59 protein-coding genes and 2 riboswitches (2 of these 61 only partly in view) are annotated in these 57,671 nt (G+C 50.0%); of the genes, 13 read left to right on the top strand and 46 right to left on the bottom strand.

Features of this window, described 5'->3' with window-relative positions:
- The 8 genes from ribH to C8J48_RS05885 form a co-directional block, all read right to left on the bottom strand.
- Positions 1-96 carry the 5' portion of a 6,7-dimethyl-8-ribityllumazine synthase gene (gene ribH, locus C8J48_RS05920; protein WP_107725407.1) on the bottom strand. Its footprint begins 384 nt before the window's first position, so 96 of the gene's 480 nt are visible here — the first part of the coding sequence; its start codon is at positions 94-96; its stop codon lies off the left edge, out of view.
- An 18-nt stretch (positions 97-114) separates the two neighbouring features.
- Positions 115-1,314 carry a bifunctional 3,4-dihydroxy-2-butanone-4-phosphate synthase/GTP cyclohydrolase II gene (locus tag C8J48_RS05915; protein WP_107725406.1) on the bottom strand — a complete coding sequence of 400 codons (1,200 nt, stop codon included), beginning with the start codon at positions 1,312-1,314 and terminating at the stop codon, positions 115-117.
- 10 nt (positions 1,315-1,324) lie between these two features.
- On the bottom strand, positions 1,325-1,963 hold the full coding sequence (gene ribE, locus C8J48_RS05910; RefSeq protein ID WP_107725405.1) for a riboflavin synthase: 639 nt from the start codon (positions 1,961-1,963) through the stop codon (positions 1,325-1,327).
- Between the two features lie 2 nt (positions 1,964-1,965).
- Entirely contained in the window at positions 1,966-3,087 is a 1,122-nt protein-coding gene (gene ribD / locus C8J48_RS05905) for a bifunctional diaminohydroxyphosphoribosylaminopyrimidine deaminase/5-amino-6-(5-phosphoribosylamino)uracil reductase RibD (protein ID WP_245891075.1), read from the bottom strand.
- Between the two features lie 162 nt (positions 3,088-3,249).
- Positions 3,250-3,388: riboswitch (FMN riboswitch) on the bottom strand.
- 116 nt (positions 3,389-3,504) lie between these two features.
- Entirely contained in the window at positions 3,505-5,655 is a 2,151-nt protein-coding gene (locus C8J48_RS05900; RefSeq protein WP_245891074.1) for a TRAP transporter permease, read from the bottom strand.
- A 26-nt stretch (positions 5,656-5,681) separates the two neighbouring features.
- Entirely contained in the window at positions 5,682-6,215 is a 534-nt protein-coding gene (locus tag C8J48_RS05895; RefSeq protein ID WP_170105207.1) for a DUF1850 domain-containing protein, read from the bottom strand.
- A 5-nt stretch (positions 6,216-6,220) separates the two neighbouring features.
- Positions 6,221-7,234, bottom strand: coding sequence for a TAXI family TRAP transporter solute-binding subunit (locus C8J48_RS05890; RefSeq protein WP_107725403.1), 1,014 nt, complete (start codon positions 7,232-7,234; stop codon positions 6,221-6,223).
- A gap of 308 nt (positions 7,235-7,542) precedes the next feature.
- Positions 7,543-8,496: a COX15/CtaA family protein gene (locus C8J48_RS05885; RefSeq protein WP_107725402.1), complete on the bottom strand. Its 954-nt coding sequence runs from the start codon at positions 8,494-8,496 to the stop codon at positions 7,543-7,545.
- A 248-nt stretch (positions 8,497-8,744) separates the two neighbouring features.
- Here C8J48_RS05885 and C8J48_RS05880 point away from each other — a divergent pair, with 248 nt between their 5' ends.
- From C8J48_RS05880 to C8J48_RS05870, 3 genes are all read left to right on the top strand, one after another.
- Positions 8,745-9,434, top strand: coding sequence for a response regulator transcription factor (locus C8J48_RS05880; RefSeq protein WP_211316593.1), 690 nt, complete (start codon positions 8,745-8,747; stop codon positions 9,432-9,434).
- Entirely contained in the window at positions 9,431-10,507 is a 1,077-nt protein-coding gene (locus tag C8J48_RS05875) for a sensor histidine kinase (RefSeq protein ID WP_107725401.1), read from the top strand. The genes C8J48_RS05880 and C8J48_RS05875 overlap by 4 nt, the downstream gene beginning before the upstream one ends.
- 86 nt (positions 10,508-10,593) lie before the next feature.
- On the top strand, positions 10,594-11,868 hold the full coding sequence (locus C8J48_RS05870; RefSeq protein ID WP_107725400.1) for a cell wall-binding repeat-containing protein: 1,275 nt from the start codon (positions 10,594-10,596) through the stop codon (positions 11,866-11,868).
- A 42-nt stretch (positions 11,869-11,910) separates the two neighbouring features.
- Here C8J48_RS05870 and C8J48_RS05865 read toward each other — a convergent pair whose 3' ends face one another.
- The 28 genes from C8J48_RS05865 to C8J48_RS05730 form a co-directional block, all read right to left on the bottom strand.
- A complete protein-coding gene (locus C8J48_RS05865; protein WP_211316592.1) occupies positions 11,911-12,321 on the bottom strand; it encodes a (2Fe-2S) ferredoxin domain-containing protein in 411 nt (136 codons plus the stop codon).
- A gap of 22 nt (positions 12,322-12,343) precedes the next feature.
- Complete coding sequence (locus C8J48_RS05860) at positions 12,344-13,162, bottom strand: hypothetical protein (RefSeq protein WP_245891073.1); 819 nt, start codon at positions 13,160-13,162, stop codon at positions 12,344-12,346.
- Positions 13,163-13,180: 18 nt separating this feature from the next.
- On the bottom strand, positions 13,181-15,595 hold the full coding sequence (locus C8J48_RS05855; RefSeq protein WP_107725399.1) for a heavy metal translocating P-type ATPase: 2,415 nt from the start codon (positions 15,593-15,595) through the stop codon (positions 13,181-13,183).
- Between the two features lie 117 nt (positions 15,596-15,712).
- Positions 15,713-16,051: a metal-sensitive transcriptional regulator gene (locus C8J48_RS05850; RefSeq protein WP_107725398.1), complete on the bottom strand. Its 339-nt coding sequence runs from the start codon at positions 16,049-16,051 to the stop codon at positions 15,713-15,715.
- A 289-nt stretch (positions 16,052-16,340) separates the two neighbouring features.
- A complete protein-coding gene (locus tag C8J48_RS05845; protein WP_170105205.1) occupies positions 16,341-16,967 on the bottom strand; it encodes a class I SAM-dependent methyltransferase in 627 nt (208 codons plus the stop codon).
- Positions 16,968-16,983: 16 nt separating this feature from the next.
- The gene (locus tag C8J48_RS05840; RefSeq protein ID WP_107725396.1) at positions 16,984-18,165 is read right to left on the bottom strand and encodes an SGNH/GDSL hydrolase family protein; all 1,182 of its coding nucleotides are present in this window, start codon (positions 18,163-18,165) and stop codon (positions 16,984-16,986) included.
- A gap of 58 nt (positions 18,166-18,223) precedes the next feature.
- The gene (locus C8J48_RS05835; protein WP_107725395.1) at positions 18,224-18,424 is read right to left on the bottom strand and encodes a cation transporter; all 201 of its coding nucleotides are present in this window, start codon (positions 18,422-18,424) and stop codon (positions 18,224-18,226) included.
- A 279-nt stretch (positions 18,425-18,703) separates the two neighbouring features.
- Positions 18,704-19,786, bottom strand: coding sequence for a murein hydrolase activator EnvC family protein (locus C8J48_RS05830; RefSeq protein WP_170105203.1), 1,083 nt, complete (start codon positions 19,784-19,786; stop codon positions 18,704-18,706).
- Between the two features lie 239 nt (positions 19,787-20,025).
- Positions 20,026-21,354, bottom strand: coding sequence for a diaminopimelate decarboxylase (lysA, locus tag C8J48_RS05825; protein WP_107727603.1), 1,329 nt, complete (start codon positions 21,352-21,354; stop codon positions 20,026-20,028).
- 71 nt (positions 21,355-21,425) lie between these two features.
- A riboswitch (Lysine riboswitch) is annotated at positions 21,426-21,602 on the bottom strand.
- A 101-nt stretch (positions 21,603-21,703) separates the two neighbouring features.
- Complete coding sequence (gene spoVAEA, locus C8J48_RS05820) at positions 21,704-22,267, bottom strand: stage V sporulation protein SpoVABEA (RefSeq protein WP_170105201.1); 564 nt, start codon at positions 22,265-22,267, stop codon at positions 21,704-21,706.
- A gap of 5 nt (positions 22,268-22,272) precedes the next feature.
- A complete protein-coding gene (gene spoVAE, locus C8J48_RS05815; RefSeq protein WP_107725392.1) occupies positions 22,273-22,626 on the bottom strand; it encodes a stage V sporulation protein AE in 354 nt (117 codons plus the stop codon).
- 20 nt (positions 22,627-22,646) lie between these two features.
- A complete protein-coding gene (locus C8J48_RS05810; RefSeq protein WP_107725391.1) occupies positions 22,647-23,066 on the bottom strand; it encodes a stage V sporulation protein AB in 420 nt (139 codons plus the stop codon).
- Entirely contained in the window at positions 23,050-23,658 is a 609-nt protein-coding gene (locus C8J48_RS19180) for a stage V sporulation protein AA (protein ID WP_281261214.1), read from the bottom strand. Before C8J48_RS19180 ends, C8J48_RS05810 begins: the two co-directional genes overlap by 17 nt.
- Positions 23,659-23,815: 157 nt before the next feature.
- Positions 23,816-24,577 (bottom strand): RNA polymerase sporulation sigma factor SigF, encoded by a 762-nt coding sequence (gene sigF, locus C8J48_RS05800; protein ID WP_107725389.1) that lies wholly within the window; start codon positions 24,575-24,577, stop codon positions 23,816-23,818.
- Between the two features lie 14 nt (positions 24,578-24,591).
- On the bottom strand, positions 24,592-25,044 hold the full coding sequence (gene spoIIAB, locus C8J48_RS05795) for an anti-sigma F factor (protein WP_107725388.1): 453 nt from the start codon (positions 25,042-25,044) through the stop codon (positions 24,592-24,594).
- On the bottom strand, positions 25,041-25,394 hold the full coding sequence (gene spoIIAA / locus C8J48_RS05790) for an anti-sigma F factor antagonist (RefSeq protein WP_107725387.1): 354 nt from the start codon (positions 25,392-25,394) through the stop codon (positions 25,041-25,043). The genes spoIIAB and spoIIAA overlap by 4 nt, the downstream gene beginning before the upstream one ends.
- A 250-nt stretch (positions 25,395-25,644) precedes the next feature.
- A complete protein-coding gene (locus tag C8J48_RS05785; protein ID WP_107725386.1) occupies positions 25,645-26,847 on the bottom strand; it encodes a D-alanyl-D-alanine carboxypeptidase family protein in 1,203 nt (400 codons plus the stop codon).
- Between the two features lie 95 nt (positions 26,848-26,942).
- Entirely contained in the window at positions 26,943-28,259 is a 1,317-nt protein-coding gene (locus C8J48_RS05780; RefSeq protein ID WP_107725385.1) for a pyrimidine-nucleoside phosphorylase, read from the bottom strand.
- Complete coding sequence (locus C8J48_RS05775; protein WP_107725384.1) at positions 28,259-29,083, bottom strand: purine-nucleoside phosphorylase; 825 nt, start codon at positions 29,081-29,083, stop codon at positions 28,259-28,261. The genes C8J48_RS05780 and C8J48_RS05775 overlap by 1 nt, the downstream gene beginning before the upstream one ends.
- 28 nt (positions 29,084-29,111) lie before the next feature.
- Positions 29,112-29,933 (bottom strand): purine-nucleoside phosphorylase, encoded by an 822-nt coding sequence (locus C8J48_RS05770; protein WP_107727602.1) that lies wholly within the window; start codon positions 29,931-29,933, stop codon positions 29,112-29,114.
- Positions 29,934-30,210: 277 nt separating this feature from the next.
- Positions 30,211-31,371 carry a phosphopentomutase gene (locus C8J48_RS05765; RefSeq protein ID WP_107727601.1) on the bottom strand — a complete coding sequence of 387 codons (1,161 nt, stop codon included), beginning with the start codon at positions 31,369-31,371 and terminating at the stop codon, positions 30,211-30,213.
- An 81-nt stretch (positions 31,372-31,452) separates the two neighbouring features.
- Entirely contained in the window at positions 31,453-31,695 is a 243-nt protein-coding gene (locus C8J48_RS05760) for a DUF4227 family protein (RefSeq protein ID WP_107725383.1), read from the bottom strand.
- Between the two features lie 63 nt (positions 31,696-31,758).
- Positions 31,759-32,892, bottom strand: a complete 1,134-nt coding sequence (gene ald / locus C8J48_RS05755; protein WP_107725382.1) for an alanine dehydrogenase — start codon at positions 32,890-32,892, stop codon at positions 31,759-31,761.
- A gap of 82 nt (positions 32,893-32,974) precedes the next feature.
- Complete coding sequence (fur, locus tag C8J48_RS05750; protein WP_107725381.1) at positions 32,975-33,454, bottom strand: ferric iron uptake transcriptional regulator; 480 nt, start codon at positions 33,452-33,454, stop codon at positions 32,975-32,977.
- A gap of 108 nt (positions 33,455-33,562) precedes the next feature.
- A complete protein-coding gene (gene spoIIM, locus C8J48_RS05745) occupies positions 33,563-34,222 on the bottom strand; it encodes a stage II sporulation protein M (RefSeq protein WP_245891072.1) in 660 nt (219 codons plus the stop codon).
- Positions 34,223-34,307: 85 nt separating this feature from the next.
- Complete coding sequence (mraY, locus tag C8J48_RS05740) at positions 34,308-35,312, bottom strand: phospho-N-acetylmuramoyl-pentapeptide-transferase (RefSeq protein ID WP_107725380.1); 1,005 nt, start codon at positions 35,310-35,312, stop codon at positions 34,308-34,310.
- Positions 35,313-35,488: 176 nt separating this feature from the next.
- The gene (locus C8J48_RS05735; RefSeq protein ID WP_107725379.1) at positions 35,489-36,658 is read right to left on the bottom strand and encodes an endonuclease Q family protein; all 1,170 of its coding nucleotides are present in this window, start codon (positions 36,656-36,658) and stop codon (positions 35,489-35,491) included.
- Positions 36,655-37,197, bottom strand: coding sequence for an NUDIX hydrolase (locus C8J48_RS05730; protein ID WP_107725378.1), 543 nt, complete (start codon positions 37,195-37,197; stop codon positions 36,655-36,657). The genes C8J48_RS05735 and C8J48_RS05730 overlap by 4 nt, the downstream gene beginning before the upstream one ends.
- A 175-nt stretch (positions 37,198-37,372) precedes the next feature.
- Between C8J48_RS05730 and mciZ the strand changes: the two genes are divergently transcribed.
- Complete coding sequence (mciZ, locus tag C8J48_RS05725; RefSeq protein ID WP_170105199.1) at positions 37,373-37,528, top strand: Z-ring formation inhibitor MciZ; 156 nt, start codon at positions 37,373-37,375, stop codon at positions 37,526-37,528.
- A 116-nt stretch (positions 37,529-37,644) separates the two neighbouring features.
- Here the strand turns inward: mciZ and C8J48_RS05720 are convergent, their stop codons facing one another.
- The 8 genes from C8J48_RS05720 to C8J48_RS05685 form a co-directional block, all read right to left on the bottom strand.
- Entirely contained in the window at positions 37,645-38,784 is a 1,140-nt protein-coding gene (locus C8J48_RS05720) for a DUF3866 family protein (RefSeq protein WP_170105197.1), read from the bottom strand.
- Between the two features lie 118 nt (positions 38,785-38,902).
- Complete coding sequence (locus C8J48_RS05715) at positions 38,903-40,804, bottom strand: S9 family peptidase (RefSeq protein ID WP_107725375.1); 1,902 nt, start codon at positions 40,802-40,804, stop codon at positions 38,903-38,905.
- A 183-nt stretch (positions 40,805-40,987) separates the two neighbouring features.
- Entirely contained in the window at positions 40,988-42,121 is a 1,134-nt protein-coding gene (locus tag C8J48_RS05710; RefSeq protein ID WP_107727599.1) for a M20/M25/M40 family metallo-hydrolase, read from the bottom strand.
- 357 nt (positions 42,122-42,478) lie between these two features.
- The gene (locus C8J48_RS05705; RefSeq protein WP_107725374.1) at positions 42,479-42,733 is read right to left on the bottom strand and encodes a hypothetical protein; all 255 of its coding nucleotides are present in this window, start codon (positions 42,731-42,733) and stop codon (positions 42,479-42,481) included.
- A gap of 16 nt (positions 42,734-42,749) precedes the next feature.
- Positions 42,750-44,279 carry an acyl-CoA carboxylase subunit beta gene (locus C8J48_RS05700; protein WP_107725373.1) on the bottom strand — a complete coding sequence of 510 codons (1,530 nt, stop codon included), beginning with the start codon at positions 44,277-44,279 and terminating at the stop codon, positions 42,750-42,752.
- Between the two features lie 139 nt (positions 44,280-44,418).
- Entirely contained in the window at positions 44,419-44,844 is a 426-nt protein-coding gene (mce, locus tag C8J48_RS05695; protein WP_107725372.1) for a methylmalonyl-CoA epimerase, read from the bottom strand.
- Complete coding sequence (locus tag C8J48_RS05690; protein WP_211316590.1) at positions 44,841-45,251, bottom strand: cobalamin B12-binding domain-containing protein; 411 nt, start codon at positions 45,249-45,251, stop codon at positions 44,841-44,843. The genes mce and C8J48_RS05690 overlap by 4 nt, the downstream gene beginning before the upstream one ends.
- Positions 45,252-45,263: 12 nt before the next feature.
- Complete coding sequence (locus C8J48_RS05685; RefSeq protein WP_107725371.1) at positions 45,264-46,919, bottom strand: acyl-CoA mutase large subunit family protein; 1,656 nt, start codon at positions 46,917-46,919, stop codon at positions 45,264-45,266.
- Positions 46,920-47,054: 135 nt separating this feature from the next.
- On the opposite strand from C8J48_RS05685, the gene prli42 reads away from it, so the two are divergent.
- From prli42 to proS, 3 genes are all read left to right on the top strand, one after another.
- Complete coding sequence (gene prli42, locus C8J48_RS19335; protein WP_170105195.1) at positions 47,055-47,150, top strand: stressosome-associated protein Prli42; 96 nt, start codon at positions 47,055-47,057, stop codon at positions 47,148-47,150.
- 121 nt (positions 47,151-47,271) lie between these two features.
- Positions 47,272-47,463, top strand: a complete 192-nt coding sequence (locus C8J48_RS18520; RefSeq protein WP_146160452.1) for a hypothetical protein — start codon at positions 47,272-47,274, stop codon at positions 47,461-47,463.
- A 144-nt stretch (positions 47,464-47,607) separates the two neighbouring features.
- A complete protein-coding gene (gene proS, locus C8J48_RS05680) occupies positions 47,608-49,053 on the top strand; it encodes a proline--tRNA ligase (RefSeq protein WP_107725370.1) in 1,446 nt (481 codons plus the stop codon).
- 356 nt (positions 49,054-49,409) lie between these two features.
- Here proS and C8J48_RS05675 read toward each other — a convergent pair whose 3' ends face one another.
- Entirely contained in the window at positions 49,410-50,324 is a 915-nt protein-coding gene (locus C8J48_RS05675) for an EamA family transporter (protein WP_107727597.1), read from the bottom strand.
- Positions 50,325-50,498: 174 nt separating this feature from the next.
- Between C8J48_RS05675 and C8J48_RS05670 the strand changes: the two genes are divergently transcribed.
- The 6 genes from C8J48_RS05670 to C8J48_RS05645 all read left to right on the top strand — a co-directional run bounded on the left by C8J48_RS05670 (position 50,499) and on the right by C8J48_RS05645 (position 56,870).
- Positions 50,499-51,191, top strand: coding sequence for a GntR family transcriptional regulator (locus C8J48_RS05670; RefSeq protein ID WP_107725369.1), 693 nt, complete (start codon positions 50,499-50,501; stop codon positions 51,189-51,191).
- On the top strand, positions 51,191-52,414 hold the full coding sequence (locus C8J48_RS05665) for a winged helix-turn-helix domain-containing protein (RefSeq protein ID WP_107725368.1): 1,224 nt from the start codon (positions 51,191-51,193) through the stop codon (positions 52,412-52,414). Before C8J48_RS05670 ends, C8J48_RS05665 begins: the two co-directional genes overlap by 1 nt.
- A 373-nt stretch (positions 52,415-52,787) precedes the next feature.
- Complete coding sequence (locus C8J48_RS05660; protein WP_107727596.1) at positions 52,788-53,687, top strand: carbohydrate ABC transporter permease; 900 nt, start codon at positions 52,788-52,790, stop codon at positions 53,685-53,687.
- Complete coding sequence (locus tag C8J48_RS05655) at positions 53,684-54,508, top strand: carbohydrate ABC transporter permease (RefSeq protein ID WP_107725367.1); 825 nt, start codon at positions 53,684-53,686, stop codon at positions 54,506-54,508. Before C8J48_RS05660 ends, C8J48_RS05655 begins: the two co-directional genes overlap by 4 nt.
- Before the next feature lie 193 nt (positions 54,509-54,701).
- Positions 54,702-56,039: an ABC transporter substrate-binding protein gene (locus C8J48_RS05650; protein ID WP_107725366.1), complete on the top strand. Its 1,338-nt coding sequence runs from the start codon at positions 54,702-54,704 to the stop codon at positions 56,037-56,039.
- Positions 56,040-56,216: 177 nt separating this feature from the next.
- Complete coding sequence (locus tag C8J48_RS05645) at positions 56,217-56,870, top strand: hypothetical protein (protein WP_107725365.1); 654 nt, start codon at positions 56,217-56,219, stop codon at positions 56,868-56,870.
- A 308-nt stretch (positions 56,871-57,178) separates the two neighbouring features.
- Here the strand turns inward: C8J48_RS05645 and pdxR are convergent, their stop codons facing one another.
- Positions 57,179-57,671 carry the final stretch of a MocR-like pyridoxine biosynthesis transcription factor PdxR gene (pdxR, locus tag C8J48_RS05640; protein WP_107725364.1) on the bottom strand. The gene runs 896 nt beyond the window's last position, so the window shows 493 of its 1,389 coding nt (coding positions 897-1,389); the start codon falls outside the window, past its right edge; the stop codon is at positions 57,179-57,181.

Raw genomic sequence — 57,671 nt, 5'->3', positions numbered from 1 at the left:
TTCCAGCAATTGTGACGTGATAAATCCGTTAAATCGACTCACCACAATTCCAAACCGTAACCCTTGTGCCGTTAACGCACCTTCATATCCCTTCATCGTCTCTCCACCTTATTTTTAAAAATGTAGCATATGTCCCAGCTTGCTTTTTTTGGTCTGTAAATACTTTTCATTGTCAGGGACGGCTGGCATCTGGATCGGCAACACATCTGTCACTTCCAATCCATATCCCTTTAAACCGGTGATCTTGCGCGGATTATTGGTTAACAGACGCATCTTACGAACACCGAGATCGCGTAAAATCTGGGCGCCAATGCCGTATTCCCGCAGATCCGGCTTAAACCCCAGTTGTAAGTTGGCCTCCACCGTATCCAACCCCTGTTCTTGCAACTGGTACGCTTTCAACTTGTTCAACAAACCAATGCCTCTTCCCTCCTGCCGCATATAAAGGAGGACGCCACGCCCTTCCTGCTCAATTTGAGAAAGAGCGGCATGCAGCTGGGGCCCGCAATCACAGCGGTGCGAGCCAAACACATCTCCGGTCAGACACTCGGAGTGAACCCGTACCATCACCGCCTCTTCCGGCTGAATCTCGCCTTTAACTAACGCGATATGTTCCTTGTGATCCACATCGTTTCGATAACCGTAAGCGGTAAACTCCCCAAACTCCGTCGGCAAGCGAGTGGAAACCACTTGTTCCACCAGCTTTTCCTTGCGGTTGCGATAGTGGATCAGATCTTGAATGGTGATGATCTTGAGATCAAACTCGACTGCAATCTGCATTAAATCGGGAACACGAGCCATATTTCCATCCTCTTTGATCACTTCACAGATAACAGCTGCCGGATATGTGCCACACAACCGGGCCAAATCGACGCCCGCCTCCGTATGGCCTGCCCGTTGCAAGACGCCCCCTTTACGGGCGATCAAGGGAAAAATGTGACCGGGACGGCGAAAATCTTGCGGTCGTGTTTGCGAATCGATCAACGCCTGAATCGTAGCAGCACGCTCATGGGCGGAGATGCCGGTGGTAGAGGATGTATGATCCACCGACACGGTAAACGCCGTCTCATGTTTATCGCTATTATGCCGAACCATCGGCGGCAGATCCAACTCTTGCGCCCGCTCCTCCGTAATCGGCGCACAGACCAGCCCACGCCCATGGGTAATCATAAAATTGATCACCTCAGGGGTCGTCTTCTCCGCTATCGCTACAAAATCCCCTTCATTTTCCCGATCTTCATCATCCACCACAATAATGACACGACCTTTTTTCAACTCATCCAGTGCTGCTTCAATCGAATGAAAAGCTTCCATTTTGACCCCCTCACTCCGTTAGCCCGGCTTGTTTTAACACCTCAGACATCGAATCTCCCTGCTGCTTCTGTAATAACTTGGCCACATATTTCCCGATCATATCACACTCGATATTTACTTCATCCCCCGGACGAGCATTTTGCAGTTGTGTATGTGTTAACGTGTGCGGAATAATCGATACCGTAAACGAACGCGGGGTGACCGTCACCAGTGTGAGGCTGATTCCGTTAACCACCACTGAACCTTTATCCACCATCCATTGGGTCAAGGTTTCAGGCACTTCCACCTCAAACAGAACTGCATTCTCCACCGGCGTGCGAGTGCGGATACGGCCGACACCATCCACATGCCCCTGGACAAAATGGCCGCCAAAGCGCTCGCCCGCAGCCAAGGCCCGCTCCAGATTAACCGGAGAACCGGGCCGTAGACGCCTCAAACTAGTCTTATCCATGGTCTCCGGCATCACATCCGCTTCAAATTCTTCCTTGCCCAGTCGGGTAACTGTGAGGCAAACACCGTTGACGGCGATGCTATCCCCGATCGTGGTATCGGTTAACACTTGCTGTGCTGAGATGATTAATTGCATCGCACGGCTGTTCCCGTCAATCGAACGAACACGTCCCACTTCCTCTATCAATCCGGTAAACATGATCATCCCTCCCATCGCGTTTGCCGCAGCAAACCCGTTATACACCAATCCTGCCCAAAGGGGCGCATTTCTAGCTCATCCAGTTCCCATGCCTGCTCCATTCGCTCCCAGCCCTCTCCTTCCACGGCGGTGGGACTCTCTTTGCCCCCGAGCAGCTTAGGCGCGATAAAAAACATCACCCGTTTTACCCATCCTTCCTGTAACAAGGAGGCATTTAGCTCACCCCCCGCTTCCGTCAAGACTGACAGGATTCCATTGTCACCCAAATGTTGAAATACCCGCTCCAAGTTGACCCGTGGACCCGGACCGGTTCGAATAACCGATACCCCGCGCTCCTGCAACAACACTTTTTTGGCAGTATCCACCTCATCACAGCAAAATACCCAGGTTGGCGTAGCAGCAGTATCCGTCACTGGTGTATTCAGCGGCATGGAAAGGCGGCTATCCAGGATGACGCGAATCGGATGATTCCCCCCTTCCGGCAAACGAGCGGTTAAGCGTGGATGATCCTTAATCACCGTACCGACTCCAACCATCACCGCATCATGAATATGGCGGAGTCGTTGTACTTCTTGCCGTGCTTCTTCCCCTGTTACCCAACGGCTGTCTCCGGTGGCGGTAGCCATTTTACCATCCAGTGTGATCGCTGCTTTTAGCGTGACAAAGGGGTACCCGGTACGGCGGTGGTGAAAATAAGCCTCGTTGATCCGCAAGCAATCCGCTTGCAACACCCCGGTTACCACTTCGATCCCGGCTTCCTGCAACCGTTTGACCCCTTCCCCGGATACGCGTCGATCTGGGTCTAGACTTCCGATTACCACTTTATGGATGCCAGCGGCAATCACTCTCTCCGTACAAGGAGGGGTACGTCCGGTATGATTACAAGGCTCCAAGGTTACATAGAGTGTACTTCCCACTGTTTCCTCTGAAGCCATATTGAGGGCATGTACCTCGGCGTGGGGAGTACCCGCTTTCAAATGAGCCCCACTTCCCAACAAGCGCCCATCCTTCACCACCACCGCCCCCACCAGCGGATTGGGGGATGTCTGTCCCTGAGCTGCTTTGGCTAAATTCAGAGCTAGACGCATCCAGTGTTCATCAACGCCTTGTACACCTCGATCCATCCAGTTCCTCCTTCCCTTGTCAATCCAAAAAAGCCCTGACCATCGTCAGGGCTTTCCATCTATGAACCGGAAGCACATGTTGAAAAAGCCATCAATGCAACAGGAAAAAAAGGGTTTTTGTCATAAAATCCCTATTATTGGTGCAGATAGCGTGCCATCCCGTCCATCCTTCTCCCATCCAGACTTTCACTGTCGGTTCCGGACTAACACCGGATCAACCGCTTAACGCGGGTCACGGACTGAGGAAACAAAAGTTTCCATCACCGCCGGTCGGGATTTTCACCCAGCCCCGAAGGATTGACCGTATGTGATTGTAATCGTCTCCAGGTATTAGCCTCACCTGTTCTTTTTATTATAGGCACCGATCTTAAAAACAGCAAGGGCCGCTCCTGAGCGGAACGACCCTTGCCATATCCTTTAGGCGGCAATCTTTAACTCACGCTTGCGGTTTTTCAACCACTGTACCAAAATGATCACCACTAACAATCCGATTCCTGCTAGATCCGTCCATAGCGCTTGGTTAATCAATACGACAGCGCTAGCCACTGCCAAGATGCGTTCCAGCCATCCATACTTTGATATCAGATATCCTTGAATAAAACTGGACCAGACAATAATCCCGATAAAGGCGGTTGTAATCGCCCACGCCGTCTGAGCAAACGTGACACCATCCGCCTGTAAAATCAAAATGGGATTTAACGCAAAGGCAAAGGGCAACAGAAGGGCACCCATGTCAAATTTAAAGCCTTGGACACCGGTTTGAACTGGATTGGCTTGTGCGATCCCGGCGGTTGCATAAGCGGGCAAATTGATCGGTGGGGTATCATCCGCCAATATGCCGTAGTAGAAAACAAATAGATGGGCGGCCAACAACGGGATTCCCACTTGCACCAACGCCGGGGCCATCACTGCCGCCAACACAATATAGGTGGCTGTGGTCGGTAACCCCATACCCATAATAATACAGGCAAACATCGTAAATAAGAGCACCAACAGCAACTGATTATTGGCCAAATCCAGAATCATCCCCGACAATATCGGCCCCAACCCAGTCATGGTTACCACCCCGGTCAAAATTCCTGCGGTTGCACAAGCGGTAACCACACTAAGAGAATTACGGGCACCCAATTCCAGCGCCGCCACAAACTCCCGCCAACCAAAGGCAGTCTGTTTTTCCCCAGGGATCTTTTTACCAAGCAGATACCAGATCAAAGCAAATAGTAAACTACCTGCGGATACCAGTGTCACATATTCATTTAAACCAAACAGGAGGTGCATTGCATAAGCGCCTCCAATAAAGAGCAGCGACACCAAAAAACCGGCGCCAAAACGGCGTTGCATCCGATAAGAGAACAATGCGATCGTCAACGCACCGACAATCGCCATAAAAGAAGCTAAAATCGGCGTCAAACGCAACACCAACAACGTGATCAAGGCAAACACCGGCAACATCAGATAACCACGGGTGGCGAGGATCTTCCAAGCTGGTGTCAATTCTGTTCGAGGCAAGCCTTGGATATTAAATTTGCGGGCTTCCAGATGCACCATAAACAAGATGGCAGTATAGCTCAACAACGCCGGAATCGCCGCCGCTTTTGCAATCTCCAAATATGGAATCCCAGTAAAATCCGCCATGATAAAGGCGGCTGCCCCCATCACCGGCGGTAACAGTTGTCCGCTGGAGGAAGCTGCCACTTCAATGCCACCTGCCACATGCGGGCGAAAACCGGTTTTTTTCATCAGTGGAATCGTAAAGGTTCCCGTTGTCACCGCATTGGCCACCGAACTACCGGAAATCGACCCCATCAGCCCGGAGGAGACAACCGCCGCCTTCGCGGGTCCCCCTTTGAAAGAACCCACCAATGACATCGCCAAATCGATAAACATCCGTCCTGCACCCGTCACTTCAAGAAAAGCACCAAACAGCACAAAAATAAACACATAGCTGGCGGAGACGGTAATCGGGGTGCCAAAGATCCCCTCATTGGACAGATACATAAACTCAAAAATTCCTGTCCATGAAAAGCCAAAATGGTTAATGGTATCTGGAAGGATATAATTTCCTCCGAGAAAGGATGGCACTGTTTTATCCCCCAGCCAAGCATACAACATAAACAAAAAGGCCAGAATAACAAGCGGTTTACCCACCACCCGGCGGGTCGCCTCCAGCACGAGCAATACAGTGACGGTCGCCATCACTGTATCCAGCAGGGAAGGATTGGCAACACGGGCCAAAATATCAGCAGAGATAGAGAGAATATAGATGCCGGATGCTCCCCCGAGCGCCGCCAGCAAAAAATCATACCATGGAATCACCCTTTGTCCCATCTTCTTACGGATGGGGAAAATCAAAAACGTCAACATCAACGCAAAGGCAAGATGCATAGCGTTTTGTTCCATCCGCGGAAGCATATCGATTCCTGCGGTGTAGAGATGAAACAATGACATCCCAACAGCCACCATCAACACCAGTAATGCCATCCATCCGCTGAGGACGCGATCGCTTCCTTCCAACTCACCGATTTTACGATTCATTTCTTCATTTGTAACGGTTGTTTGCTGCTGCATGACGAACCTCCTTTACGACTGCTTGCTTACGATAGACCGAACCTCTCCCACCAATAGTGCCAAACCCTTGTCTGTTCAACGGTCAGGGTGATGGTCTCACCCACAAAAGGCGGCTGAGAGAGATTCCAACTCCGTTGGTCCACGCTTAGTTTATCTTCAGTAAATGTAACCGGATGAAAAGCCAGTTCCGGCATCACTTGACGGATATTTTCAATTACATAGTATCCATCCACCAACCGGTCCACCGCTCCAGGGGGAGGCTCTGTCGCAATCCCCGCCCCGAAGTTACAGTTCCAACTCTCCATCAATACCATGCGATATTGATCATCTACCTCAAACTTTTCGATAATCGGACATTTGGCGACGGAATGAATATAGCGGTGGCTAAAAGCCGTCCCACTTTCGACGCGTTGAACTAGTAGTGTATTTCCCGCTTCATCAGCAATGCGGAGCACAAAGATCGGTTGACTTAGAACAACCCCCACCCACACGAGCAACACGACTCCAATCATGAAAGAAAAGGCATTGCGAAAACGCAACGCCTTGTTAAAGGGGCGCAACCGCATTATTCCGTTGAGATACCCTGCTCATCGAAATATTTTTTCGCCCCGGGGTGCAGGTCGATCGACATCCCGTCTAAAGCGGATTCCAACGTGATGTCCGCTCCGCGTGCATGTGCGGCTTCCAGTGCTTCTTTCCCTTCAAACATCGCCTTAGTCAAATTGTAAACGAGGTCTTCTGAAAGCTCATTGTCTACGATCAACATCGCCATGACGGAGACGGTTTTAATCTCTTCTTCCTGACCCTGGTCTTTATATGTGTCGGCGGAGATGGTCTGTTCCGTATAATACGGATACTTTTCCGTCAATTCTTTGATCACATCATCCGGAATGGACAACACATGTACCTTTTGTGTGGCCCCCAGCTCCTGGATGGCACTGGTCGGTGCCCCTGCCGTAATAAACGCGGCATCAAGAGTACCGTTTTGCAACCCTTGGGCTGCATCACCAAAACCGAGATAGTTGACCTCGACATCATCGTATGTGATTCCGGCGGCTTCCAGCACCTGCTTGGCGTTTGCTTCGGCACCGCTTCCCTGGTCACCTACCGCCACTTTTTTACCTTTTAGATCCTCCAAGCTTTCCAAACCGCTGTCCTTACGCGTCACCACTTGAATATCTTCCGGATAGAGAGTTGCCATACCGGCGATGTTTTCTACCGGCTTCCCGTCAAAATCGCTTACGGTTTCACCGTGGGCTGCAAAATAAGCGATATCGTTCTGTACAAACGCCATCTGATATTTTCCTTGCGCCAGCTCCTGGATGTTGGCAACCGAAGCGCCGGTCGTCACCCCACGGGCTTGGCTAACCCCTTCCACATTGCTGAAGATCTTTTGCGCCATTGCTGTGCCGAGCGGATAGTATGTGCCACTGTTGCCACCGGTTCCAATCGTGATGCGGACATCTCCACTCTCACCGTTTTCGTTGGCGCCACCATCCGGAGCGCTTCCACATCCAGCGAGCGCAAGTGCCAAAATCGAAAGAATAATCGTAAGGTGATAAAAATTCTTTCTGGACAATTTGACCTACCCCCTTGAGAACGTCTAATACTAATTGTCTGGTTATTCAACATGTTAGTCAAGTGGATTTTATTCACTTTCTAGCTTGGACTATCATGGGTAACCTTTTTCACGGTAATAAAAAGTGAAAAACCGCTCACCATTCGGAGCGGTTTTTCGTCCAAGACCTGTCGATCGATCGTATACATAAAGGCCAGACTACAACTCATGGTAGCTGACTTCGCCACTGAACAGGCATGCGGGGGCATCCTCGTAAGCCACCTCTGCTTGGTACGTTTCTTTCAGTTTCACTTGACACTGACCAAGCCCTACTGGGAAAGCGGTTGATCCGTCTGTACCGAGCGATTCTTTTCATCTTTCTTCCAAGGCAATCCCACCTGTAGACAGAGATAGCAGAGGGATGCAAAATAGGCAGCAATCAAGGTTGTATGCACCAAGGCAATCACCAATTGCAACTGGGACAAGACTACCAATCCTCCGCTCACTACTTGCAGCAGCGTCAACACGAGACAAAGTTGAGACGCCTTGACCAAATCCGGATAGTTGGCATAATGCTTTCGTACCACCATAAACAACCATATGGTAAACACTAACAACATTCCAGCAAACAGACGATGGGTTAGCTGAATACCTGCTTGTGTCGTTAAATCCGGAAACCAAACCCCGTCACAGAGAGGCCAGCTGGAGCAGCCGAGGCTGGAACCGGTATGACGGACATAGGCTCCGGTATACACCACCACATACGTATAGACCGCCAGTCCGTACAACCCCCACTTCATCCGCTGGGAGACACGGGGCCGCTGTTGCAGGTGGGGTTGATCCGCTCGGCCCAGTTGAAACAGCAGAACCGCCAATAAGGCAATACTGGCGAAAGAGAGCAACGAAAAGCCGAAATGAAGGGCCATGACGGCTTCATTTTGCCCCCAGACGACAGCGGCCGCACCCAATAATCCTTGCAGCACAATAAAAAATACACTGAAGAAGGCCAAAAACTTAACCGCGCTGTTTTGACGATAGGTCGACCACGCCCAGGCTGAGGCGATGACGACGATCAGACCGACCAAACCGGAAACGATGCGATGGCTATATTCAATCCACAACTCCAACGTATGATAGCTGGGAAACACTTCGCCGTGACAAAAGGGCCAAGTATTTCCGCACCCTTGCCCGGAGCCGGTTTTGGTCACCAATGCCCCTTGAATCAAAATCAAAAATGTGCCGAGTACACCGACAACAGCGATACCACGTAAAAAACGTCCCATATGGGGACCCCCTTCCAACAACCGTCCTGATACACCATTATTATCTTAACACAGACCGCTCAAACCCCGTTGCCATAACGTTAAACAGGCACAAACTCGCCACAGTTGCCAAAAAATCAAGTAGAAGCGGGGCACCGTCTTCGGATAGAATCGCTAGCCGAACAGATCCAATAGGGTGGATAGGTTGTCGTTTTTATCACGAGGTATAGTATATAGGTGGAATCATTTTTAGAGATGTGGTGAATCAATTGAAAACCATCCTGATCGTGGATGATGAAGAAAAAATCCGGGAAGTCCTCGCTTCCTATCTGTCCCATGCGGGATATCAGACGCTGGAAGCAGCAACGGGGAAGGAAGCCATAGAAGCCCAACGTAACCAATCGGTCGATCTCGTCATATTAGACCTGATGCTCCCCGACCGCTCCGGCGAAGAGGTTTGCCAGGAAATTCGGCGGCAGTCTGCAGTCCCGATTCTGATGTTGACGGCTAAGGTAGAGGAACAACACCGGATCGAAGGGCTTTCGATTGGAGCAGACGATTATGTGATCAAACCTTTTAGCCCCAGGGAAATCGTCGCCCGAGTCCAAGCCATCCTGCGTCGGTCCGGGGAGGATCTGCTCGCGGAACGCATTTCTTTCCAAGACGGAGAGTTAATCGTGGATACCGGAGCAAAAACCGTTTACAAGCAGGGTGATCCCATTCATCTGACCCCCATCGAATATCGGCTCGTCCAAATCCTGGCCCGCAACCCGAAGCGCTCCTTTTCCCGCGAAGAACTGGTTGAAAAACTTTTTGGTTTTGATTACTCCGGAGACACCCGAACCATCGACCAACATATGAAAAACTTGCGGAACAAGGTGGAATCTGATCCGAAAAATCCGCTTTATTTCAAAACGGTATTTGGCTTCGGATACCGGTTTGATGGTGAAAAATCATGAATAAAACGCTACGATACCGCCTGACTTGGGCGTTTATTGGGGTTGCAGCCGGAATCGTGCTGGTAGCAAGCTTTATCTTTATTGTTGTAACCCACTATCATTTTTTGATCTATCAAGAGGAGTACCCGGACACCGGGTATATTGCCGGGCTTAATTATCATTTTGAGCTAGCGTTAATCCAGTCCACTTTGTGGACAGCGCTGGGAGCCGTGGTACTGGCAATCGTCCTCAGTTGGTTCGTCGCTCGGCGGATTACCGCTCCATTGGTGCTCATGAGGAAAAGAGCCGAAGATATTACTAAAGGGAACTTACAATCCCGTGTTCCTATCCATGGACGGGATGAAATAGCGGAACTGGGACAAGCCCTGAATCACCTAACCGAAGAATTACAGCGTCAGGAAAACCTGCGCAAGCAGATGACCTCCGATGTCGCTCATGAACTCCGCACACCCCTCGCCACACTAAAGAGTCACATGGAGGCTTTTGAAGACGGAATTTGGGAACCCACTCCCAAACGGCTCCAAGCCGTCACGGCTGAAATCGATCGCCTGATTGGTCTCGTAGGGGACATGCAGCAATTAACCTTGCTTGAATCACCGGAATTTGAGCTGGAACGAAAAGAGGAAGACCTCTCAAAAATCGTGGAGCATACACTCGTCAATATGCGCACTTCTTTTAACCGCAAAGGCGTTAGCTTGCAAACGGAGAACTCGGGTCCGGTATATGCTTTCGTAGATCGCCGCCGGTTAATCCAAGTGCTGGTAAACCTACTGTCTAACGCTCTTAAATCTACTCCCCATGGTGGAGTGGTTACAGTTCAAACCGAGCAGCAGGAGGAAGAAGCGGTCCTAACCGTCCAAGACACCGGGGAAGGGATTCCCCAAGCAGAACTTCAGAAAATCTTTGAAAGATTTTATCGGGTGGATCGTTCGCGCAACCGACAATCCGGCGGCAGCGGAATCGGACTAACCATCGTAAAAAAATTAGTGGAATCCCACGAAGGCACCATCCGGATTAAAAGCACACCTGATACGGGGACGTCTATCCAAGTCTATCTGCCAAGCCAAAAATGAGTTTTTTTGATTCCCACGCTTTCTTCATCACTTCCTCACAAGTGACGGTTACCATATTCCTATCACCGATAGGAGTGAGGCAAACCATGATGAAAAAACGAGTGTGTACCGCCATCGGAAGTGTCTTGGTGTTCGCTATCTTTTTCAGCGGATGCTCCAACGGTACAGACAACGAAAACCAAAATCATGAAAACCATGAAAACATGGATCATGAAGACACGAACCAGAAAAAAGAAGGGTCCGCTGACATGTCGATGATGGACCAAAAAGCAAACCAAAACGGTGACCAAAACCGCCTGACGATGGACACCAAGAATATTACACGTGTCGGTCAAGACGACCCGGTTAAAGTTGCCGTGGAAACGTCTCAGATAATCTGGCCCGCTTCTCATAAGGGTAACCAACCGGGTACGGTGCTGCTCGGGATGACGAACGATTGGAAAACCACCCTCCCTGCAGTCACCCTCGTCCACCATCCCAACGACGGCCCGTTGCTGTATGCGGAGAAAAACAGCATCCCTGAAGAGACCATGAACGAGCTGAAGCGGCTCAACCCCAAGGGAAGCAAAATGAACCAAGAGATCCAGGTCATATTGATCGGTGACTTCTCAGACAATGTCCGTACTCAGCTGAAGGACGAAGGATTGAAGGTAGATACCGTGGAGGGAGAAAACCCTGCGGACACCTCAGCCAAGCTGGATGCTTATTATGCCAAGGTAAGCGGTAACCTTCCACAGAGCGTAATCGTCGGTTCCATGAACACACCGGAATACACCCTGCCCGCAGCCAACTGGATCGCCCATATGCCGGAGCCGCTCCTGTATGTCGGTAAAAATAATATTCCCACAGAGACCATCGATGCACTGCAAAAACGGGAAAACAAAGCCAATATCTACATCCTTGGTCCGAAATCCGCCGTCTCCGCTTCAGTAGAAAAAGAACTGGGTCAATACGGCGAGGTTACACGCATCAGCGGTAAAACGCCAGAAGCAAACGCCATCGCCTTCGCCAAATACAAGGACAAGTCCACCAAATTCGGCTGGGGGGTAACCGATCCCGGCCACGGCCTAACCTTTAACCGTACAGACAACGTGGATGCAGCGATCGCAAGCGCACCCTTCTCCCACATGGGCAAACACGCTCCCATGCTTCTGTTGGATAAAGAAGCCCTGTCTGAACCAATACACCAATATCTGATGAGCCTACAACCTACATTTGAGGATGATCCCACCGTCGGGCCGTACAATCACGCATATGTCATCGGTTCCGAAAAAACGATCCCCTTCACTACACAAGGAATGATTGACCAGATGTTGGAGATCACCCCCGAAGACGGCGGCGGTCACGGTGGACATGAATAAGAAAAAGCCCATTTCTGATGGGCTTTCTTTCATTAGAAGTACCTATTTGTGCTTATCAGAAGAGGAGAGATCAACCTTTTCCTCTTGCATTTCCGCAGGAGTAATTGAAGACACAATTTCTTGGTCCGCCATCGCTTCCCAACCCGTAAACCGCTCTCCGTCATATGAGTAGGCTACGGAGACAGAAAGGGATTCCCCTTTCTTCAGACAGCGGATTAATTGTGCTCCCCACTGTGGGGTCATCTTTTTGTACCAAATTCCGTCGGGATAGGTGATGACCGTACAAGCATCGATGCACCGACCGTTGCATCGAGTCAAGGTGGTATGAATGTCATCAATCGCTTGATTTTTAATTTCAGCCCGGATCGCTTGTGCCACTTCTTTTCCACCGTTCTTCAGACACGTGCTTCCATTGCAAATCAGCACATGTTTGCGTACGTCCTCTAACTCCATCCATCCCTTCCTCCCCCAATCTCTACTTCACTTCCACCACAAAGGGATATACCTTCACCTCACCGTCGACTTTAAACTCTCCCCAGATTTTATAAATGCCCGGTTGCTCAAATGTTGTGGTGAACCGTGTCTCTTCATCGGATACCGGATGGACGTGGATAAACTTCTCCGCCCCTTCGTCCAGAATTACCACGTGACCCAGCGCCCCCAAATACGGCTCCGGCTTTCCACCTTGCAACGAGAAATTGAGGGTAACCGGTTTGCCGGCTTGCAAAGACGTCGGCCTCATCGTAACGGTCGTTTCGCGAACGGTCTGGGTAAAGTCGTCATCCGGTTTTAAATCCGCGTGTTTTCCCTTTTTTTCACCCACTTGAAAGGATAGGGGCTCCACTTCATAGGCAAGCTGTTTTGGTTTAATATCGACAAACGCTTGGTAGGAACCCGCTGGCAAGGAAGCCTTTACTTCAAACACACCGTTTTTCACCAATCGGGGATGCAGATGTTCATATTGTTGCAGATCTTGGCTGACAACGATCAAATGAAGAAGGCGTTCATGGTTTACTTCCAGATCCTTCTCTGACAACGGATTTCCCTCTTTGTCTTTCAACGTGATAGTCAACTCGTTACCTTCGGCGGTTATGGATGGGGACACTTCGCTCTCTCCCGCCGTCATATCGTGATGCTCATGTCCGCCGTGATCCTTGGTGTCCTCTTGTGCAGAGCCGTGATTTTCATGAACAGGATCAGGTGCTCCGGTCACAGCGACATAACTATAGTACCCACCGATGACCAAACCGAGATACAACACCCCAGCAATCATCCATTTCGTTGTCATGTTCATTTCTTTCACTTCCTTTCCTTACAGTTTCACCCGTTGCAGACGCAAAGCGTTCAGTACCACGGAGACGGAACTGAAAGCCATGGCAGCCCCCGCCAACCACGGAGCGAGAAAACCGGCAGCCGCAATGGGAATGCCCATGGTGTTATAGGAAAAAGCCCAAAACAGATTTTGTTTGATGTTGCGAATCGTGCGCTTGCTCATCTGGAAGGCGTCAGCAATGCTATTCAAATCCCCGCGCATCAACGTGATGTCTGCCGCTTCCACCGCCACGTCCGTCCCGGTCCCGATCGCCATCCCAATATCCGCCGCGACAAGAGCCGGTGCATCGTTGATCCCATCGCCCACCATCGCCACTTTGTGCCCTTCCGCTTGCAACCGTTTGATTTCATTTACTTTCCCTTCTGGCAGCACTTCGGCGATGACGTGATCGATACCCGCTTGTTTGGCGACCGATTTTGCCGTCCGTTCGTTGTCACCGGTAACCATAATCACCCGCAACCCGATCGCTTTCAATCGCGCTACCGCTTCTTTGGAGGTATCCTTCATCGTGTCCGCTACGGCAACAATCCCGGCTAACATCCCATCCACCGCCACTAACATCGCGGTTTTCCCTTCGCTCTCCAGTCGTTCCATCGATGCAAGCGCGTTGTCTATCGCGATTTGATGTTCCGTCAGCAGGCGTCGCGTTCCGATCAACACCGCACGTCCATTCACATCGGCTCGGATGCCGTATCCTGGGATCGCTTCAAATCGATCGGCGTCGGCCAAGGGCAATCCTTTTTCCCGGATTCCCTCCACAATGGCTTGGGCCAAGGGATGCTCCGACTCCTTTTCTGCCGCGCCTACCAGCTGCAGGAACGCATTTTCATCGGTCTGATACGACACGACATCGGTCAATTCAGGCTCCCCTGTGGTAACGGTACCTGTCTTATCCAGCACAACCGTATCGATTCGATGAGCCGATTCCAGATGCTCGCCGCTTTTGAACAGAATACCCGCTTCAGCGGAGCGCCCGGATCCAGCCATAATCGACGTCGGTGTCGCCAGCCCCAAGGCGCATGGGCATGCGATCACCAGAACGGCGATCATGTTCTCGAGGGCCGCCGCAACATCTCCCGGAGCAACCGCCAAATACCAGATCAAAAACGTGACAAATGCGATTCCGACCACGATGGGTACAAAAATACCGGAGACTTTGTCAGCCATCCGCTGAATCGGGGCTTTGGAACCTTGCGCTTCCTCCACGACTTGAATGATCTGGGCGAGCACCGTATCCCGACCCACCTTGGTCGCCCGAATGCGAAGGGAACCGTTCTTATTGAGAGTGGCACCGGTTACCGTATCCCCTGCCGCTTTATCGACGGGAATACTCTCCCCGGTCAACATCGATTCATCCACTGCCGAGCGTCCTTCCACCACCTCTCCGTCCACCGGCACTTTTTCTCCCGGTTTTACTAGTACAAGGTCACCAACTCGAACCTCTTCCACGGGAACAGTCCGCTCCTGGCCGTCCCGAATCACCGTCGCGTTTTTCGCCTGCAAACCCATCAACTTCTTAATCGCTTCCGATGAACGGCCTTTAGCCCGAGCTTCAAACCATTTCCCCAGCAGAATCAAGGTAATCAAAATGGCGCTGGTCTCAAAATAGAGTTCCGCCATCCCTTCCGAGGGGACCACCAGGGAACGCAGGGACAGATAGACACTGTAGAAGTAAGCGGCTGATGTCCCTAAGGCCACCAACACGTCCATGTTGGCACTACCATTGCGCAAAGCTTTGAACGCTCCCACATAAAACTGCTTTCCGACTACGAACTGTACCGGTGTAGCCAAGGCCAATTGCACCCAGGGGTTCATAAACAGGTCCGGCAACCAGATGAACGAAGTCCATTCAAAATGGCTAACCATCGTCCACAGAAGCGGTGCTGACAACAAGATCGCAAAAAACAGCTTCCCTTTCTGGCTATCCGCTTCCCGCCGCTGGTCCGTCGGGTTTTGGGTACGATCCCCTTTTGGTGTAGCCTTGTATCCGATCGCTTCCACTCTGTCCAAGATGTCCTTCACCGCGATTTGGTGAGGAGAATATTTAACCGTAGCCGTTTCCAACGCCAAATTGACGCGAGCATCTGTCACCCCTTCCAGTTTGTTCAATCCTTTTTCAATACGGGTAGCGCATACTGCACAGGTCATGCCTGTAATTTCAAGATCCACTTTTTCCCGGGGGACTCGGTAACCGAGAGAGTCGATTTTTCTCTCCACTTCAGCCATCGAAACCTGGTCCGGGTCGTATGTGACCTTCGCTTTTTCCGACGCCAAATTAACGTTGGCGTCTAAGACCCCCTCCACTTTCTTTAACCCCTTTTCGATGCGAACTGCACAAGCAGCACACGTCATTCCCTCAACATTGATAATCGACTGTTTGGATGTATTCACCATGGTCAACTCCTTCCGTTATACAGGGTGGGGGTATATGAGAGCGATGAAGAAATCGTGCCATAAAAGCACGATATGTGTGAACGAAACGACTTAATAACCTCGATACTCGATTATTTCTCATTTCATCAGTTTTGATACGGTTTTCATGAACTCTTCCGTAATATCCGGATCCTCTTGTTTGAGCCGATCGAGCACACAGGTATTGATGTGACTCTCCAACAACAACCGAGATACGGAATGAAGAGCAGACTGTACCGCCGACATTTGGTTGAGAATGTCATCACAGTATACATCACGTTCAATCATGTTCCGAATGCCTTTCACTTGCCCTTCTATTCGATTCATTCGGTGAACCAGATTGGTCTTCAACGGGTCAGGAACCTGCCCTGTTTTGGTATCACAACATTCCGGTCCCTTTGCTTCCACTACTTCGTTCTTCGTTTCGGTCTGACTCATCCTTGTGCCTCCTTCCGAGAACCATCCGAACTCATTATACCCCGTATGGGTATATAAAGGTCAAGGGCAAAAAAACACTTTTATCATTCCTTATATTTCATGAGGAATAATACAGATCGATCAAATCAACAAATTCATGATCAACATATACATCACCGGGGTATTCTATATAAACCCCACTTAAAAAGTGGTAAGAGGGAGTAAACGTCGATTTTGGTTTTTCATTTTTCCATCCTACACCTTCATTGTAATTTTAAAGCTTAGAACCGTGCTCTAAATAATTTGCACCTCAATGCTTCGCAACGGCGCAATAATATTCCATTGATTTCTCCCTAAATTGTTCGATGCTGATATTTGAATAACCTGTTTCTTTTAGTAAGCTTTCGACTTCGTCAACTTCTGGAGTATACAAAGAAAAATCATACTCCTCAGAAGCCCATTGCGACATGATGGCTTTAGAACGAAATCCGATGGCCAACTTGCCCCCAGGCTTGAGCACCCGCTTCATTTCTCGTAGTGATTGATGTGGATTCGACCAAAAGTAAATCGTGTTTACTGTAAAAATTTTATCGAACATCTCATTGTCAAAAGGAATTTTTTCGATATTCCCTTGTTCAATACAAACTCGCCCCTGCTCGATGAAAGCTTGGTTGCGTTTGATTGCAGATTGCACCATCGCTTCGGAAAAATCTAACCCGAACACATGAGTTCCCTTCACATTTTCTACGATTTCAGCAATAAACTTTCCATTTCCGAAGCCGATTTCCAGCACATAGTCCTGTTCATCAATACCAAGACATTGAATTGTCGTTTCGTTCATTCGCGTATTACTTTTGTTCATCAATCTCCCCATTAACTTACCAATGATGCCTGTGGGTTTTCGAGATTGACTGGCTAGGTACTTTTTCAATCCCACGCTATGCTCTCCCTTCTCATTCGTCCTCTCCTTTAAAAAATAACGATAGCGGAACCGCATAAGCAAATGCTTTAAAGCCTTCATCATTTGGATGAAGATGATCACCAGAATCATATGCTGGATGGATTTTATTGGGCGTTTGTGGATTAGCCAACGCTTGATCGAAATCAATGATCCCATCAACGATTTCATTCGAGCGAATCCATTGGTTAACCTTTTGTCTAATCGCTTCCTTGTCTTCTGAATAGTAGTCTGAATGAGCAAATGGAGTAATTGTACCGATAAAGATTCGTAAGTTTCGCTGCTGCACCTTTGTAGCCACTTCTTTCATACTCGCAATGATCTGATCCGCATCGGCGTTTCCGAAAATATCATTAATGCCCTGTAACAAGATGACGTCTGTCACTCCAGTTTGAGAAAACACATCCCAATGTAAACGAATCGGTGTCTTTTCACCCGCATTGGCTAAACCAAGATCAGCACCACCTTCTACATCCGCTACATCGATTGAGATTAGATTGCCCGTAATACCTGCATTGAGAACGGAACAATTAAGCTTAGGATATTCCTGATAAACCCGATCCCGCAAGAAATCAGGCCAGCGATGGTTGGCATTTAAAGTTGAAGAAAAACCCTCCGTAATGGAATCACCGATCGCAACAATCACACATGAATGTTCTGCTTCTGTCATCACATCTAGACCGGTTAACCAATAATAAGAATCAATAATTGTGTTGAAATGAGTGGTATCACTCTCTTTTGTATGATCACCAGTTGCAACGTAAGTTGAACGTGCGGGTGTAAAGTGCCAAGTAGAGGTCTTAGTGTAAGAAGGGAGATACATACTTACAGCCAAATCAGATTGTGCATTTACTTTAAATGAGACAGGATCACTATATATCTCTTCACCTACCGGAATGGTAACGCTTGATTCCCCCTGAAAAGTTACATCACCATCTGTTTGTGTATTGATTTTTCCATCATGCAGATGACGGGCAACTGTTACTTTACCAATGGTTAATGGCTCCACACCATATCGGTTGGAAAACTTTAAACGCAATATTGAACCGGGGGCATGTGGATGTACAACCATCCGCAACGTTTGATTCTCAAATGAGACTTGAGGAAATGTAAAATCAAAAAATCGAGTATCAAATTTGGTTTGACTTGCATGCCATGAACCGATCCATCTAGTCATTGTTAAGCATGCCCCTCTCTCCCTACAATAAGGACAACCGCTCGCAGCGGCCAATTTTTCAAACGATGTCGTAACCTTGACTTTCAATCGCTTCTTTTACCTGTTCCAGTGTTACACTACGCTCATCAAAAACGACCTGAACCGTCCCCGCTTCCAAATCGACCTTTCCTTCCACCCCAATTCGCTGCATGGCACCTTCTACAGCATGGACGCAATGACCACAGGACATGCCTATAACATTTAATGTAACCTGATTCATAAGATTTCCTTCTCTCATATACCCATGGCGGGTATGTCATCAGATTTAATATACTATACCCCCGGATAGTATGTAAAGACTAAAAGTATCATCTTGCAAATAAGCATGGCTTCATATGATGTTTCTGTTCCTGGGGCCGGAGGTTTCCCACTGACAATCTTTCCAGCGCCGTGGACACCCTTACCGCTAGCAGCTACACCTTCACCATAAAGAACATGCCCATGTCAGGCACCACAAAAAAACCCATCATCAACAAAAGTTGATGATGGGTTTTTTACGCTATCCGCCAAAGTAGCCCATGGGATTGACGTGATTTTGTATGCCTCGATGTACTTCAAAGTGCAAGTGGGGGCCGGTGGAACGGCCGTTGTTGCCGACAGCGGCAATCTGTTGACCCTTCCGTACCACATCACCCGTACGGACGCGGACAGAAGAGGCCCACATATGAGCGTACAGAGTGAAGATGCCACCACCGTGGTCGATCATAATGTAGTAGCCGTATCCACAGCCACAGGTTTGGCTACGAACCACCTTACCGTCGGCGGCGGAGTACATCGGTGTCCCCACCGGCGCCGCCCAGTCTACTCCAGTGTGAAATTCACTCCCTCTATAGCCATAGGGAGAAGTGATACGCCCGTTGACCGGGTAACGCAACGGACCGGTGTAAGCAAAGTTTCCTGCTCGAATGTGGTCCAGTCTGAGCTCCGCCAGCTCCTGTTTGGTGATCTTCTCTTGGTTGTCCAGCTGGGCCAAGGCGCTCTCATTTTTTTTCATCTCAGTTACCAGTTCATCATAGACCTTCTTTGCCTTAGCCGCTTCTTTCTTCTGCTTATCACTTAGTTTTTTGATCTTATCCCGCTCTTTTTGTACCTTTTCTTTTTCTTTGTAGTACTTACTTACTACGTCATAGTCGCGCTTCACCAGCAAGCGCATAAACTCCAACCGGGTTAAAAACTCATTGAGGGATTTTGCGGCCAATAACTTTTCCATGCGCGTGTCCCCATACCAGTACATATTGCGAACACTGTTTTTAAACTGGCCGTTGTATTTCTCCAATGTTTCCTGCGCTTTTTCCAGATCTTCTTCCGCTTTGTCCAATTCTTGCAGCGTTTTATCCGCTTTCTGCTCCAGCTCGGACAAGACACTTTTCTTCTCCTCAATCTCTTTCTGCAGCTCTTGAATCCCTTTTTCCGTCTCGCCACGTTTGTCTTTGATGTCATCCAACTGTTTGTTCAAGTCATCTTCCTTGTTGGCAAAGGACAACTCAGCAGGCCAGAGGGAAAAAGCCAGAGCGAAGGATGTAACGACAATAACGGTTGCGCGAAATAGACGCCCTTCTCCCGGCAGTTTCCAGATATTCATCACCCTCTCCCGTCGGATTCTCCTCTCCGTTGTCCACGAACGCTTCGGATAAACCTTGACGGGGTTAAGTATACAAAAGGTTGAACAAGCCATCAATAACTACAGAGGACGACAAAAAAATAGACCTTCCTGCGCATGCAGGTAGGTCTTTCGTAGGATTTACGGTGATGTCTCTGCTTCAATCGTTCGCGATTGTTAAAAAATAACTACCTAAATTAGGGAAATATATTTTTTCTGCTTTAAAAAGTGGTCACTTTTTTCCTTTTTAATCGCTCCGGAATCACATCCTGGCTGATGAGATCGTCCAGGGTTTCCCTGCGAACGACTAACTCTGCTTTCCCGTCGGCAACAAAGATGACCGCCGGTCGGGGCATACGATTATAGTTGTTAGCCATCGAGTAGTTATAAGCACCGGTACAGCCGACCGCCAAGATATCACCGCTTTCCACCGACGGCAAGACCGTATCCCAGATCAACATATCTCCGCTTTCACACAGCTTGCCGGCGATCGACACTGTCTCCGTCGGTGTTTGATCTGCTTTATTGGCCAGATGCGCTTCATAGGCAGCTTGATATAAAGCGGGGCGGAGATTGTCACTCATGCCCCCATCCACAGCCACATATTTGCGCACACCCGGAATTTCTTTGATACTGCCTACAGTATACAGAGTCGTACCCGCCTCGCCCACAAGGCTACGCCCCGGTTCCAACCAAATCTCCGGCCGTTCTTCCTCAGAAAAGGTTCGCTTCACTTCCTCGGCGATCGCTTCCACATAATCTGCCGGTTCTAAGGGGGTATCGTCTGCTTGATAGCGAATGCCAAAGCCTCCACCCAGGTTCAATATTTTCGTATGGGTGCCATAGCGTTCCTGACAATTGCGGATCAGTTCCGCCATTTTGCCCACCGCTAAACGGAAGCCCTCCACTTCAAATATTTGCGAACCGATGTGGCAATGAAATCCTTCCAGATGAAGAGCCGGCGATTTCATACAGGTTTGAACCGCTTTATACACTTGATCGCTGCCCAGATCGAACCCAAATTTGGAGTCTTCCTGGCCCGTCTGAATGTAATCATGGGTATGCGCCTCAATCCCCGGTGTTGTCCGCAACAATACCGGCACCTTCATTCCTCGCTCCTGAGCCAACAATTCCAGCAGTTGCAATTCTGTAAAATTATCCACTACAAACAGGCGAATACCCGCCTCCAGCCCTTTTACCAACTCCGCCGGTGTCTTATTGTTCCCGTGAAAGTAGATGCGTTCAGGGGGAAAGCCCGCCGCCAACGCCGTATGGAGCTCCCCTTCAGACACGACGTCCAAATGAAGCCCCTCTTCATCAACCAACCGACACATCGCCAAGGTACTAAAGGCTTTGCTAGCATATGCCACTTGAAAAGCGAGGCCGGTTGCCTGAAAGGCTTGCACAAACTGTTTCATCCGCTGCCGAATCCATTTCTCATCCATTACATATAGGGGCGTACCCCATTGCGCTGCTAATTCTACCGTATCACATCCGCCAATCTCCAAGTTTCCTTTTTCATTGATCCGGCTGTTTCCATATAAATACATCATTTTTTCGGCCTCCGATTCCTGAACTAAAAAAGCAACGGACGCATGCGTCTGTTGCTTGAACTCCCATTTCCGATGGTAGCGCTCCACAACTAGCTGTTGCAGCAGTCCGTCGCCTGTTCGGCGAAAGACCAGCATGGTGGGAACGGGTTTCCCCCCACACTTCGGCGAATCGCCCTTTCCCTTTCTTTCCTCGATCCCCGCTCTCCAGAAAGGTACTGATGCAGATTCGCACCTCTACGCATGCAGACATGACATCATCTTTTAAGTCAAACCGATTCAATTTGACAAGAGGATATCACATTTACATCCTCTTGCCAAGGGACAAAAGGCTTAACTGAGAACGGTTTTATATTCCGCTTTTTTCCATAATCAGACGAACCGCCTGGGTTGTCACTGGCGCTCCCCACATGCGATCGTCGTGGTGCTTCATTTTCCCCACGTCTCCAATCCCCACCACCAACGGAAAATGGTACTGCCGCAACACATCCACGGTATCTCCGATGATACGCAACGGTTCTTGTGCCAGTTCCACTCCGTCTTTATCGACACCATGACTGACGACACGACCCTCTTGATCCAAGGCGATGTCAACAGCGACTCCTTCTGCTGCGGAACAATTGGAGGCTACCGCGACCACCCCCAGCACATCGATATCCGGGTGGTTCGCCACCACTTCCAGAGCCCGTTCCCCTTTTCCTTTGTGCTTGGAACCACAATCGTCAAACATCACCAGTATCGGTTCATACGCTGCACTTTGAATTAAATCCACCAACTGCGCACCCGACAAAGGGGTGGGATTGCCGGCGGAAGCAGAGATACAACGTCCTCCCACTTTCTGCGCCACATACTCTACCGTTTCCTTTGCCACTTTGTCCCCGTCTGTGATCAAAATCACCTTACGCTTATTCATATCCTTCAACCTTTGGGCCGGAAGACCAAGGCGGTCAAAAAGCCAAAAATAATAGCGGCGGATATACCGGCACTGGTAATCTCAAAGATTCCTGTCAATACCCCGACTACACCGCTTTTTTCTCCTTCAGCTGTCGCGCCGTGTACGAGCGCATTGCCAAAACTGGTGATGGGAACGGTTGCCCCCGCACCTGCAAACTGAATCAACGGTTCATACCAGCCCAACCCGTCCATCACCGCTCCCACCACTACCAACAGACTGAGAACGTGTGCCGGGGTTAGGGGCGTCAGATCCATCAACAACTGCCCCACCACACAGATTAAACCACCAACTAAAAAAGCGGACCAAAACGTACCCATCTCATGATCACACCTTTCTTTCAAAATACTAGCCACTGAAACAGCGAACCCACCACTTTCCCAAAAATCATCGCCAACAACAACCAGGGAAGGCGGCTCTGCATCCCCAAGCGCTTTGCTAAAATCGGCAATACGTTTAATACTTCCGTCAATCCCGCCGCCAGTAAACCGACAAAGCAACCGGCAATTAAGCCGACGAGGGGTACAGCCACCATCATCCAGTCCAGACCGTGCCAACCACGAAAATCGACCCAGGTGGCAACGACCGCCCCCATCACCAAAGCGCCTTCATACCAGTGAATCCGACTGATGCTACGGGTTAATACTGTCAACCGCGGAATTACATCCAACACCGTCAAAAACGCTACCAATCCGCTGCCGACCGCAAGCCCTCCCGCCAACCCCACCATCACCTCAAGCGTCTCAAGAAGAAGAATCATGTCCCTTCGCCCGTTTCATTTTTTCATGGTCAATCACAAATTGATCAATACTGTCTTGGTACAAAAAGACTTCTAATTCCAACGGGGTTGGTTCATCGTTAAACTTACGCTTCCATACATGGTTAAAAAAGATTCCCATCCCTAAGCCGATCCCGATGGAATATGGAATTTGCAACAGCAAGGGACGCTCTGAACGAATCCCTGTCATCAGATAATGGATGCGTTGATGTACATAGGACATACTGACATCTGCATGGAAATTCATAATCGCCAAACCAGAGCCGATAAATAATAAAACCCACACCAGGAACGCCAACAATATATGGGATCGCGGCGGCGGTGAGATCCTCTCCACGATAGTGTGTGGCGGTCCCACCTGCCGGATATCCCAATGGGGATAGTGATGTGACAACACGCGCACCACATCCATCCATTCTACCAGGGCGACGGGGTTCTCCTGGGGATAATACTGGGTCACCGGCAAGTGTTTCAGCTTTTCTTCCTCTCCTTCCGCCAGGATATTGGCCACCTGTCCGAGCAAAAGTGGTCCCTTTACAGCATGGATTCGCTTTTTCATCTGGATGTAAACCACCTTGGACACCGTGATCCCTTCCCTTTTAAAAGCTTTCTCGCTCCTTTAGTATGAGTCGCCCTCCCGTCGACCATACAAAAAACGCCCGTCCGTTGGACAAGCGTCGCAATCAAGCTTAAATGATGAAAATGTATCACTCACATTTAAACTCCTTCTTTTAACCGGCACCATCCATCTCCTCACGCATGCGCCGGATGATTTTTTTCTCCAAGCGAGAGACTTGTACCTGTGAAATTCCTAAACGCTCCGCTACTTCCGACTGAGTCTGATCTTTAAAATAGCGAAGGTAAACGATTAAGCGCTCCCGTTCTTCCAACTGTTCCATCGCTTCTTTTAAAGCCAATTGATCAAACCACGCCTCCTCGGATTCATCGGATATTTGATCCATCAGGGTAATCGGATCACCGTCATTTTCATAAACCGTTTCATGAATCGATGATGGAGTACGGTTGGCCTCCTGTGCAAACACAATTTCCTCCGCGGTCACCCCCATCTCCTCCGCCAATTCCTGTACCGTGGGAGAACGCCCCAGCCGTTTAGTCAATTCATCTTTTCCCTTGCGAATGCGGTTGGATAGCTCTTTTAACGAACGACTCACTTTTACCATGCCGTCGTCCCGCAGAAAGCGCTGAATCTCTCCGATGATCATCGGCACCGCATAAGTGGAAAATTTCACATCGTAGCTAAGATCAAATTTATCCACCGCTTTCAGCAAACCGATACAACCAATCTGAAAGAGGTCCTCCGCCTCATACCCGCGGTTAAGAAAACGTTGCACCACAGACCAAACAAGCCGAATATTGTGACGAACCAGCCGGTCGCGCGCCTCGGTATCCCCTTTTTGGCTGGATTGGATCAATTGTTTGACTTCAGTGTCGGACAGATGTTTATGTCTGGAATTACGTACATCGGAATCCATGGATCCACCCACCCTCAATTCCGAATGGTCTGCTGTTGGGTTTTAAGGCGCTTCTTTAAGTGAATCCGGGTTCCTTTTCCCACTTTTGACTCCACTTCCACCTGATCCATGAAGTTTTCCATGATGGTAAATCCCATGCCGGAACGTTCCAACTCCGGTTTGGATGTATACAGTGGTTGGCGCGCTTCCGTCACATCGGCAATCCCGATACCTTCATCTTCGATCGTAATCACCATTTCGGTACCATGAATCTCGGTACGGATGGTGATCATTCCGTCAGTCCGCTCTTCATATCCATGGATGACGGCATTGGTTACCGCTTCTGACACAACTGTTTTAATATCGGTCAACTCTTCCATGGTGGGGTCCAATTGCGAAATGAATGAGGCAACCGCAACACGGGCAAAAGATTCATTCTCCGAACGGCTGGCAAACCGAAGCTCCATCACATTGTAAAAATCACTCATGATGCCACCCCGCAAGCGCTTAATGCTGCATGTTCATTATCGTGGAGTGATAGTATTTTAAACATCCCCGACAATTCAAACAAGCGATGAATCGAGGGATGAACCGAACATAAAAACAACTTTCCACCTTGCTCCGAGATTTGTCGATACCGCCCCAATACCACACCCAAACCGGAACTGTCCATAAACGAAAGCTCGGACAGGTTGAGAATCATATGGGCATAAATTCCCTTGGATAACTCCGTATCCATCCGTTGCCGTGCCTCTGTGGCGGTATGGTGGTCCAATTCCCCTGCCAGGCGGACGATCAGTACGTTCCGTCTGTGGGATACATCCACATATAAACTCATATTCGCTTCCCCCCTGCTGAATCTGGTTTGTCCGATCCCATGCTCTCCTTCCATTCCACGGGATTGATATCGGTTCCTGCCATCCGACAAAAGAAGAAAAAAATCGAGCCTCTCTGTCATAGAGAGGCTCTTTTTGTCGATGGTTTTTAACCTTTTTTGCGTCAGAAGTCTCCTACTTCAAAGCGGTGAGATGAATGACGCTTTACTCGATATCCCCTTTGGAGATACAGAACAAAACTTTCGGGGAGATTCATTTGGGAACTTCTTCAACCGGTGGTGCTTCCTCCGGCAGAAACAGCATCTTTTTCAACGTACGCTTAAACAGCGTCCACGAGCCAGCCCGCGGAATATCGCGCGCAGACAGCAGCTCCAATTGTGATACAACTTTTCCGTCTTTCTCCACCAACACCCGACCCAATCGTTCCCCTTTTTGAATGGGGGCTTTGAGCTCTTCCCATTGCAGACGTGTACGATATTGGTCGGGATTTTCCCCTTTTTTAATCAAAATACTAAACTGCTGTGGGGCACGAACATCGATTTGATTGCGTAACCCTTTATCGACATGTAGGTGGGCGATCGGATCACCCTGGCGATAGACGACATGATTGGTAAATTGACTAAATGCGTAATCCAACATTCGCGTAGTTTCGCGATTGCGAGCCTTGGGATTGGGTTCACCCATCACAACGGCGATTAAGCGAAAATTCCCCCGTTTGGCAGTAGCGGAGAGACAATATTTCGCTTCAGCGGTAAATCCGGTTTTTAAGCCATCCATGCCTTCGTAAAACTTGACCAAGCGATTGGTATTAACCAGCCAAAACGGATTGTCCGTCTCTTTGCGCAAGTAATCTTCGTAAATACGAGTAAACTCGGTCACTCCTTTATGCTTGAGGAGTTCTCGTGACATCACGGCGATATCTTTGGCACTGGTGTGGTGATCCTTGGCGGGAAGACCGTTTGGATTTTGAAATCGGGTGTTTTTCATCCCTAATTTTGCCGCTCGTTCATTCATTTGCGCAACAAACGCTTCTTCCGTTCCCGCAATATGTTCGGCCAAGGCGACGGAAGCATCATTGGCGCTACCCACCGCCACCGCTTTAAATAAATCCTTTACCGTCATCGCCTCCCCCGGTTCCAGATAGATCTGGGATCCCCCCATGGAGGCGGCGTGTTCACTAATTCGAACTGAATCATCAAAAGAAATCTTCCCATGATCTAAGGCCTCTATGATTAAAAGCATGGTCATTATTTTAGTGACACTTGCCGGGGGAAGGGACTCATCACTGTTTTTTTCATAGAGGATTGTACCGGTATCTGCATCCAGCAAAATGGCGGAACGCGCATCCGGTGCCAGGTTTAGTTCCCCTTCCGCCGCAGCGGCAAGCGGGGTCGGAACTGCCGCTGATAGCGTCAAGAAGGATACCAACATTCCCATAAAGAATCGCATTTGCATCAATGCTTCCCTCCTCTTGGTGGTGTCCCTAGTTTGAGCGACAGAGAGGAGGAATATTCCATGGAAAAATATAAAAAGCGCTCCCTTAGGAACGCTTAGACATCATCCGGTGTGACGACTCCTTTGATCTGTACCGGAGGGGAGACGTTTGTATCGGTGATGCTGATGGCGGACTGTAAGGTTTCACTCACTTCCGCCACCGGTCCACCTTTCCGTATATGCAGAGTGGCTAGCGTATCCCCCGCTTGTACGGAATCCCCTACTTTTTTCTCTAATTCGATTCCAACTCCGTGGTCGATGGTGGATTCTTTCGTTTCTCTACCAGCACCCAGTTTCATGGCACACAGGCCGATCGTTTCCGCCTCCATCGCAGCCACGGTGCCGGAGCGTTTCGCTTTTACCGCTATCACTTCATCCGCTTGTGGTAGGAGATCCGGATGATCGACCACACGGGTGTCTCCTCCTTGCGCTTGTACAAAGCGGCGTAGTTGATCCAGGGCGGTACCATCGTTGATTCGAGCCCGCAAGAGTGCCTTCGCTTCTTCCGGTGTATCGGCACGTCCGCCCAGAATCAGCATATAGGCACCCAACTCTAAGCAGAGCTCCGTTAAATCTGGCGGCCCCTCTCCCCGCAGTGTCTCAATGGCCTCACGCACTTCCAATGCATTGCCGACAGCCCGACCCAGCGGTTGATCCATATCGCTGATCACTGCAATCGTGCGGCGGCCGACATGCTTGCCGATCCGTACCATCGCTTCGGCCAACTCCCGCGCCCGCTCCTCCGTTTTCATAAAAGCACCGGCACCCGTTTTTACATCCAATACAATCGCATCGGCCCCAGCCGCTATCTTTTTGCTCATAATGGAACTGGCGATCAGCGGGATCGAATCCACCGTTGCCGTCACATCCCGCAACGCGTACAATTGTTTATCGGCAGGGGTAAGATCCGCCGTTTGCCCCATCAACGCGATACCAATATCATTAACCTGTTGGATAAAAGCGTCTATGCTTAAGCTGGTGGAAAAACCGGGAAATGACTCCAACTTGTCTACCGTTCCTCCAGTATGGCCTAACCCGCGGCCGGATAATTTGGCCACCGGAACACCGCAAGCCGCTACCATCGGCCCCAACACTAAGGTGGTGGTATCTCCCACCCCGCCGGTACTGTGTTTATCCACCTTGATTCCGCGAATCGACGATAAATTCACCTCATCCCCGGATCGTACCATCTCCAAGGTGAGATCAGCGGTTTCGCGGGCGTCCATCCCTTGGAAATAAACGGCCATCGCCCAGGCTGACAGCTGATAATCAGGGATTTTCCCTTCGGCATATCCCTGAATCAGAAAACGGAGCTCATCCGATGAAAGCGCAACCCCATCCCGTTTCTTCCGAATCATTTCAGAGGCTCTCATCACACCGCCACCTCTGCCACAATCCCTTTTACCAAGCGGATAAAGCGCGGTTTGGTCCGATTGGCCACCTCTACGACTTGTTCATGGGTTAGCGGCTCCAACTCTTCTCCAATCGCCATATCGGTGATACAGGAGATACCGAGACATCGCAAGCCAGAGTGACGTGCGGCAATCACTTCAGGAGCGGTCGACATGCCGACGGTATCACCGCCCAGGTTGCGCAACATCACCAACTCTGCCGGTGTCATATAGGCGGGTCCGCTAATAGCGGCATACACCCCCTGTTGCAAGGAAAGCCCTTGTTTTTCCGCGACGTCGTGAGCCAATTGGATCAAATCTTTATCATAAGCGTTGGACATATCGGGAAAACGGACACCTAACCGCTCTTCATTGGGGCCGAGCAGCGGATTGCTGCCTGTCATATTGAGATGATCTTCAATCACCATCAGATCCCCCGCTTGGAAAGCGGCGTTCATCCCACCGCAAGCATTGGTAGCGATTAACGTCTTAACCCCCAGTGCTTTCATCACATAAACCGGGAAGACAACCTCTTGTTGCGAGTACCCTTCATAATAGTGAAAGCGTCCCTGCATCGCCACCACGGTTTGCCCCGCCAGCCTCCCGATTACCAGTTGACCGGCATGTCCCTCCACAGTCGATTCCGGAAAATGAGGGATATCGGTATATGCAATCACATCCGCTGCTTCAATCTCATCAGCCAAATCCCCTAAACCAGAACCTAAAATTAAGCCGATCACCGGTTGATGTGAACTTCTGCTTTGAATCATTTCTTTAGCTGCTTGGATTTGCTCATAACGCCCCATCCCTTTTCACCCTTTCTCTCACCCATAGTCATACCGAACGAATATCTTTGATAATTCCTTTTACCAACCGAATAAAACGAGGTTTTACCTGCTCTGCGGTCTCCATCACTTCATCATGAGAAAGGGGTTGATCCAGGATGCCCGCCGCCAGATTGGAAATACAAGAAATACCCAGGACACGAATCCCTGCGTGACGGGCGGCGATTACTTCGGGAACAGTAGACATGCCGACTGCATCTCCACCCAGCTTTCGCAACATCCGAATCTCTGCCGGTGTTTCATAAGTAGGCCCTGTCAGCCCGACATAAACCCCTTCTCGCAGAGAGACGTTTTGATCTTCCGCTACTCGCCGCGCCAATTGACGATAAGAAGGATCGTAGGCGTCTGACATATCGGGAAAACGAACGCCCCATTCCGGCGCATTGGGACCAAACAGCGGATTGTTAAACATCAAGTTGATATGATCCTGGATCAGCATTAAATCACCTGCACCAAAGTCCAGATTGATTCCGCCGGCGGCGTTGGTGACAATCAATCGATCCACACCTAGATCTTTCATCACTCGAATGGGAAAAGTCACCTGGTCCAATCCATATCCTTCGTAATAATGAAAACGGCCTTGCATCGCAACCACCGTTTGTCCTTCCAATTCCCCCAGGACCAATTGACCGGCATGTCCTTGCACGGTAGATACGGGAAAATGGGGGATCTCCTCATAAGGAATCACATCGGCATGGCGAATTTCCTCTGCCAACACCCCTAATCCCGATCCCAGCACCAGCCCAATTACCGGTCGGTGACCGGATCGCTTACCAATATATGCAGCAGCTTCCTGCGCTTGTTGTACCATCGGTTTCATGATCGATGATCCTCTCCTTTCATGTGTGTTATCTGCTGATTTAGGGAGAAGATTTTTGAGGCTGCGTGCTCTTGCTGTTTACAAAGAGGGGGGAACTGTCCGCTTCAGCCACAGAAGGCGGGAGCGGGCAAAACTCGCTGTCGCTCAAACATGTTGCCCATTTTTCCCTGCCCCTCTGTGACTTCCGCTGAGTGGCACAGCAAAGGCACTTCGCTTTCAAAAATCCCTCCCAATACGCGGAAACAACAGGCCGGATTCGAAACTTTAATCACATTAGATCGGCTAAGAAACTGCTTCCATGGGGAGGAGCAGCCAGCCTGAAGTTGGCAGCCACCGTCGCACCCACATCGGAAAACGTTTTTCGTACGCCTAAGGATGCCCCCGGTTCACGCAGCGACGGGCTCCACACTAACAGTGGCACATACTCCCGTGTATGATCCGTTCCTTTATAAGTGGGATCGTTGCCGTGATCAGCAGTAATGATTAGCAGATCATCTTCGCCCACCGACTCCAAAATGTGTGGCAGGCGCTGATCAAACTCTTCCAAGGCGTTCCCATACCCTTCCGGATCGCGGCGGTGGCCAAATTTGGAGTCAAAATCAACCAAATTGACAAAGGCGAAACCGTGAAAAGCGTCACTCATCACCGACAATAGTTGATCCACACCGTCCATATTATCCGTCGTCTTAATTGAACGGGTAATCCCTTCCCCATCATAGATATCGGAAATCTTGCCGATACCGATGCAATCCAGTCCCGCCTCCTGCAACTGATTCATCACAGTGACATCAGGTGGCTTTACTGAATAATCGCGACGGTTGGCAGTCCGTTTAAAAGCACCTGGCTTTCCGATAAAGGGACGGGCAATCACCCGTACTACCGCAAAGCGGTCATCCAGGGTAAGTTCCCGGGCGATCTCGCAGATGTGATACAGCTCGTCCAGCGGAATTACTTCCTCATGCGCTGCAATCTGAAATACACTATCCGCCGAGGTGTAGACGATACAATCGCCGCTGGCTAGGTGCTGCTCTCCTAACTCCTCAATGATGGCCGTGCCGGAAGCCGGTTTATTTCCCAGTACTCCACGACCGGTTCGTTCTTTAAATAACCGGATCAATTCGTCAGGAAAACCATGGGGATAAGTTTGAAAAGGCTTTGTTGTATGTACCCCCATCAGCTCCCAATGACCGGTGGTTGTATCTTTACCGGCGGAGACTTCCGCCATTTTTCCGTAATGCGCGCGGGGATGCTCTACTGGATCGTTCCCAGTAACCGGCTCAATGTTAAATAGACCGAGAGACGCCAGATTGGGTAACTTCAGCCCCCGTACTTTGGCGATATTGCCCACGGTGTGTACACCGACATCGCCAAATTTTTCGGCATCCGGCAATGCCCCGATCCCCACACTGTCCAACACGATTAATGCCATTCGTCGATACGATTTCAACAACCTCGCCCCCTCAAATACACAACAAAAAACGCCGCTTCAGGTCACCCTGCAGCGGTTTCTTTACTCTCCCATACGGTAAAACAAGCGCAGGCGATCCCCGATCTCCATCCACAGCGTCTCATACCCTGTCTGACCGGCGGATGGAGCAAATACTTTAACGGCACGTCCTTTCGGTTCACCGTAACGATGGTCGGGCTCCATCCAGGAAGAGAGGATGGCGATGACATGATAGAGAATCATCGTCCAGATGATAAACATGGTCAACCATTGGATCCAATCCGCCACACGCCGTAGAGAAAACATCAGAGGGGTCGTCCTTTCCGTCTGTTTACCCCATTGTATGGGTGATGACAAACGGATATGCCTTTAGCCCAGAACTGGCTCTTCAAGAATATCGTCCAGTGGGCGGAAAGGCAGGTTAAGGTCATGAGCCACTGCTTCATAAGCGACATGCCCATCGATCACATTGACTCCGCGAGCCAACGGTCGACTCTCCTTCAACGCCTGTTCGACTCCTTTATTGGCAATTTGCACCGCATATGGAATCGTCACATTGGTTAAGGCATAGGTGGAGGTCCGCGCCACCGCTCCCGGTATGTTGGCCACCGCATAGTGGACGACATCGTGTTTGATATAAACAGGATCGCTGTGCGTGGTGACTCGATCGATTGTCTCAATCGACCCCCCTTGATCGATGGCAACATCCACAATCACGGAACCAGGGGACATCGTCTTTACCATTTCCTCCGTCACCAAGCGGGGAGCGCGGTGTCCGGGAATCAACACGGCACCGATCAAGAGATCCGCGTTTTGCACTGCTTGTCCCATGTTATAAGGGTTAGACATCAATGTACGCACTTGGCCGTGAAAAATATCATCCAACTGGCGCAGACGATCCGGATTTAAATCCAGCATCGTCACATTAGCACCCAATCCTAAGGCCATCTTAGCGGCATTGGTGCCGACGACCCCACCGCCGATGATAACGACATTTCCCGGCAATACTCCTGGAACGCCACCAAGCAGAACCCCTTTTCCTCCATGGGGTTTCTCCAAAAATTGAGCGCCGATCTGCACCGACATCCGGCCCGCCACTTCCGACATCGGCGTCAATAAGGGCAGTGATCCGTTATCCAACTGGATCGTCTCATAAGCGATCGCGGTTACTTTTTTCTCCATCAACGCCCGGGTCAGTTCCGGTTCCGGCGCCAGATGCAAATAAGTAAATAGATTAAGTCCCTCGCGGAAGTAATCATACTCCGAAGGTTGTGGCTCTTTCACTTTTAAAACTAATTCCGCTCCACCCCAGACATCAGTCGCATCTGGCACAATTCGGGCACCGTGTTCAGAAAAAGCTTCATCCGGAAAACCACTCCCTTCTCCGGCTCCCTGCTCAATCCAAACTTCATGTCCGGCTCCCACCAACGCGTCCACTCCCGCCGGGGAGATGGCCACCCGATTCTCATTATCTTTCACTTCTCTGGGAACACCGACAATCATGCGTCACTCCTCCTTTTCCCCTACTATCATACCACCGACAACCATAACTTCATACACAAAAAACGTGAGATCTTGGGTGATCTCACGTTACTTTGGAACCCACCAATTTTTTGGGATCTTTCACTTGATCTTTACACCGGTGACAGATCCCATGAAAGGTCAACCGGTGATCGATAATCTGAAAGTCAAATTCCTTCTCCACCCGTTTTTCAATCGGCCCCAACCAATCATCGGTAATTTCGTCCACCGTTCCGCAATGGAGGCAGATCAGATGATGATGATGGTGCTCTGCATCCTCCGCCCGAAACTCATAACGGGTTACCCCATCTCCAAAGTTAAGCTTATGGATGATCTGTAGGTCACTCAAGAGCTCCAGTGTACGATACACGGTGGCCAAACCGATCTCGGGCGCTTTTTCCTTGACCAACAGGTAGACATCTTCCGCGCTGAGATGATCCTGTTCGTTTTCCAGCAGGACGCGGACGGTTGCTTCCCGTTGGGGGGTTAATTTGTAACTGTGCGCAGACAATTGCTGCTTGATTTGTTTGACTCTCTCTTCCATCTCCATCCCCCCTGCGCTCCTGACATCATTATAGGGGAGGCTTAAAAGGAAAGTCAAATACATTATAAAATGTATCAAATTGAAATTATTTTAATCTATATCTAGAAACTAGACCGTCGGTATCACCCACCGCATTAAAACAGGAGAGACATAGGCTTCAAAAAAGGAAGCAAGCACTAGTACGCCAACCATCGCCGTCACCATAATCGAATAGGATAAAAACTGGGGATAAATCGTTCCGCGCCGCAGAATCAACCGATTTCGGGCCAATAACATCGAGAAAGCCGTTCCGCCAACCGCTACAATCATTAGGGCGGGCACTACCAACAAATTGTGAGGGACCACCGCCAAAAAAGCAAACCACAATCCCTGCCAGGATAGTTGGTTAACCAGAAAACCGACGGTAAAGCCGATCACCAGCCCCTTGATAAAAATCAGCACGTAGATCAATGGCATCCCAATTACGCTTACACCCAGGATCCACATCAGCCCTACCGTCTTCAGATGATCTCCCAGAGTATGTTGAAAGGCGACACGGGGTTCAGCGATCGAATCCTGCGCCATCCCCCTAAAGAAGTGCCCCAGGTAAGTGAGGAGGTTTTCCTTTTGTACGGGGGATAAAGTATTGACGATAACCGCCCCAAAAATAACGCCCATCATAAATAGGACAACCACAAACAGATACAACGACATCTGGTTTTGCACATGGGACTGCAACACTTGACTAGCACGGCCGACACGGCCGACACGACTTTTGTTCCGTTTCACGGGACTCCCCCTCCTTTACGCTCTCACCCTCACTCTATGAAGCAAACAACAAAAATAGAATGAGAAAATGAGAGAAAAGAGAGAGTTAGCCCGTCAGGGCATATAACCCGATTCCAGCAGCAGCAAACAGGATACCTACGGACCAGAATACGGTTACCACTTTCCACTCTGACCATCCGACCAACTCAAAGTGGTGATGTAGAGGGCTCATACGGAAGACTCTTTTTCCGGTAAAGCGGAATGAGATCACCTGAATGATGACAGAGAGAGTCTCAATCACAAACACCCCGCCGATCAACACCAACAACAGCTCTGTCTTGGTAATGACCGCCAGCGCAGCAAGACCGCCGCCCAGCGCCAAAGAACCGGTATCTCCCATAAACACTTTGGCGGGATTGGCGTTAAAAACGAGGAATCCTAGCATCGTTCCGGCTACTGCAGTGGAAAAGATGACGACATGAGGATTTCCCTGCATCAGACCAATAATGGCATATGCGCCATAGGCGATTGCAGCTGTGCCGCCTACCAATCCATCCAAGCCGTCGGTCAGGTTGACCGCATTGGAAGCAGCCACCAAGATCAGCACCAACAAAGGCAGATACAGCCAATTTAGCTCCCATTGGATCTCTGTCCCCGGTATGTGCAGTTCGGAAATAGATTCATACTGCCCCCGGTTCACCCGTACCTCCAACAACACCCAGAACAAAACACAACCGATAAACAACTGTCCCAGTAATTTTTGTCGAGATGTCAATCCGAGGTTCCGTTTCATCACGACTTTTATGTAGTCATCCAGGAAACCGACGATCCCATAACCCAAAATGGCGAACAACAGAAAAAAGATATCGGCAAAGGTATTGTCCACCTGAAACATTTTACTCACCGGGATCACGGTAAACACCAACGCCGTCAGAAAGATAACCCCGCCCATGGTTGGAGTGCCCGCTTTGGCTTGATGGGCTTGAGGCCCTTCCTGTCGAATGGCCTGCCCAAACTTCAGCCGTCTTAGCAGCGGGATCACCAAGGGACCAAACAATACGGTTAATCCAAACGACACACCTAAAGCTGTAAGAATCAAAGAAAAATCCATGGTTTCGACTCCTTTGGAATCCAGTATGGAAGTACTCCATCGATCCATACGGTAGATTATACTCTAAACCCATCATCATTTCATTCAACCGCAAGCATGAAAAATGCCCCACCATATAGCGGGACCCGATCCTACTTTTTGTTGAGTTCACCAGCCAAAAGTCGTACTCGTTACTTTTATTGCGACCGCCGTACCCGCCCATATACCCCACCACCCCCTTCTTCCACCGTAAGGCGACCTTGACGCGCTAACCCGATATAGTGCGAAATGTCCACATGAGTTACTGCCGCGATTGCTTCCAAGGGTGCACGATGAAGAATATTCATTTCCGAACCGAATCGTTCTACCAATTTATCCAGGGTTTTGGGACCCAGCCTCGGAATAAACTCCAGCGGCACCTGATGAATATACGGGGGACGATGGTCGGGGGAGGCTCCATCGCCATCCGAAATCTCCTCGATCCGATCTAACACGCCCATCACCACATTGCGACTGCCACAGACCGGGCAAGCCTTTTCGGCTGCGTTCGGTATCAATGCATCACAATCGGCACAACGGGTGCGATGATATTTGCCCAATTTGGGGTCCAATCCGTAGTTGGCCGACACTCGCCGGCCTTCTTGTCGCAAAAGTGCCTTTTTCCACTCGTCAAAACAGGCTGTAGTCACCTCGACAGCGTGATACTCCCGGCCGATTTTGGGGAGAGAGTGGGCATCGGAATTAGTGATAAACGTAAATGTGTGCAATTCCCTAATGCGATCCGCCATCGCCGTATCAGCACTGAGGCCCAGCTCCACCGCCGCCAACCGATCCAACCGGAATACCTGGGACAAGCGATTGGCAGCGTTACCGTAAACACTTTTAAAGGGAGTAAACACATGAGCAGGAACCAATAGTCCCCCTAATTCCCCTACCTGATTCTGTAATGCTTCCACCGATCCGTAAAAACGCTGCGTGCTTAATTGGGGATTGCGCACATACCGTGATAAAAATCGAGTAAACCGGCACATCGCCTCAAAATGAGGAAAATAAGCCAGTACATGAGCCGCTCCCTGGCCTTCTCGCCTAATCTCAATCTCCGCCCCCAGAATAACGGTCGTCGATCCAAAACGGATCCCGCCCCCCGGACATTCCTGATAGCGCCCATCCGCCAACCCGGTGGCAATCTCCTTTTGCACCGGCGGCGAATGGGCATCAATAATCCCAATCAAATCCATACCCTTACGCTGGGACGCTTCCTGCAGAATGCGGTCAAAAGTGAGATTGCGGGAAGCTGTTATCTTAACCGGTAATCCGTCCACCGTGCGGCCAATGTGGATATGCATGTCAGCAAAAATCGTTTTCATTTACTCATCACTCGATTTTGCCACATATACAGTGCAACTACCGTTTTGGCGTCATCGATTTCTCCTGTTGCCAATCGGGCAAAGGCTTCCTCCAGGGTTAGTTCCACCGTTTCCACAAATTCGTCTGTATCGGGAATCGCTTCCCCCTTTTTCAACCCTTCCGCTTGATAAATATGCAAATATTCATCCGCAAAGCCTGGGGACGTGTAAAAGCCGGCAACCTTGGTCAAACGGTCGGCGGTATAGCCCGTCTCCTCTTTTAATTCCCGTTTTGCACATTCAACGGGAGCTTCGCCGGGCTCCAATTTACCGGCGGGAAGTTCTAAAATTGTTTTCTCCAACGGTTTACGAAATTGGCGCACCAGTACAATCTTCTGTTCTTCTGTCAGTGCTAGGATGGAGACAGCGCCTGGATGTTTCACTAATTCACGGCTTGCGCGCCTACCGTCGGGCAACTCCACTTCATCCACCTGTACTTGAATGATGCGACCCGCAAAAATCGGTGTGGTTTGAATCGTTTTTTCTTCCAGTCGGCTCATCGATGCTTCCCTCCCGTTTTCCGTCCCCATTATACACTAGTTCTTCCGTTGGGGTAGGGTTGTACAATTAAAAATGAATCAAACCTGCTTTACCCCAAAAATCAACAGACCCGATAATGAATAATTTTCACCAAATGTCGTAGGCTGTTGAAAAAGAAGAATGGGGGGAAACAGCATGTATATCCAAACCGGACCCGATCGATTGCGCATTGTGGGTAAGGGGTGGGAGGTACGAGCCGCCCTCCGGCGCTGGTCCTCCCGCTCACTTACACTGACCGAGTGGCTGCAACTTCGGGAACAAGCCCTTTGCCGGCAACATCCTAAACCATAAGGCGCGATCCGGGGAGGGTCTCGCCTTCCACACCGCGAGAAAAATCGCTTCATAAGCCCGCCCTTGATGGGCATTACCCTTAACAGGAAGGTACATTTGTGCCTTCCTGTTAAGGGTTATCGAGTTAAATCACTTTTCTCGCCACTCGCCTTTACACCGGAGCGACCATCCGTCAGGTTCAACCAGCGCTTCCACAGATGTAGCGCTCCTGCGCATATCGTGCGAAAAAAGAGAGGATCCTCCGCTACCTTTCTTCCCATACTCTGAATGGAAACCGGATAGATCTTAAGGAATTCAACAACCTCTTTTTCCGTTATCGGGACAGAAATCAGGTGGTGATGCTGGGGAATGCTTTCCATTTGCGTCTGTACTCTCACCGGCAACGGCCGCGGCACTGGCACCTCCGCCGGAGTAAGTACCACCCGTGTTAAGTTGGTCAAGGTATGATGGCTTACTCCTTGATGGCGTTTACGGCCATCCTCTCCTTGGATGCGGGGGATAAAGATCGGCATCCCTTCCAGAGCAGCTACCGCGTTTACCGCTTCCCCCTGCTCTACTCCGCTAAAGCCAAAGGGGGTGTCGGTTCCAACAATGCCTGGCCCCATGGAGACAAACACCAGATCCGCTTTCAAACCATATCGCGCTAACAACAAGGCAGAATGCAGATTGACTGCCTCCACATCCCCCCCAAAAGCATGCCCCACCGTCACAGTGGCATACAGCCAACCCAGCTTTTTTAACCGCCTCACATGTTGGCTCATAGCTAGAGGAAGTGCACCGCCATCAGTCATAATATAAACAATGCGGGGACACCTTCCCTCCTGGAGAGAGCGATGCCGCCAAACGGATATCACCGCCGGTAACATACTATGCAATTCTCCTAAAAGGATGGGCCAACTATCCAAGGAGTTTCGTCCCATGACGGCACTTCGATAGGGATTTCCCACCTCTTCCCCCGTCGACACCGCAATCTGCCAAGGTGTGTAGCGCATCTTCATAATGTGCCCTTGCGGGGAAGAGCTTTCCGGTCTTTTTGAAACCCAGCCCGCTACAAAATGGTCCCCGCCTGTTCCCAGTTGGAGCTCCACCGCTGTCGTATTGAGCCACACTTCATCCCCCGGCTCCGTCTGTCCCAACAGCAGCGGATAATGAACCGCCGATGCTTCTTCTCCCGCTTCCATTTTCACCCTCACTCGCTGAAACATCGCGGACTCCTCCAAAACGCGGAGAACCGTTCCCTTTTTCCAGATGATCATCTTCAACCCTCTCTCCGACATCCCTTTTACCTATGAATCTATGCGCAGGAAGGAGGGGGCATGCGAGAAGAAGCACGACTGCAGTAAAAAGCACCCATCATAATGATGGGTGCTTTGCTCATGGACGCAGCTTTTTCACAAAAAAGTCAGCGATCGCATTGTAGCATCGGATTCTGTTTTTAATTTTGAGTACATCATGCCCTTCGTCCTCAAACAACAGATACTCCACTTCCTTACCCAAAGAGCGCAGACGATCCACTACATCCTGAGATTCAGCTTCTACTACCCGGGGATCGTTTTTGCCCTGAATCACCAATAACGGACATTGTACCGCTTCGATATAGGTTTTAGGGGAACGTTCTTGCAAAAATTCGCGGTCCTTTTGCGGATGGCCCAAGGCAATTTCAAAGTAGGGTTTCCAGGTGGGAGGGAGACGCTCCATAAAACTGATCAGATCGTATGGACCAAACATATCCACTGCCGCCGACCACAATTCTGGATGGCGCGCAGCCAGTGTCAAGGTCATATAACCACCGTAGGAACGACCCACCACCGCTGCCCGAGAGGTGTCAACGCGAGCATCTTCCGCCAAACCTTTCATGGCATGAACATGATCGAGTCGATCATTTCCACCCCAGTCGTGGTCCACCTGTTTAGTATAGTTTAAGCCGTATCCGACACTGCCGCGGACATTAGGAACAAAAACGGCAAAGCCGCGTAAAGTCAGATATTGAATCAGCGGCATGGAAAACCAGGCAAAGTCCGGCCGCTCCTGCCCTTGTGGACCACCGTGTATATAGTAGACCAGTGGGCGTGGCCCTTGATAGCCCAGTTCCGGCGCAGGCAGATACAGACGAGCGGATATGCGCAAACCGTCAAAAGAAGTAAAGGAAGCGTCCTCTCCCGCTGCCAACCGATTATGATCCAAACCCAATGCACGCTCCCGTGTCCGTTGAATCACCGTTTTACGATCCGCCCCTTCCACTGTGTAAAGCTGGATGGGAGAGGTCGCTGATGAAAAAGCGAGGGCATAGCAATCGTTTTCTTTATCGTAGGAGACGGCTTTTAGTACACCCTCAGCCAATGGTGCCTGTCCACAGATAACCGTATCAAGTGTGATTTCTTTTGTGGAGGGGTTCCAGCTCCCTTCATACAGCCAGGAGACCCCGTCAATATTGTATCCCACCAAAAAACGATCGTCGTGGAGAGGCTTGAGAGAAACCAGCTCTCCTACCCCTTGGTGTATGATCCCCTTCACCGCTACAGGATGAATCTGGGAGGGGGCGTTTAGATGCAAAAGTCCCACTCCATATGTATCTTCAAACAACGCCGTGCGCAGTAGCAGACTGTTTTCGTCTATAAAGCAACAGTCGGATATGGCGTTGAGGGGAACCTGCTCCCCTTTTGCCCTTTGTTCCAGCGGCTTCCCATAGAGAAGAGTGGGATCGTGCCCCCCTTCGTGCCATAAGTACAACACATGATCTCCCATGGTATAGGAGTCCATGATAATCGCTTGCGAGTGATCCTTGGCAACCCCTGCGACCCAGGGATCCCAAGAGCTTTGAAACATTTTCTGCAACGAGCCAGTAGTCAGATTCCCACGAAAGGCCACCCGGATCGATTCCCTTCGCGACTCCGCCGAAAAGTAGACGTTCCCTGTTTCCGAATCAGCTGCGGCGAGATGGACACGATATTCTGCTAATGCCTCTGCAAAAGCCGCTTCCGGAAATCCTCCTTCCTGTGGAATCAGCATCGGCTGATAATTTTCATCCCCGTCAGAATCGATCATCACCAAAATCTTTCCCAAGTCTGGAAACACCCGATACGCTTCCCCGCCGATCAAATCGGGATTCTGCAATGCAATATCGGCCGGTAACAACGGCTGCGGTACACTCCCTGCCTCATCCATCACAAATAGACTTAGATGACCACCCAAATCACTAATAAAATAAAGTTGATTTCCCACCCACTGCGGCCGTAGAAATTGACGTGCCGACAAAAACGATTCAATTCTCGCCATTTCGAATCTTCCCCTTCCCTTTATCGATGACGGGACATCGATTTCAGTATATCAGAACAAAAAGACCGGCAAGGGTAGACAACGTGGTTATTTACACGATCCATCCCTTACCGGGTACTCGTTCGAAAATTGATGTTTCAACAAAGCCAGGGAGTGTTCAAAGATTGACATCCCTGCTTATACTCACCTTTTTGTTGCTGTCTGATTGCTCTCTTCGATCAATGCGACGACCAGTTCCCCCGCCTTATATAACTCGGTTAGCGGCATCCGCTCGTTGGTGGTATGGATCTCCTCATAGCCAATTGCAAGGTTTACCGTCGGGATACCGTGCCCAGCGATCACATTGGCGTCGCTACCGCCACCGCTGGCCAACAACCGCGGTTCCCGTCCCACTCGTTTGACCGCCGCCATCGCTTTTTGTACCACCAGATCCGATTCCTCGTATTTGTATGCGGGATACATTTTGGTCACAGTTACTTCTGCCTGTGCACCGAGCTCAGCCGCTGCCTGTTCAAATCCCGACTTCATTTTGGCCGCCTGTACATCCAATTTCTTTTCATCCCGGCTGCGGGCTTCCGCCAAAATCTCCACCCACTGCGGCACCACATTGGAAGCGGAGCCCCCTTGAAATTTACCGATGTTGGCCGTCGTTTCATGATCGATCCTTCCCAACGGCATTTTGGAAATCGCACGGCTGGCTACTTGGATGGCGCTAATACCCTCCTCAGGATTGACACCGGCATGGGCCGGTTTTCCTTCAATTTTTACATCCAGGCGTACTTGAGAAGGGGCCGAAGTGATAATATCCCCCACCGGGCCGTTGGAATCAATCGCAAACCCAAAGTCTGCTTTTACTTTGGCTGGATCTAAAGCTTTGGAGCCGAGCAAGCCCGATTCTTCTCCCACCGTGAGGATAAATTGAATCGTTCCATGTTTTCCGCCCTGCTCCTTGACTACGCGTACCCCTTCCAAGAGAGCGGCCAATCCTGCTTTGTCATCCGCTCCCAATACTGTGGTTCCGTCGGTGACGACATACTCCCCCTCCACTCGCGCTTTTACTCCTTTACCCGGTGCCACTGTATCCATATGGCAGGTAAAATAGATCACAGGAGCATCTGGCAGATTCCCCTCCAATGTGGCGATTAGATTGCCAGCTCCATGCCCTGTCACAGCAGTAGTATCATCTTCTTCCACCGTAAAACCGAGAGCGGTCAGCTTTTGCTGCAAGTGATCACAAATTTCCCGCTCATCCCCGGTTTCACTGTCAATTCCCACTAACTGCAAAAATTCATCCAACAACCGTTGCTGATTGATTATACTCATGTTCATCCCAACTTTCGTATTATGTATATATTTGGCCGCTGCACTGCCAGGGCTCGCTACGTGGCAAGGTTCCTTACCAGGAAGTGGACTTTACACGCCACCCTTTCCTGGTATCCGCCAAAACCCTCTGTTGGGGCATTGGATTCTTCCCATTCGCCAGCAACTCAAATTTCAATATATGCCTTCTCCATTCACAGCGTCAACTGAGCCTCCTCACGGGTAAATCCGGGAGGTTCTAAAAACCTCTACCTTCATCCATAGTCGCCTAGCGGTGAGCGCCTTATCCCCATAGCCGAAAGCTAGGAGCTTGCAGCGCAATTTTGGTCACCCACTATCCTCGCCCTCCTTCCCTTATGACCCGCCTTTATCAGCGGAACGAGGCGGCAACCGCCGCTGTTCGCTCCGATCCAACCATGACCGCTGTTCCCGTTGCATCCCGCCGATCAACAATTGATGTCGCCGCCCTTCCTCGCGCCAGGGAGAACGATCCCGTGCTCCACGGATAAAAGTGACGCCATAAGCGTGTCGTAAGCGCAAGCGCTGGTGGGCATCCCTCCCGGAACCGACCAATCGCAGCACCAACGGTTTTTCTTCTTCCCTTTTCAAAGCGGCCTCCCCTTTCCTATAGCGGAATATTGCCGTGTTTTTTCGCCGGGCGCGTCTCCCGCTTCTGTTTGAGCATCTCCAGCGCTTGCTTCAACTTTTGCCGCGTCTCCCGGGGATCGATCACATCATCCACCATACCCTTGGCAGCCGCTACATACGGATTGGCAAACTTCTCCCGATACTCCTCAATCTTCTCAGCTCGAGTCGCCGCCGGATCGCTCGCCTCTTGAATCTCGCGGTGAAAGATGATATTAGCTGCACCTTCCGGTCCCATCACTGCTACCTCGGCATTGGGCCAGGCATAGACGATATCGGCTCCGATCGCTTTGCTATTTAAGGCGACATAGGCCCCTCCGTATCCCTTGCGAGTAATCACCGTAATTTTGGGAACCGTCGCTTCCGAATAAGCGTACAAAATTTTGGCTCCATGGCGGATAATACCCCGATGTTCCTGGTTGACACCCGGTAAAAAGCCAGTTACATCCACAAAAGTTACCAGTGGAATATTAAAGCTGTCACAAAAACGGATAAAGCGGGCCAGCTTGTCCGAGGAATCGATATCCAAACCACCGGCCATCATCTTTGGCTGATTGGCGGCAATCCCCACCACTTGACCGTCGATACGGCCAAAGCCGACCACAATATTTTTGGCGAAGGACTGATGTACCTCCATAAAATCGCCTTGGTCGACCACCGCATCAATCACCCCACGTACATCGTACACCTTTGTACTGGCGGTCGGCACCCGGTCCACCAGTTCCTCGGTCCAGCCGTCATCCTCTTTACAATAAGTTCGCGGCGGGTCCTCCACATTATTTTGCGGTAAAAAGGAAAGGAGGCGACGTACTTGATTGAGCACTTCCGGTTCCGATTCCGCCGTAAAGTGGGCATTGCCGCTCAGGGTAGAATGGACGCGAGCACCGCCCAAATCCTCCGCCGAAATCTTCTCCCCTGTCACGGTTTCAATCACCTTGGGTCCGGTGATAAACATCTGACTCGATCCTTCCACCATAAAAACAAAATCGGTCAACGCTGGAGAATAGACGGCACCGCCGGCACATGGACCCATAATGACGGAGATCTGCGGCACCACACCGGAGTAGATAGCATTGCGATAAAAGAGTTGACCATAGCCATCGAGGGATACGACCCCCTCCTGGATACGCGCGCCGCCGGAATCGTTTAAACCAATGATGGGAGCGCCGTTTTTAGCCGCCAGATCCATGATGCGCACAATCTTCTGCGCATGCATTTCCCCTAAGGAGCCGCCGAATACGGTAAAATCCTGGGCAAATAGATAGACCGAACGCCCATGGATCTTACCGTATCCCGTTACCACCCCTTCACCGGGTGCCTCGCCATAATCGGCAGCGGTATTTTCGACAAAGGGATTTAATTCTACAAACGTATCCTCATCCAACAGTAAATCAATCCGTTCTCGGGCGGTCAGCTTTCCTTTCTCATGTTGCGCCCGAACTTTATCATCACCGCCGCCCTGCTCCACCCGACGCCGCCTTGCGGCCAATTCATCCAATTTGGAATACACAGCCCCGCCTCCTTCTCCCTTTATCCCTTGGTAGAAGACTTTTACCCAATGTTTGATCGCTGCTCCTGACTTTCGTGCAACCCAAATCGGGGACCATTTTTCACTTCGGTATGACAGTATCGTTCACCCCAATGCTCTACTATTCGTCTGTCTTCGCCGGTTCACATAACTCGTACAATACACCGCCAGTGGAGCGGGGATGGAGAAAAGCGACACGGTTGCCCCCCGCTCCCCGCTTTGGTTGATCGTTGATTAGCTCAATACCCGCCACTTTTAGCTGTTGCAGCCGCTCCTCAAGATTTCCCACCCGGAGAGCGACATGATGAACCCCTTCTCCACGTTTATGGATAAAGCGAGCGATCGGACTATCGTCGGACAGCGGCTCCAACAATTCCACCTTACTTTCCCCCAAACGGAAAAAAGCCACCCGTACGCCTTCGCTTACCACCGTCTCCTCCCCCAAATATTCCATCCCCCACACATCCCGATACAGGGGCAAAGCCTTGCGCAACGAGCGAACCGCAATCCCGATGTGATCGATTTTATGAGGATGAAGCGGGATCATGATGACGCCTCCCGTCGCTTAATCGCTTCCCGGATAAAGTCAGCAGTATCCTTGGTGGAGGTGCCAGGTGTAAAAATGCGAGCAATTCCTTTTTCCAACAAGCCGGCAATATCGGATTGGGGGATGACACCACCCCCTACCACCACAATATCCTCAGCGTCCTCCTCTTTCAACAGGCTCATCACCTCAGCAAACAGCTCATTGTGAGCACCAGAAAGACATGAAAGACCGATCACATCCACATCCTCCTGAATCGCCGTCGCCACAATTTGCGCCGGCGACTGACGTAAGCCTGTATAAATTACTTCCATCCCTTCATCCCGCAGCGCTTGTGCAATAATCAACGCACCGCGGTCATGGCCGTCTAAGCCTGGTTTCGCTACTAACACCCGTATCGGCCGATTCATGGTTCTCCCTCCTTAAACCATCGGTTGATACTCTCCAAACACCTCACGTAAGCAATGACAAATCTCTCCCACCGTCGCATATGTGCGAACCGCATCCAAAATCAACGGCATCAGATTGGCATCCCCCGCCGCTCCCTGCTTCAGCCGTTCCAAACACGCTTCTACTTGAACGGAATCCCGGCTCTTACGTAGATCCTGAAGGGCCACCACTTGCTTCTGGGCCAACTTCGGATTGACGCGGTACAGCTCAGGCTCTGTCTCCTTTTCCAAGCGGTAGCGGTTCAGTCCAACTACCACTTCTCCACCGGACTCGATCTTACGCTGAGTCTCTAGGGCTGCCTGCTGAATTTCCCGCTGCATATAACCTTGCTCTACCGCTGCCACCGCCCCTCCCATCTCATCAATTCGCTCCAGGTACGCCTCTGCTTCCGCTTCAATCGCATCCGTCAGCGACTCCACAAACCAAGAGCCGCCCAGGGGATCAACCGTGTCGGTCACCCCGCTCTCATGGGCTAAAATCTGTTGTGTACGTAAAGCGATCCGGGCTGACTCCTCTGTCGGCAGCGCCAACGCCTCGTCTCGAGCATTGGTGTGAAGGCTTTGGGTTCCGCCCAGCACAGCGGACAACGCTTGCAACGTCACCCGCACCACATTGTTGTCCGGTTGCTGTGCCGTCAGCGTAGAGCCCCCTGTTTGCGTATGGAAGCGAAGTTGCATCGAACGCGGATCTTGCGCCCCAAACCGTTCCTTCATTATACGTGCCCACAATCGACGCGCCGCCCGAAACTTGGCCACTTCTTCAAAAAAATGATTGTGAGCGTTAAAAAAGAAGGAGAGGCGCGGCGCAAATCGATCCACTTCCAAACCCGCTTTTACCGCCGCTTCCACATAGGCAATCCCATTGGCTAGGGTAAAAGCTACCTCCTGTACTGCGGTAGAACCGGCTTCCCGGATGTGATAACCGCTAATACTGATGGTATTCCAACGGGGGACATGTTCTCCGCAAAAAGCAAAGATATCAGTGATTAAACGCATCGACGGCTGTGGAGGAAAAATATAAGTTCCTCTGGCGATATATTCCTTTAGAATATCGTTTTGAATCGTTCCCGTCAGTAGATGAGACGGGATTCCCTGCTTTTCCCCTACCGCTATAACCATCGCAAGCAGCACTGCCGCTGGTGCGTTGATCGTCATAGAGGTGCTCACTCGGTCCAATGGGATCCCCTGTAGCAACGTCTCCATATCCGCCAACGAATCGATCGCCACCCCGACCTTGCCCACTTCCCCCGCAGACATCGGATCATCCGAGTCATAGCCGATTTGTGTCGGCAGATCGAAGGCGACGGATAACCCCGTCTGCCCCTGCTCCAACAGATAACGAAAGCGGCGGTTCGTCTCTTCCGCTGACCCAAAACCGGCATACTGGCGCATCGTCCAATGGCGAGAGCGATACATGGTCGGTCGGATGCCGCGCGTATATGGATACTCCCCCGGCAACCCAATCCTCTCCGACTCTCTCCTACTCGCTCCATCCGGGACATAAACTCGCTCAATCCCGATTCCCGATAAGGTTTCAAACCGATTTTTCTGTTCGGGATATTTTTGCAACAGCTCTTCCGTCTTCTCCTGCCATTCCCGGTAGAGGGTTTCAAAACTTTTCTCCGACACCGGTCTCTCCCCTTCCGACGCTGATAAAAAAACGCTTACAAATCTAATATATCAAAATTGACGAGTATCCGTCTCACCCCTACAGTTACGAATAGACAAGGCATACAAGGTAAGCTAAAATGAGAAGCTGAGGTGATGGTTGTGCGTTCATTTTGGATCAAATTCGTTGTATATGTCATCATCTTCACTATGCTGATCACTACCCTGGCAACCGGAATTCTGTTGTTCTGATGTTCAAAAAAGAGTGCTGAATCCCTCTTCGCCGGGAATTGAGTTTTTACCCTAAAAATGATTATACTGAAGGATGAGCATGTGGGGCGGTCCTACCCTTTCCCCAACAAAGCGGATTTCGATGAAAGCAGGTGAACATCGCATGTATATGACGGTTATCTTAATTTTTGTCAGCATTCTCGCTGTGATGGGAACGCTGTATAACAAACGCACCAACAACAAAGTGGGCTTTTTACTCGGTGGACTCTTTACCTTAGCTGTGGTGGGCGTCACCCTGATCGCCGTCTATGACGGATTGATCGGTGTGCAGTAATGATGCTGAAGAAAGCGGCTTCCCTAACAACAGGGGAGCCGCTTTTGCTGTAACCGCAAATATATTATGATGATAAAAATGAGGCGACATTTGTCACACATCTTCTAGAGACCAAAAAGCTGTCGTCATGCAGGAGGAAGCCTGATGTCAAAAAAGAAACCGTTTGTGCAAGCGGTCACACCACAAAGCGAGGATTTTTCCCAATGGTATCTCGATGTGATTAAAAAAGCGGAGCTGATGAGCTACTCGCCTGTGCGCGGATGTATTGTATTTCGACCGGATGGTTATGAGATCTGGGAAAATATTCAGCGGGAAATGGATGCCCGCTTTAAAGAGACGGGCCATCGCAATGCGTATTTTCCCCTTTTTATCCCGGAAAGCTTTTTTCAAAAGGAAAAAGAACATGTGGAAGGCTTCAACCCCGAACTACCGTGGGTAACGGAAGCCGGTGGCGAAAAATTGGAAGAGCGCCTCGCAATTCGTCCTACTTCGGAGACGATGATCGGCCATATGTTTGCGGAGTGGATCAACTCTTATCGCGATTTGCCGCTCTTGATCAACCAATGGGCAAACGTTGTCCGTTGGGAGAAACGGACGCTTCCCTTCCTGCGCACAAGCGAATTTTTGTGGCAAGAAGGCCATACCGCCCATGAGAGCGAAGAAGAGGCGCGTCAAGAAACGATGCGGATGTTGGAGATTTACCGCGATTTTGTGGAAACGTTTCTTGCCATCCCTGTCATCGTTGGACAAAAAACTCCTTCGGAAAAATTTGCAGGTGCAGTTGATACTTACTCGATTGAAGCGATGATGAAGGACGGCAAAGCGGTACAGGCGGGAACATCCCACTATATGGGCACCAATTTTGCCGTTGCTTTTCATATTCAATATCTCAATCGTGACAATCAACACCAATATGCATATACTACCTCCTGGGGCGCCAGCACACGCCTCATCGGCTCTATGATCATGGTACACGGCGATGACCGCGGACTCGTTTTGCCGCCTAAAGTGGCTCCCACCCAAGTGATCATGATCCCCATCGGCCCACCAAAGGCAAGAGAGCAAGTGCTAGCTCGTACCGACGAACTGTATCAGGAGCTGAAACAAGCGGGCATCCGTGTACGCGTGGATGATCGGGATCAAAGTCCCGGCTGGAAATTTAACGAATATGAAATGCGCGGAGTGCCGATTCGCTTGGAGCTGGGTCCACGGGATCTAGAAAATGGAGTGGTCGTGCTGGTATCTCGAATTACCGGGGAAAAGAAAACGGTCAAACAGGAGAATCTCGCCACAGAAATAAAACAACTGTTGACAGAAATTCACGATCAGATGTATCAACGGGCCAAATCGTTTTTGGATGCGCACATCTACCCCGTTGACACCCTGGATCAATATAAACAGATTCTAAAAGAAAATCGCGGCTTCGCCTTAGCCGGATGGTGCGGTTCAGCCGCCTGTGAAACAAAAGTAAAAGAAGAAACGGGAGCGACCAGTCGAAACATCCCACTCTCCCCTCCCGTCAACAAAGAATCTTGTTTGGTATGTGGAGAAACCGCCGCCCATACCGTTGTATTTGGAAAGTCTTATTGAAGGAAAAACCCGGCATCCTCCATAGAGCCGGGTTTTTCTGGTGTAGCTCAATCCACTATGCTTTTTTACTACGGTATCCGTCATCTGGGCACTCGAGAGGGCGGCGGCAATTCCCAACCCAAGTGCTCCAAAACAAAAAGATACCGGTAAAACCGAGATCGAGCAGTGGAAGCCATTCATCAGGCCGGATCTGCCACTGGTCCGGCTCCAACCAAACAACGGTCACATTGTGGCCACCGCCAAGCCAAAGCGGAGAAAAACCGTCGTCAGCGGCGCAATATCACCCATGGTTCAATGGCCTACATAAAATACTCCCGCTCACAAACAAGCCACCACGGTTCATTGTATCCCCGTCATCATCCCACTCCCTCCTGTGGCTGCGAAGAAGCGGGTCCGGTTGTTTTTGCCGTCTGCGGCTGTAGCGACAACAACACCACTGTTGTGATGATACAAGCTGCCCCTACCCATTCCGCTACACCAAAAGGCACCCCTAACCACACCACTGCTGCAATCGTAGCCGTCAACGGCTCTGTACATGCCAATAAACTGGCCTCTGTTGGACGAATCAAGCGTAAACTGTCAAGATAAAGGAAAAAAGGTAATAAGGTGCCGAACAGAATAATGAAGAGGATAAACAGAATCGATTGCCCAGAAAACGTACCCGTCACTTGCCACGGGGGATAAAGGAAGGAGAGGCCGACACCCCCTACCACCATCGCCCAGCCGACCACGGTTCTGGCTCCCCAGCGCTGAAGTAAGCGTGCAGGGTATAAGGTATAAAAAGCCAAGGTAACCGCTGACGCCAATCCCCAAAAAAGAGCCACTTTTGAAATCGAAAGTTCACCGCCGTGTCCACCAGTAACCAGGAGGGTGGTTCCTACGAGAGCGAGGAGGACCCCTCCTCCTTCAAACAACGTAGGCCAGCGACGCAAGCGAAGCGCCAGCCAACAGCTGATCATCATCGGTCCCAGATACTGAAGCAAGGTTGCGGTTGCGGCATTGCTGGCATCGATAGCGGCAAAAAAGGTATACTGGACGGCCAACATGCCGAAAATGCCGAGTAGTAACAACTGCATGCGATCGCGACAATTGTGCCATATTGTCAAAATCGCCCCCGCCTCACTGCGGATCGCTACCATCGCCAGCAATAACACACCCGCCACCAACAAGCGCACGGAAACCAACCAACCGGGCTCAAAGCCAGCTCCATGAAACAGCGTCTGCGCGACTGTACCGGAAAGTCCCCACATGGTAGCGGCAATGATGACCATGGTGTATCCTTGAAATCGGCGGATCCAATCTGTCCGGTGTTTATTCAATTCGACTCCCTCCTATATGCAATATATCGCATTCTGCATACCGATACAAGAGCATGAACGGGAATCATCGTGTATATATTTGAATCTCTTCCGTCAAGATCAACCATTTGTAAAGGAGCGATTTTGATGCCCATCCCTAACCAATCCGTTCAAATCAATCGCCATAGCGCCAAGCAACAATCCCTTCAATATTTACAACGGTGGATCGTAGAAGGTACCTTGCGCCCCGGTGAAAAACTGAACGACTCACTGTTGGCTGAAGCCCTAGGCGTCAGTCGCACACCCGTGCGGGAAGCGTTACAGGTGCTGGAATTGCAAGGTTTTGTGGAAATGCGGCCCGGTAAGGAAACACGGGTCACCCCCTTAAATAAAGAGGATGTTCATCAGTTATATCCGCCGTTAGCCGCCTTGGAAGCGACTGCCGCAGAGCTGGCGGCCCCTCAAATCGAAGAAAAACAAATCGCCAAACTGGAGGAGATCAATCAACAATTTGCACAAGCGTTAAAGAAGGGGCTCGCCTTTGAAGCGATGGAGTGGGATGAGGCCTTTCACCACGTCATTGTGCAAAGTACCGCCAATCCCTATCTGGAGCAATTTACCTCCGTCCTGGAAAAGCATACCCGCCGCTTTAAAGGCCTCTTCTTGGAGAATCCTCTGCTGCCCTCCAATCCGTCAGTTGAAGAGCACAATAAGATCATCCACGCTTTACGGGTGCGAGATGCTGAGCAGGCACATCAGATGATGAAACAAAACTGGTTACGCCCGATGAAGGAAATCTTGCATAGAGTGGAGACATTGGATCAGGAAGGAGCACAATAATGGCAACGCCTTTCACCGTATCCCGTCGCGCAGTACGCCGCTTTCTGCTCGATGTCCAGGGGTTGCTTTCCGTTGAAAATAAAAAGGAACCTCCTACCGCCGATAACGTCTTGGAAATGATAAAAAAGCTGGAATGCGTCCAGCTTGATCCGGTCTCCGTGGTGGAGCGAAACCAGCATTTGGTCTTAGCCGCGCGGATGCCGGGATACCAACCTACCCTTTTACACAAGCTGCTTCAACAAGGAAAGCTATTTGAATATCTGGCCAATGCCGCCTGTGCCATCCCCATCGAGGATTATCCTTTGTTTAAACCGACTCGTGAGCGCATTGGACAACAGCTACAACCGCGCCTAGACGAACTTGCACCGGTGATCGAACAAGTGTTGAAACGGTTGGAGGTGGATGGCCCCCTCCCTTCCCGTACCTTTGACTCCAACCAGCGAGTACACGGATACTGGGATAATCAGCTTCCCAAAACCAAAGACACCTCCCTTGCACTCAACCTGTTAGTAGACACGGGAACGATTCGGGTGGTGCGCAGAGAGGGCAGCGAACGATTCTTCGACCTCTCCCGACGTACCGTGCCACAGCAGATCTGGCAGGAGGCGGAGACGATCGATACTGTTGATGCCCGTGAACAACTACTACAAAAATACCTTTGCGCCTACCGTGTCTTTGACCCTGGTGACCCCCGCTTCGGCTGGAGCAAAATGAGCGCTTCCCAACGGCGGCAAGCCATCCAGGAACGCGTACAAAAAGGGTCGGTAATCCCGCTCCAAATCGAAGGCATTCGCCGCAACTATTTTATTTTGGCTTCGGATCTGGATCGTCTGCAAACACATGCCCAAATCGCCTCCGATCACGATGCGAGCGCAGAGGGGCCGATCCGCTTTTTACCGCCATTGGATAATCTATTGTGGCGGCGGGAGCGGGTGGAGGATCTATTTGGCTTTTCGTATAAGTGGGAGATCTATGTCCCCCGTGCCAAGCGGCGCTATGGTCCCTATGCCATGCCGATCCTGGCAGACGACCGCCTCATCGGTCGCATCGATCCCCAGATGGATCGGAAAAATGGAGTCCTCACCATCCGCTTATTACAAGTGGAGCCTGATATCCGTCTCACCCCAAGATTACGTCAAAATCTGGATGACGCCCTGCAGTCCTTTGCCCGTTTCCACGGTGTTGATTCGTTTAAAGTAGAGATGCAGAAGTCGAAGCATTAGCGCTGTGAATGAAGCTCAACGACAAACGTTGGGCTTTTTTGATACTAGCGTTTTGTCAGAGTAATCATCTCCTGTCAGCCTACCGACAGTGATCACGGCATCAGTTTCGCTGATCCCTCTTTATGAAATCGCTTACAATATTTATCCCAATTCTGATAAAATAAATTTGACCAACTAATCTGATAAAGGGAGGTGAGGAAGATCCACACTCTACCTTTCCTGCTCTAACCCCTACCTTTCCTCTCTTTTTTGTCAAATCTTAATTATTTCTTTGAGAATCTCAAAAATTCGAGCGCTATAGTAATTTTGTATGATGTCCCACATCAAAAGAAGGGGGTATCCGATGAACGGCACAGAAACAAAAAGTGTTCCCATGACAAACCACCCAGACACCAAACTATGGAAATGGAAGGAGCAAGCAACCGGCTATCTGTTTTTGGCTCCCTCCCTCATTCTGTTTGCGCTTTTTCTCTTTTATCCGCTGGTGAAATCCCTTTACCTCAGCTTTTATCTTACTGATCCCCAGGGCAACGTCGCCCTGTTTGTCGGCGTAGAGAATTATATCAACCTATTTACCTCCTCTGGATTTCTTAACAGCATAAAAGTAACCTCTCTTTTTATGCTATATACCGTCCCTACCAGCATCGCTCTCGCCCTGCTCATGGCGGTGTTAACCCATAATCAATTACGGGGAGTGCGTTTTTTCCAGTTTACCTTTTCCCTGCCGCTGGCCATCTCCGTCGGTACGGCATCCGTCATCTGGATGTTGTTGTTCCATCCTAGCGCCGGTATGTTCAACTATTTTTTAAGCCTCATCGGGGTGGGACCGATCTTTTGGCTTTCCGATCCCAACTGGGCGCTATTCTCCATCTCGCTGATGACAGTTTGGATGAATGTCGGCTTTCTCTATATTGTCTTGTTGAGCGGTCTTCAGGGAATCCCCGATCACTTATATGAAAGCGCCAAGCTGGATGGTGCCGGCATCTGGAATCAGTTTCGCCATGTTACCATTCCCATGCTCTCCCCGACGATCTTCTTTGCGATGATCGTCTCCATCATCGGCGCTTTCCAAGCATTTGGCCAAATCCATATCATGACCCAGGGTGGCCCGGTAGACAGTACCAATGTGATGGTTTACGACCTATACCGAGAAGCGTTTATCCAATTTCAGTTTGGCACCGGAAGCGCACGGGCATTGATTCTGTTTGTCATTATCCTGGCTTTGACCTTGATCCAATTTAAACTTGCCGAAAAGAAGGTACATTACCAATGATCGCACGTCGAACACAACGATGGTTCCATTATGGTCTCTTGTTGGTTCTTGCGGTTTTCATTCTGTATCCCGTTTTTTATACTTTCTCCTCCGCCTTGATGACTCCCGCCGAGATGGATGCTTATCCCCCTCGTTTATTACCAGGGAGCCTCTATCTGGACAATCTATTGACCGTAAATGAACTGGTGCCGGTCTTCCAATTTATCAAAAACAGCTTTATTGTCTCCACCGCCGTGATGCTCGGCCAATTGGTGACCGCCAGCATGGCGGCTTACGCTTTTGCTTTTATCAACTTTAAAGGGCGTAACGCACTATTTGCTCTGTTTCTCTCCACCATGATGATTCCATGGGAAGTAACGGTTATCCCCAACTATATCACCATCCGTGAGTGGGGCTGGCTCGACAGTTACGCCGGATTGACCGTACCCTTTATGGCTACCGCTTTTGGTACCTTTTTGCTGCGGCAATTTTTCCTGCAATTGCCGCGGGATCTGATCGATGCCGCCAAAATCGACGGTTGTGGCCATTGGCGTATCTTTTTTTCACTCGTGTTGCCGCTGTCTCGTCCCGCGATCGGCACCTTGGCCGTGTATGCGTTTCTCACCACCTGGAACATGTACTTCTGGCCGCTGTTGATCACCAACAGCGACAGCATGCGCACGGTCCAAATCGGGATCAGCATGTTGCAATGGCAAGAAATGATGGCTTGGGGGCTGGTGTTGGCCGGTGTCGCAATGGTGCTCTTACCTTCCCTGATCTTGCTGGTCATGGGCTTAAAGCAATTGGTACGGGGCATTACTGCTGGAGCGGTTAAGGGATAAGCGACCGTTTAAGCACTGCCTTGGTGAAAGATCTTCTTGCCAATGAAATGCTGTGACAACTTTAATCCATCGTGACAACATCATTCAACTCATACCGCCTCAGATCAAAATCCACTCTTAAAGGAGGTAGAGCAAACACCTTCACAAAACGCAATCCAACCTCAATCTCAAATGAAGAAGGGAAGAAAGCAAGATGAAACGATTGTTAAAACAAGGGTTACTGCTGGCAATGGCAGCAGTATTGGTATTAACTACCGCATGCGGATCCGGGTCAAAAGAAAATGTAACCGCCGATGGTCGGACAAAGGTAATTTGGTGGCATTCCATGGGCGGTGAATTAAAATCCGCCGTCGATCATCTGGTAAAGGAGTTTAACGACTCCCAATCGGAGGTTTATGTGGAAGCCGTTTACCAAGGGGAGTATGACGAAAGCTTAAATAAGCTGAAAGCCTCCCTCGGCTCCAACAGCGGCCCAACCATGGTGCAGGTATATGAAATCGGCAGCCGCTATATGATCGACTCCAACCTGATCACCCCGATTCAAACCTTTGTCGACAAAAACGATTACGACCTTTCACAGTTGGAAGAAAACATCATCGGCTACTACACCATCGACGACCAGCTCAACTCCATGCCTTTTAATACATCCAATCCCATCCTCTATTACAACAAGGACAGGTTTGAGGAAGCCGGTTTAGATCCTGACACCCCTCCCACCACCTTTGAAGAAGTGGAAAAAGCAGCGAAACAACTGACGGATGACGGCAACAAAGGCGCCTCTTTTGCCATGTATGGATGGTTTATGGAACAATTCTTCGCCAACCAAGGGGCGGAGCTGGTCAACAACGGTAACGGACGGGACAAACTAGCCACCCAATCGCTGTTGAGCAGCGACGCAGGGGTAGAAACCCTCACTTGGTGGAAAAAGATGATTGATGATAAAACGGCGCTCAATCTGGGCCGCAAAACCGACGATACCAAAAAAGCATTTACATCTGGGCAAGTAGCGATGACCTTGGACTCCACCGCTTCCCTCCGTGGAATCGTCGATAGTGTCGGTGATAAGTTTGAAGTGGGAACCGCTCCCCTCCCACGACCAAAAGGAGCCGATGAAGGCGGCGTCATCGTCGGTGGAGCTAGCCTCTACATCTTGAACAACCGCCCGGAAACAGAACAGGAAGCAGCCTGGAAATTTATCGAATTCCTCACACAACCGAAACAGCAAGCCTACTGGCATATCCATACCGGCTACTTCCCCATCACCAAAGCGGCCTACGATGAACCTGCCATCAAAGAAAACATGGAGAAATTCCCACAGTTCCAAACCGCCGTCGACCAATTGCATGACACCACCTTAAACCGCGCGACTCAAGGCGCTCTGATGGGGGTATTTCCAGAGGCACGCCAGATCACAGAAAAAGCGATGGAAGAAGTGATCAACGGCCAAAAGACGCCGGAGAAGGCACTCAAAGACGCGGAAAAAGAGATTACGCAAAAGATCGAGCAATATAATAAGACCGTTAAAAAATGAACGGACGAGAAGCACAGGGATTGATTCAAACTGATCATTGTGGAAGATCGATTTCACCCTGCCCCTTTCACGTTGGGGCTACGACTTTGAGGGACCTTCGGGTCCCGCTTTTTTTATGGGAAAGGTGGCGGCAATACGTTAAAATAAAGAAACAATTTAAAATTTGAGGTGACTCTCATGGAAGCCATCACGGTTGATGTTGTCAAGGCAGAGGAATTAACCACCACCTTAGATAACCTGACGTTGGAAATCGGCAAAATCGGCCTGACATCCCAAGTACTCAGTCCTATTTTTACAAAAGAAAGTGCATCGGAATCAACCGATATCCCAGGACAGATACCAGTAAGATCAACACCTACCCATGAAGAAGTTGAACATCGCGCCGCAAAACCAGAAATACCATTTTTGCCTAAATTCGGGAGAGCAAAAAAAGCGAAAGTCTCTTATCAAGAGTACCCTTTACCGGAAATGTCGCAAAGTGAAACGATCACACCGGAATCAAGCGATACACAGCCTGTGCAACAACCGAACCCACACAAGTTTGAATATGAGCAACATACACCTATCAAAACAGAGGAGTATCCCTCCCCACAGCCAGAAGTAGACATTATCCAATTCAATCAAAGTATGACCGAATTGATCTCTTTAGCGGAACAGGCAAAAGCACAAATCAAACAAGGCTCGATTGAAAAAGATTGCCTTTTTCGGCTAAATGCCAAATTGGCAATGGCAAAAGCCAACTACGGCCATATCGCTGCCATCGCGGTAGCGCTGGCGGCAGTAATCAGCGGGATTAAGGATCTAATTGAGCTCTTTGAACTGATGAATTAACCCGCCTCTAAAAAACCGTTTGGCCATGTACTTATTTTTTCTCACGGATCATACTGAATATCGAGACATAGAAAACTATCGTCAATTCCGTATGGTTGTCGCCGTGAGCTTTAAACTCAATAATAAATTTGACTTCTTCTAGGAAATCCGGAGGCATTCCCGCTTGAACGGCGTGGACCGGATTTCCGTCTTTATCGGCCAATATCTGTGTGAATTCAAGTCACTCATGGGGCACATTCGTGTGTAGACGCCAGTGGAGTAGTTATCTTGACCTACTCAACTATTTTCAAATTTAGACTGCAGACCATTTACTTCGATTCAATCCATGCCTTTTTTAAGAGCTTGACACCAAGCTCAATTTCATCACAAGAAAGATGACTAAATCCAAGTTTAATGATTGGGTCATCGGGTTTATTTTTAATAAAGTAGAGTGAGGTGGGACACACTTTTACACCATAAGAAGAAGCGCGTTGGATTAACCATTCTTCTGAACGGTTTAGATGTAATTTGATCAATAAGTACAAACCAGACTGCTCGCCGATAATTGAAATATGTTGGCCAAATTGCTTTTTTAATTCAGAAACGAAGTGCAACATTTTCCTCTTATAAACAAGACGCATACGTTTCACGTGGCGATTCCATTCTCCCATTTCCATGAATTTTGCCATTGTGAGTTGGCTGAAAAGCGAAGTGGGACTCTCAAAATGAGTAAAATGCTTTTTATAACGATCGAACAGGGGTTGCGGCAACACCATATAAGATAAACGGATTCCCGGAAGAAATGATTTTGAGAAATTCCCT

The sequence above is a fragment of the Desmospora activa DSM 45169 genome, assembly GCF_003046315.1.
In the GTDB taxonomy this organism is placed as follows: Bacteria; Bacillota; Bacilli; order Thermoactinomycetales; family DSM-45169; genus Desmospora; species Desmospora activa.
The sequence above is the reverse complement of the archived record's forward strand: the minus strand, read 5'-3'. Positions and strand labels throughout refer to the sequence as shown.

Excerpts from the sequence above, each read along its gene's own strand:
- C8J48_RS05915 (WP_107725406.1), bottom strand. The coding sequence starts at position 1,314 with ATGGAAGCTTTTCATTCGATTGAAGCAGCACTGGATGAGTTGAAAAAA.
- ribE (WP_107725405.1), bottom strand. The coding sequence starts at position 1,963 with ATGTTTACCGGATTGATAGAGGAAGTGGGACGTGTTCGTTCGATTGAC.
- ribD (WP_245891075.1), bottom strand. The coding sequence starts at position 3,087 with ATGGATCGAGGTGTACAAGGCGTTGATGAACACTGGATGCGTCTAGCT.
- C8J48_RS05900 (WP_245891074.1), bottom strand. The coding sequence starts at position 5,655 with ATGCAGCAGCAAACAACCGTTACAAATGAAGAAATGAATCGTAAAATC.
- C8J48_RS05885 (WP_107725402.1), bottom strand. The coding sequence starts at position 8,496 with ATGGGACGTTTTTTACGTGGTATCGCTGTTGTCGGTGTACTCGGCACA.
- C8J48_RS05875 (WP_107725401.1), top strand. The coding sequence starts at position 9,431 with ATGAATAAAACGCTACGATACCGCCTGACTTGGGCGTTTATTGGGGTT.
- C8J48_RS05870 (WP_107725400.1), top strand. The coding sequence starts at position 10,594 with ATGATGAAAAAACGAGTGTGTACCGCCATCGGAAGTGTCTTGGTGTTC.
- C8J48_RS05865 (WP_211316592.1), bottom strand. The coding sequence starts at position 12,321 with ATGGAGTTAGAGGACGTACGCAAACATGTGCTGATTTGCAATGGAAGC.
- C8J48_RS05860 (WP_245891073.1), bottom strand. The coding sequence starts at position 13,162 with ATGAACATGACAACGAAATGGATGATTGCTGGGGTGTTGTATCTCGGT.
- C8J48_RS05855 (WP_107725399.1), bottom strand. The coding sequence starts at position 15,595 with ATGGTGAATACATCCAAACAGTCGATTATCAATGTTGAGGGAATGACG.
- C8J48_RS05850 (WP_107725398.1), bottom strand. The coding sequence starts at position 16,051 with ATGAGTCAGACCGAAACGAAGAACGAAGTAGTGGAAGCAAAGGGACCG.
- C8J48_RS05840 (WP_107725396.1), bottom strand. The coding sequence starts at position 18,165 with ATGACTAGATGGATCGGTTCATGGCATGCAAGTCAAACCAAATTTGAT.
- C8J48_RS05835 (WP_107725395.1), bottom strand. The coding sequence starts at position 18,424 with ATGAATCAGGTTACATTAAATGTTATAGGCATGTCCTGTGGTCATTGC.
- C8J48_RS05830 (WP_170105203.1), bottom strand. The coding sequence starts at position 19,786 with ATGAATATCTGGAAACTGCCGGGAGAAGGGCGTCTATTTCGCGCAACC.
- lysA (WP_107727603.1), bottom strand. The coding sequence starts at position 21,354 with ATGTATTTATATGGAAACAGCCGGATCAATGAAAAAGGAAACTTGGAG.
- spoVAEA (WP_170105201.1), bottom strand. The coding sequence starts at position 22,267 with ATGAATAAGCGTAAGGTGATTTTGATCACAGACGGGGACAAAGTGGCA.
- spoVAE (WP_107725392.1), bottom strand. The coding sequence starts at position 22,626 with ATGGGTACGTTTTGGTCCGCTTTTTTAGTTGGTGGTTTAATCTGTGTG.
- C8J48_RS05810 (WP_107725391.1), bottom strand. The coding sequence starts at position 23,066 with ATGATTCTTCTTCTTGAGACGCTTGAGGTGATGGTGGGGTTGGCGGGA.
- sigF (WP_107725389.1), bottom strand. The coding sequence starts at position 24,577 with ATGGATTCCGATGTACGTAATTCCAGACATAAACATCTGTCCGACACT.
- spoIIAB (WP_107725388.1), bottom strand. The coding sequence starts at position 25,044 with ATGAGTGATTTTTACAATGTGATGGAGCTTCGGTTTGCCAGCCGTTCG.
- spoIIAA (WP_107725387.1), bottom strand. The coding sequence starts at position 25,394 with ATGAGTTTATATGTGGATGTATCCCACAGACGGAACGTACTGATCGTC.
- C8J48_RS05785 (WP_107725386.1), bottom strand. The coding sequence starts at position 26,847 with ATGCAAATGCGATTCTTTATGGGAATGTTGGTATCCTTCTTGACGCTA.
- C8J48_RS05780 (WP_107725385.1), bottom strand. The coding sequence starts at position 28,259 with ATGAGAGCCTCTGAAATGATTCGGAAGAAACGGGATGGGGTTGCGCTT.
- C8J48_RS05775 (WP_107725384.1), bottom strand. The coding sequence starts at position 29,083 with ATGGGGCGTTATGAGCAAATCCAAGCAGCTAAAGAAATGATTCAAAGC.
- C8J48_RS05770 (WP_107727602.1), bottom strand. The coding sequence starts at position 29,933 with ATGGTACAACAAGCGCAGGAAGCTGCTGCATATATTGGTAAGCGATCC.
- C8J48_RS05765 (WP_107727601.1), bottom strand. The coding sequence starts at position 31,371 with ATGGCATTAATCGTGTTGGACAGTGTGGGGATCGGGGCATTGCCGGAT.
- C8J48_RS05760 (WP_107725383.1), bottom strand. The coding sequence starts at position 31,695 with ATGTTTTCTCTACGGCGTGTGGCGGATTGGATCCAATGGTTGACCATG.
- ald (WP_107725382.1), bottom strand. The coding sequence starts at position 32,892 with ATGATTGTCGGTGTTCCCAGAGAAGTGAAAGATAATGAGAATCGGGTG.
- fur (WP_107725381.1), bottom strand. The coding sequence starts at position 33,454 with ATGGAAGAGAGAGTCAAACAAATCAAGCAGCAATTGTCTGCGCACAGT.
- mraY (WP_107725380.1), bottom strand. The coding sequence starts at position 35,312 with ATGGATTTTTCTTTGATTCTTACAGCTTTAGGTGTGTCGTTTGGATTA.
- C8J48_RS05735 (WP_107725379.1), bottom strand. The coding sequence starts at position 36,658 with ATGAAAACGATTTTTGCTGACATGCATATCCACATTGGCCGCACGGTG.
- C8J48_RS05730 (WP_107725378.1), bottom strand. The coding sequence starts at position 37,197 with ATGAGCCGACTGGAAGAAAAAACGATTCAAACCACACCGATTTTTGCG.
- mciZ (WP_170105199.1), top strand. The coding sequence starts at position 37,373 with ATGTATATCCAAACCGGACCCGATCGATTGCGCATTGTGGGTAAGGGG.
- C8J48_RS05720 (WP_170105197.1), bottom strand. The coding sequence starts at position 38,784 with ATGATCATCTGGAAAAAGGGAACGGTTCTCCGCGTTTTGGAGGAGTCC.
- C8J48_RS05715 (WP_107725375.1), bottom strand. The coding sequence starts at position 40,804 with ATGGCGAGAATTGAATCGTTTTTGTCGGCACGTCAATTTCTACGGCCG.
- mce (WP_107725372.1), bottom strand. The coding sequence starts at position 44,844 with ATGATCCCGCTTCATCCTCATAAAATCGATCACATCGGGATTGCGGTT.
- C8J48_RS05690 (WP_211316590.1), bottom strand. The coding sequence starts at position 45,251 with ATGAATCGGCCGATACGGGTGTTAGTAGCGAAACCAGGCTTAGACGGC.
- prli42 (WP_170105195.1), top strand. The coding sequence starts at position 47,055 with ATGGTTGTGCGTTCATTTTGGATCAAATTCGTTGTATATGTCATCATC.
- C8J48_RS18520 (WP_146160452.1), top strand. The coding sequence starts at position 47,272 with ATGAAAGCAGGTGAACATCGCATGTATATGACGGTTATCTTAATTTTT.
- proS (WP_107725370.1), top strand. The coding sequence starts at position 47,608 with ATGTCAAAAAAGAAACCGTTTGTGCAAGCGGTCACACCACAAAGCGAG.
- C8J48_RS05675 (WP_107727597.1), bottom strand. The coding sequence starts at position 50,324 with ATGGTCATCATTGCCGCTACCATGTGGGGACTTTCCGGTACAGTCGCG.
- C8J48_RS05670 (WP_107725369.1), top strand. The coding sequence starts at position 50,499 with ATGCCCATCCCTAACCAATCCGTTCAAATCAATCGCCATAGCGCCAAG.
- C8J48_RS05665 (WP_107725368.1), top strand. The coding sequence starts at position 51,191 with ATGGCAACGCCTTTCACCGTATCCCGTCGCGCAGTACGCCGCTTTCTG.
- C8J48_RS05660 (WP_107727596.1), top strand. The coding sequence starts at position 52,788 with ATGACAAACCACCCAGACACCAAACTATGGAAATGGAAGGAGCAAGCA.
- C8J48_RS05655 (WP_107725367.1), top strand. The coding sequence starts at position 53,684 with ATGATCGCACGTCGAACACAACGATGGTTCCATTATGGTCTCTTGTTG.
- C8J48_RS05650 (WP_107725366.1), top strand. The coding sequence starts at position 54,702 with ATGAAACGATTGTTAAAACAAGGGTTACTGCTGGCAATGGCAGCAGTA.
- C8J48_RS05645 (WP_107725365.1), top strand. The coding sequence starts at position 56,217 with ATGGAAGCCATCACGGTTGATGTTGTCAAGGCAGAGGAATTAACCACC.